Annotated in this window: 49 protein-coding genes (2 of these 49 running past the window's edge); 30 read left to right on the plus strand and 19 right to left on the minus strand. The window is 67.1% G+C overall.

Annotation, left to right across the window (positions count from 1 at the left end; translation table 11 throughout):
* The 8 genes in view from V9L20_RS20400 to V9L20_RS20435 are tightly spaced (at most 40 nt apart) and all read left to right on the plus strand, a layout consistent with a single transcriptional unit that may run on beyond the window.
* On the plus strand, window positions 1–155 hold the 3' portion of the coding sequence (locus V9L20_RS20400; protein ID WP_337297983.1) for an aminotransferase-like domain-containing protein. It extends 1,048 nt beyond the left edge of the window; the window shows 155 of its 1,203 coding nt (coding positions 1,049–1,203); its start codon lies beyond the left edge, outside the window; its stop codon occupies window positions 153–155.
* A gap of 40 nt (window positions 156–195) precedes the next feature.
* Complete coding sequence (locus V9L20_RS20405; RefSeq protein ID WP_258503892.1) at window positions 196–822, plus strand: DJ-1/PfpI family protein; 627 nt, start codon at window positions 196–198, stop codon at window positions 820–822.
* A gap of 21 nt (window positions 823–843) precedes the next feature.
* Window positions 844–1,518 carry a LysE family translocator gene (locus V9L20_RS20410; protein ID WP_258503891.1) on the plus strand — a complete coding sequence of 225 codons (675 nt, stop codon included), beginning with the start codon at window positions 844–846 and terminating at the stop codon, window positions 1,516–1,518.
* Between the two features lie 5 nt (window positions 1,519–1,523).
* Window positions 1,524–2,165 (plus strand): glutathione S-transferase family protein, encoded by a 642-nt coding sequence (locus tag V9L20_RS20415; RefSeq protein WP_337297984.1) that lies wholly within the window; start codon window positions 1,524–1,526, stop codon window positions 2,163–2,165.
* A 4-nt stretch (window positions 2,166–2,169) separates the two neighbouring features.
* Window positions 2,170–3,093, plus strand: a complete 924-nt coding sequence (locus tag V9L20_RS20420) for a PhzF family phenazine biosynthesis protein (protein WP_337297985.1) — start codon at window positions 2,170–2,172, stop codon at window positions 3,091–3,093.
* A gap of 12 nt (window positions 3,094–3,105) precedes the next feature.
* Window positions 3,106–3,798, plus strand: coding sequence for a VOC family protein (locus V9L20_RS20425; protein ID WP_337297986.1), 693 nt, complete (start codon window positions 3,106–3,108; stop codon window positions 3,796–3,798).
* A gap of 5 nt (window positions 3,799–3,803) precedes the next feature.
* Entirely contained in the window at window positions 3,804–4,436 is a 633-nt protein-coding gene (locus V9L20_RS20430; protein WP_258503888.1) for a LysE family translocator, read from the plus strand.
* A 9-nt stretch (window positions 4,437–4,445) separates the two neighbouring features.
* Entirely contained in the window at window positions 4,446–5,423 is a 978-nt protein-coding gene (locus V9L20_RS20435) for a threonine dehydratase (RefSeq protein WP_337297987.1), read from the plus strand.
* A 323-nt stretch (window positions 5,424–5,746) separates the two neighbouring features.
* Here V9L20_RS20435 and V9L20_RS20440 read toward each other — a convergent pair whose 3' ends face one another.
* Window positions 5,747–6,574, minus strand: coding sequence for a creatininase family protein (locus V9L20_RS20440; protein ID WP_337297988.1), 828 nt, complete (start codon window positions 6,572–6,574; stop codon window positions 5,747–5,749).
* Window positions 6,575–6,666: 92 nt separating this feature from the next.
* On the opposite strand from V9L20_RS20440, the gene V9L20_RS20445 reads away from it, so the two are divergent.
* Entirely contained in the window at window positions 6,667–7,464 is a 798-nt protein-coding gene (locus V9L20_RS20445) for an SDR family oxidoreductase (protein WP_281147736.1), read from the plus strand.
* On the opposite strand, the gene V9L20_RS20450 is transcribed toward V9L20_RS20445, so the two are convergent.
* On the minus strand, window positions 7,461–8,372 hold the full coding sequence (locus V9L20_RS20450) for a LysR family transcriptional regulator (protein WP_337297989.1): 912 nt from the start codon (window positions 8,370–8,372) through the stop codon (window positions 7,461–7,463). The two genes, V9L20_RS20445 and V9L20_RS20450, sit on opposite strands and share 4 nt — an antisense overlap.
* Window positions 8,373–8,458: 86 nt before the next feature.
* Between V9L20_RS20450 and V9L20_RS20455 the strand changes: the two genes are divergently transcribed.
* Together V9L20_RS20455 and V9L20_RS20460 are read left to right on the plus strand one after the other, a co-directional pair.
* Window positions 8,459–9,469, plus strand: coding sequence for a zinc-binding alcohol dehydrogenase family protein (locus tag V9L20_RS20455; RefSeq protein WP_337297990.1), 1,011 nt, complete (start codon window positions 8,459–8,461; stop codon window positions 9,467–9,469).
* A 14-nt stretch (window positions 9,470–9,483) separates the two neighbouring features.
* Window positions 9,484–10,062 (plus strand): GNAT family N-acetyltransferase, encoded by a 579-nt coding sequence (locus V9L20_RS20460; RefSeq protein ID WP_337297991.1) that lies wholly within the window; start codon window positions 9,484–9,486, stop codon window positions 10,060–10,062.
* A gap of 19 nt (window positions 10,063–10,081) precedes the next feature.
* Here the strand turns inward: V9L20_RS20460 and V9L20_RS20465 are convergent, their stop codons facing one another.
* Complete coding sequence (locus V9L20_RS20465) at window positions 10,082–11,446, minus strand: PQQ-dependent sugar dehydrogenase (RefSeq protein WP_337297992.1); 1,365 nt, start codon at window positions 11,444–11,446, stop codon at window positions 10,082–10,084.
* 135 nt (window positions 11,447–11,581) lie between these two features.
* Between V9L20_RS20465 and V9L20_RS20470 the strand changes: the two genes are divergently transcribed.
* The 6 genes from V9L20_RS20470 (at window position 11,582) to V9L20_RS20495 (ending at window position 20,925) form a co-directional block, all read left to right on the plus strand.
* The gene (locus tag V9L20_RS20470) at window positions 11,582–12,331 is read left to right on the plus strand and encodes an alanyl-tRNA editing protein (protein WP_337297993.1); all 750 of its coding nucleotides are present in this window, start codon (window positions 11,582–11,584) and stop codon (window positions 12,329–12,331) included.
* Window positions 12,332–12,443: 112 nt separating this feature from the next.
* Window positions 12,444–14,609: a protein-disulfide reductase DsbD family protein gene (locus V9L20_RS20475; protein ID WP_337297994.1), complete on the plus strand. Its 2,166-nt coding sequence runs from the start codon at window positions 12,444–12,446 to the stop codon at window positions 14,607–14,609.
* A gap of 94 nt (window positions 14,610–14,703) precedes the next feature.
* On the plus strand, window positions 14,704–15,396 hold the full coding sequence (locus tag V9L20_RS20480) for a redoxin domain-containing protein (protein WP_258503881.1): 693 nt from the start codon (window positions 14,704–14,706) through the stop codon (window positions 15,394–15,396).
* A 115-nt stretch (window positions 15,397–15,511) separates the two neighbouring features.
* Window positions 15,512–16,891 (plus strand): MFS transporter, encoded by a 1,380-nt coding sequence (locus tag V9L20_RS20485; RefSeq protein WP_337297995.1) that lies wholly within the window; start codon window positions 15,512–15,514, stop codon window positions 16,889–16,891.
* Between the two features lie 373 nt (window positions 16,892–17,264).
* Window positions 17,265–18,371, plus strand: a complete 1,107-nt coding sequence (gene hemE / locus V9L20_RS20490) for a uroporphyrinogen decarboxylase (RefSeq protein WP_337297996.1) — start codon at window positions 17,265–17,267, stop codon at window positions 18,369–18,371.
* 454 nt (window positions 18,372–18,825) lie between these two features.
* Window positions 18,826–20,925, plus strand: coding sequence for a primosomal protein N' (locus V9L20_RS20495; protein ID WP_337297997.1), 2,100 nt, complete (start codon window positions 18,826–18,828; stop codon window positions 20,923–20,925).
* A gap of 31 nt (window positions 20,926–20,956) precedes the next feature.
* Here the strand turns inward: V9L20_RS20495 and V9L20_RS20500 are convergent, their stop codons facing one another.
* Complete coding sequence (locus V9L20_RS20500; RefSeq protein ID WP_157611880.1) at window positions 20,957–21,169, minus strand: hypothetical protein; 213 nt, start codon at window positions 21,167–21,169, stop codon at window positions 20,957–20,959.
* A gap of 225 nt (window positions 21,170–21,394) precedes the next feature.
* On the opposite strand from V9L20_RS20500, the gene V9L20_RS20505 reads away from it, so the two are divergent.
* On the plus strand, window positions 21,395–22,054 hold the full coding sequence (locus V9L20_RS20505; RefSeq protein ID WP_337297998.1) for a hypothetical protein: 660 nt from the start codon (window positions 21,395–21,397) through the stop codon (window positions 22,052–22,054).
* A gap of 30 nt (window positions 22,055–22,084) precedes the next feature.
* Here V9L20_RS20505 and V9L20_RS20510 read toward each other — a convergent pair whose 3' ends face one another.
* Window positions 22,085–23,116: an AEC family transporter gene (locus V9L20_RS20510; RefSeq protein WP_337297999.1), complete on the minus strand. Its 1,032-nt coding sequence runs from the start codon at window positions 23,114–23,116 to the stop codon at window positions 22,085–22,087.
* Between the two features lie 121 nt (window positions 23,117–23,237).
* Between V9L20_RS20510 and V9L20_RS20515 the strand changes: the two genes are divergently transcribed.
* The 4 genes from V9L20_RS20515 to nadE are packed head-to-tail and all read left to right on the plus strand — an operon-like array spanning window position 23,238 to window position 27,859.
* Complete coding sequence (locus V9L20_RS20515; RefSeq protein WP_337298000.1) at window positions 23,238–25,343, plus strand: ATP-dependent helicase; 2,106 nt, start codon at window positions 23,238–23,240, stop codon at window positions 25,341–25,343.
* The gene (locus V9L20_RS20520) at window positions 25,340–25,804 is read left to right on the plus strand and encodes a hypothetical protein (RefSeq protein ID WP_337298001.1); all 465 of its coding nucleotides are present in this window, start codon (window positions 25,340–25,342) and stop codon (window positions 25,802–25,804) included. Before V9L20_RS20515 ends, V9L20_RS20520 begins: the two co-directional genes overlap by 4 nt.
* Window positions 25,801–26,973, plus strand: coding sequence for a phospholipase A (locus V9L20_RS20525; RefSeq protein WP_337298002.1), 1,173 nt, complete (start codon window positions 25,801–25,803; stop codon window positions 26,971–26,973). Before V9L20_RS20520 ends, V9L20_RS20525 begins: the two co-directional genes overlap by 4 nt.
* 34 nt (window positions 26,974–27,007) lie before the next feature.
* Window positions 27,008–27,859, plus strand: coding sequence for an ammonia-dependent NAD(+) synthetase (gene nadE / locus V9L20_RS20530; RefSeq protein WP_337298003.1), 852 nt, complete (start codon window positions 27,008–27,010; stop codon window positions 27,857–27,859).
* On the opposite strand, the gene V9L20_RS20535 is transcribed toward nadE, so the two are convergent.
* The 4 genes from V9L20_RS20535 to V9L20_RS20550 all read right to left on the minus strand — a co-directional run bounded on the left by V9L20_RS20535 (window position 27,856) and on the right by V9L20_RS20550 (window position 36,480).
* Complete coding sequence (locus tag V9L20_RS20535; RefSeq protein ID WP_337298004.1) at window positions 27,856–29,772, minus strand: PAS domain-containing hybrid sensor histidine kinase/response regulator; 1,917 nt, start codon at window positions 29,770–29,772, stop codon at window positions 27,856–27,858. The genes nadE and V9L20_RS20535 overlap by 4 nt on opposite strands.
* A 205-nt stretch (window positions 29,773–29,977) precedes the next feature.
* Entirely contained in the window at window positions 29,978–32,380 is a 2,403-nt protein-coding gene (locus V9L20_RS20540) for a sensor domain-containing diguanylate cyclase (RefSeq protein WP_337298005.1), read from the minus strand.
* A 33-nt stretch (window positions 32,381–32,413) separates the two neighbouring features.
* Window positions 32,414–35,386, minus strand: coding sequence for a bifunctional diguanylate cyclase/phosphodiesterase (locus V9L20_RS20545; RefSeq protein ID WP_337298006.1), 2,973 nt, complete (start codon window positions 35,384–35,386; stop codon window positions 32,414–32,416).
* A complete protein-coding gene (locus V9L20_RS20550; protein ID WP_443098612.1) occupies window positions 35,383–36,480 on the minus strand; it encodes a TRAP transporter substrate-binding protein in 1,098 nt (365 codons plus the stop codon). Before V9L20_RS20550 ends, V9L20_RS20545 begins: the two co-directional genes overlap by 4 nt.
* Before the next feature lie 155 nt (window positions 36,481–36,635).
* Between V9L20_RS20550 and V9L20_RS20555 the strand changes: the two genes are divergently transcribed.
* On the plus strand, window positions 36,636–37,544 hold the full coding sequence (locus tag V9L20_RS20555; protein WP_337298008.1) for a LysR family transcriptional regulator: 909 nt from the start codon (window positions 36,636–36,638) through the stop codon (window positions 37,542–37,544).
* Between the two features lie 97 nt (window positions 37,545–37,641).
* Here V9L20_RS20555 and V9L20_RS20560 read toward each other — a convergent pair whose 3' ends face one another.
* A complete protein-coding gene (locus tag V9L20_RS20560) occupies window positions 37,642–38,022 on the minus strand; it encodes an HU family DNA-binding protein (protein WP_126747720.1) in 381 nt (126 codons plus the stop codon).
* 111 nt (window positions 38,023–38,133) lie between these two features.
* Entirely contained in the window at window positions 38,134–39,048 is a 915-nt protein-coding gene (locus V9L20_RS20565) for a LysR family transcriptional regulator (RefSeq protein ID WP_258503864.1), read from the minus strand.
* A gap of 151 nt (window positions 39,049–39,199) precedes the next feature.
* On the opposite strand from V9L20_RS20565, the gene V9L20_RS20570 reads away from it, so the two are divergent.
* Window positions 39,200–40,183, plus strand: a complete 984-nt coding sequence (locus tag V9L20_RS20570; RefSeq protein ID WP_337298009.1) for a Bug family tripartite tricarboxylate transporter substrate binding protein — start codon at window positions 39,200–39,202, stop codon at window positions 40,181–40,183.
* The gene (locus tag V9L20_RS20575; RefSeq protein WP_337298010.1) at window positions 40,183–41,712 is read left to right on the plus strand and encodes an amidase; all 1,530 of its coding nucleotides are present in this window, start codon (window positions 40,183–40,185) and stop codon (window positions 41,710–41,712) included. Before V9L20_RS20570 ends, V9L20_RS20575 begins: the two co-directional genes overlap by 1 nt.
* Before the next feature lie 70 nt (window positions 41,713–41,782).
* Here the strand turns inward: V9L20_RS20575 and V9L20_RS20580 are convergent, their stop codons facing one another.
* A complete protein-coding gene (locus V9L20_RS20580; RefSeq protein WP_337298011.1) occupies window positions 41,783–42,529 on the minus strand; it encodes a carbonic anhydrase in 747 nt (248 codons plus the stop codon).
* Window positions 42,530–42,850: 321 nt separating this feature from the next.
* Between V9L20_RS20580 and V9L20_RS20585 the strand changes: the two genes are divergently transcribed.
* Complete coding sequence (locus V9L20_RS20585; protein ID WP_337298012.1) at window positions 42,851–45,082, plus strand: copper-transporting P-type ATPase; 2,232 nt, start codon at window positions 42,851–42,853, stop codon at window positions 45,080–45,082.
* Window positions 45,083–45,163: 81 nt separating this feature from the next.
* The gene (locus V9L20_RS20590) at window positions 45,164–45,382 is read left to right on the plus strand and encodes a hypothetical protein (RefSeq protein WP_258503860.1); all 219 of its coding nucleotides are present in this window, start codon (window positions 45,164–45,166) and stop codon (window positions 45,380–45,382) included.
* 13 nt (window positions 45,383–45,395) lie between these two features.
* Here V9L20_RS20590 and V9L20_RS20595 read toward each other — a convergent pair whose 3' ends face one another.
* The 3 genes from V9L20_RS20595 to V9L20_RS20605 are packed head-to-tail and all read right to left on the minus strand — an operon-like array spanning window position 45,396 to window position 47,995.
* The gene (locus V9L20_RS20595) at window positions 45,396–45,551 is read right to left on the minus strand and encodes a DUF2474 domain-containing protein (protein WP_337298013.1); all 156 of its coding nucleotides are present in this window, start codon (window positions 45,549–45,551) and stop codon (window positions 45,396–45,398) included.
* The gene (gene cydB / locus V9L20_RS20600; protein WP_337298014.1) at window positions 45,538–46,545 is read right to left on the minus strand and encodes a cytochrome d ubiquinol oxidase subunit II; all 1,008 of its coding nucleotides are present in this window, start codon (window positions 46,543–46,545) and stop codon (window positions 45,538–45,540) included. Before cydB ends, V9L20_RS20595 begins: the two co-directional genes overlap by 14 nt.
* Window positions 46,535–47,995: a cytochrome ubiquinol oxidase subunit I gene (locus tag V9L20_RS20605; RefSeq protein ID WP_337298015.1), complete on the minus strand. Its 1,461-nt coding sequence runs from the start codon at window positions 47,993–47,995 to the stop codon at window positions 46,535–46,537. Before V9L20_RS20605 ends, cydB begins: the two co-directional genes overlap by 11 nt.
* 142 nt (window positions 47,996–48,137) lie before the next feature.
* On the opposite strand from V9L20_RS20605, the gene V9L20_RS20610 reads away from it, so the two are divergent.
* Window positions 48,138–49,244 carry an SMP-30/gluconolactonase/LRE family protein gene (locus tag V9L20_RS20610; RefSeq protein WP_337298016.1) on the plus strand — a complete coding sequence of 369 codons (1,107 nt, stop codon included), beginning with the start codon at window positions 48,138–48,140 and terminating at the stop codon, window positions 49,242–49,244.
* Here V9L20_RS20610 and V9L20_RS20615 read toward each other — a convergent pair.
* On the minus strand, window positions 49,241–49,867 hold the full coding sequence (locus tag V9L20_RS20615; RefSeq protein WP_337298017.1) for an NADPH-dependent F420 reductase: 627 nt from the start codon (window positions 49,865–49,867) through the stop codon (window positions 49,241–49,243). The two genes, V9L20_RS20610 and V9L20_RS20615, sit on opposite strands and share 4 nt — an antisense overlap.
* A gap of 125 nt (window positions 49,868–49,992) precedes the next feature.
* Here V9L20_RS20615 and V9L20_RS20620 point away from each other — a divergent pair, with 125 nt between their 5' ends.
* Together V9L20_RS20620 and V9L20_RS20625 are read left to right on the plus strand one after the other, a co-directional pair.
* Window positions 49,993–50,928, plus strand: a complete 936-nt coding sequence (locus V9L20_RS20620; protein ID WP_258503855.1) for a LysR family transcriptional regulator — start codon at window positions 49,993–49,995, stop codon at window positions 50,926–50,928.
* 71 nt (window positions 50,929–50,999) lie between these two features.
* Entirely contained in the window at window positions 51,000–51,917 is a 918-nt protein-coding gene (locus V9L20_RS20625) for a protein NO VEIN domain-containing protein (protein ID WP_337298018.1), read from the plus strand.
* Here the strand turns inward: V9L20_RS20625 and V9L20_RS20630 are convergent.
* The 3 genes from V9L20_RS20630 to V9L20_RS20640 all read right to left on the minus strand — a co-directional run.
* Entirely contained in the window at window positions 51,914–54,175 is a 2,262-nt protein-coding gene (locus tag V9L20_RS20630) for a LamG-like jellyroll fold domain-containing protein (protein ID WP_337298019.1), read from the minus strand. The genes V9L20_RS20625 and V9L20_RS20630 overlap by 4 nt on opposite strands.
* A gap of 195 nt (window positions 54,176–54,370) precedes the next feature.
* Window positions 54,371–56,515: an amylo-alpha-1,6-glucosidase gene (locus V9L20_RS20635; protein WP_337298020.1), complete on the minus strand. Its 2,145-nt coding sequence runs from the start codon at window positions 56,513–56,515 to the stop codon at window positions 54,371–54,373.
* Between the two features lie 3 nt (window positions 56,516–56,518).
* Window positions 56,519–56,715, minus strand: partial view of a glycosyltransferase family 4 protein gene (locus V9L20_RS20640; protein ID WP_337298038.1) — the 3' end only. The gene runs 874 nt beyond the window's last position; the window shows 197 of its 1,071 coding nt (coding positions 875–1,071); its start codon lies off the right edge, out of view — the gene reads right to left on this strand; the stop codon is at window positions 56,519–56,521.

The raw sequence follows: 56,715 nt of genomic DNA on the forward strand, positions 1-56,715 counted from the left end.
TCTACGCGGGCCAGGGCGACCCGCGCACGCTGCGCCTGTCGTTCGTCACGGCCAGCGTCGAAGAGATCGATGTCGCCATCGCCGCGCTGGCCCTGACGCTGCGCGAAGAACTGGCGCTAGTGGCCGAACGCAAGCTCGCGCCCGAACCGGTCTGAGCCGCCATAGGCGCCATAGGCGCCATACAGAGGTACCACCATGCACATTGCCATACTGACCTTCGACGGCTTCAACGAACTCGATTCGCTGGTGGCGCTCGGCGTGCTCAACCGCATCAAGAAGCCGGGCTGGCGCGTGACCCTGTCCGCGCCCAGCGCCACGGTCACGTCGATGAACGGCGTGACCGTGCATGCGAGCTCCACGCTCGAGGCCGCCGCCGAGGCCGAGGCAGTGCTCGTCGGCAGCGGCATTCGCACGCGAGAGATTGCAGGCGACCCCGCCATCATGAGCGTGCTGCGCCGGCTCGACGCCAAGCGGCAGCTGATCGGCGCGCAATGCTCGGGCACCCTGCTGCTCGCCAAGCTGGGCCTGCTGGGTGCGGTGCCCGCATGCACCGACCTCACGACCAAGCCGTGGGTGCAGGAGGCCGGCGTCGAGGTGCTCAATCAGCCTTTCTTCGCGAGCGGCAATGTGGCCACCGCCGGCGGATGCCTGTCGGCGCCCTATCTCGCGGCCTGGCTCATTGCGCGCAGCGAAGGCGTCGAGGCTGCGAAGAGCGCATTGCACTATGTCGCGCCGGTGGGCGAGAAGGACGACTACGTGGCACGGGCCATGCGCAACATCGAGCCGTACCTCCCGCAGGTTGCGGCAACCGCGACGGCCTGAAGACGCATTGCCGTTCACACCATGATCAGCCTCGCCACGCTCGCGTTATTCCTCCTCGCCGTTCTCGCGCTGTTCCTGTCGCCCGGGCCGAACATGGCCTTCGTGCTCTCGCACGGCGTGGCGCACGGGCCGCGCGGCGGGTTTGCGGCGGCGCTCGGCATTTCGTCGGCCGACCTGGTGCACACGCTTTTTGCCGCCACCGGCGTCACCGCGCTGGTGGCGGCATGGCCTCCTTCCTTCGAACTGCTGCGCTATGCGGGCGCGCTGTACCTGCTGTGGCTGGCGGTGCAATCGCTGCGCAGCAGCAACGGCGGATTGCCCGGCGGCACACGCGCGCAGCCCTCCGCCTTCGGGCGCATCGTGCGCATGGCCTTTTTCAACAACCTGGTCAATCCGAAGGCGCTGCTGTTCTTCATGGTGTTCCTGCCGCAGTTCGTCGACCCGGCGCGCGGCAGCGTGCCCTTGCAACTGGTGCAGCTCGGCGTCATGCTCTCGGCTGCCGCGCTCGCGTTCAACACGCTGCTCGGCGCATGCAGCGGGCAAGTGGGCCGCTGGCTGCAGCGCCGCCCGGGGGCTGAAAGATTCCAGCGCGGCCTGCTGGCGCTGGTGATGGTCGGCCTGGCAATTCGCCTGCTGCTGCTCGACCGTCCTTCCATGCCTTCTGCCCTGTCCGCCACACCTGCTCAAGGAAGCTGAACACCATGCTCAACATCTGGGGCCGCATCAGTTCGATCAACGTGCGCAAAGTCGTCTGGTGCGCGCAAGAACTCGGGCTCGACTTTCAACGCACCGAAGCCGGCGGCCGTTTCGGCGTGGTGCAAACGCCCGAATACCTGGCGCTCAACCCGAACGCGATGGTGCCCACCATCGACGACGGCGAAGGCAGCGAACGCGTCACGCTCTGGGAATCGAACGTGATCGTGCGCTACCTGTGCGCCAAGCATTCGCACGGCAAGTTCTACCCGAGCGACCTGCCCGCGCGCTTCGACGCCGAGCGCTGGATGGACTGGCAGCAGACCACGCTCAACCGCGCGAGCCGCGACGCCTTCGTGCAATGGGTGCGCACGGTGCCGGCCGAGCGCGAGCCCGCGCTCATTGCGGCTTCTGTCCATGCGAGCGAGGGCTTGTTCGCGATGCTCGACGCCCACCTTGCACGCCAGCCCTTCATGGCCGGCGACCGCTTCACCATGGCCGACATCCCCATCGGCTGCGAAGCGCACCGCTGGTTCGGCCTGCCGCCGGCCGAATACCAGCGCCCCAGCTGGCCGAACCTCGAACGCTGGTACGGCGAACTCCTCTCCCGTCCGGGCACGCGCGGCGTGCTCGATCTCCCGCTCGAATGACACCATGAAACCCCGCCCGTTCAAACAAGTCGACGTCTTCACCGCAACGCCCTACCTCGGCAATCCGCTTGCCGTGGTGCTCGACGGCTCCGGCCTGGACGGCGCCGCCATGCAGCGCTTTGCGCAGTGGACCAACCTGTCGGAAACCACCTTCCTGCTGCCGCCGACCGAGCCCACGGCCGACTACCGCGTGCGCATCTTCACGCCGGGCGGCGAGTTGCCCTTTGCTGGCCACCCGACCATCGGCAGCTGCCATGCCTGGCTGCAGGCCGGCGGCAAGCCCAAGGCCGCTGGCCGTGTGGTGCAGCAGTGCGCAGCCGGCCTGGTGCCGCTGCGCCTCGAAGGCGAGCGCCTGGCTTTCTCGGCTCCGCCGCTCAAGCGCAGTGCGCCCAGCCCCACGCTGCTGGCCAAGGTGGCGGGCGCGCTGGGCCTGAAGGCGCAGCAGATCGTTGCGGCCCAGGTGCTGGACAACGGCCCGGTCTGGTTCGGCCTGCTGCTCAGCGATGCGGACACCGTGCTGCGGCTCGTGCCCGACCATCGCTTGCTCAAGGAGCTGGGCGTCAAGGCCGGCGTGGCGGGCGTGCCCGCGGCAGAGGGCTCGTCGATGCTCATCGGCCGATCGAACCGCGAGGCGCGCGCCTTCGGCGGCAAGGCTCAGGCCGCAGAAGGCGACGGCCAGAAGATCGACCTGGAGGTGCGCGCTTTCGCAGCGCCCATCGGCGTCGAAGAAGACCCCGTCACCGGCAGCCTCAACGCCGGCCTTGCCGAATGGCTGATTGCCGACGGGCACATGCCCGCGCGCTACGTGGCCGCACAGGGCCAGTGCCTCGGCCGCGCCGGGCGCGTGTACATCGAGCGCGACAGCGACGGCATGGTGTGGGTCGGCGGCGATGCCGTGACCTGCATCGACGGCCAGGTCACGTTGTAGGGGCAAGGCACCATGCCCGCACAACTCGACCATCTGGTGATCGCCGCCGCCTCGCTGGCCGAAGGCGTGGCGTGGTGCGAAGCCACCCTGGGCGTGACGCCCGGCCCCGGCGGCGCGCATCCGCTGATGGGCACGCACAACCGGCTGCTGAACATCGCGAGCGAGGCGTTTCCACAGGCGTACCTGGAAATCATTGCCATCGAACCCGGCAAGCGGCCTTCGCGCCCCGGCACGCGCCGCTGGTTCGACCTGGACGATGCCGTGCTGCAGGCAGGCCTCGTGCGGCGCGGACCGCGGCTGGTTCACTTCGTTGCGCGGGTGCCCAATGCGCACGCGACGCTGCAGGCGCTGGCGCACGACGAGCGCGCGCACATCGATCGCGGCCACCTGCTCGAAGCCTCGCGCGACACACCCGCCGGCCGGCTCGAGTGGCAGATCACCGTGCGCGACGACGGCCAGCGGCTCTTCTATGGCGCGCTGCCCACGCTGATCCAGTGGGGTCCCGTGCATCCGACCGATGCCATGCCGGCCTCCGGCCTGGCGCTGCGATCGCTGCAGGCCACCCACCCGCGCGCGGCCGACCTGGCCGCGGCGCTGTCCACCATCGGCATGGCCGGCATGGCCGTTCAGCCCGGCGCGCCCAACCTCGTGGCCGTGCTCGACACGCCGCGCGGCCCTGTCACGCTCCAATCCGAAGGACTCTGACCGTCATGCTGACCTTGACCGAAATCGCCTGGTTCGGGCTCGCCGCTGTATTGCTCGCACTCACGCCCGGGCCGAACATGATCTATTGCGTGTCGCGCACGCTCATCCAGGGGCGCCGCGCGGGGCTCATTTCGCTCGGCGGCGTTCTGCTGGCGTTTCTGGTGCACCTGTTTGCCGCAGCGCTCGGGCTCACCGCACTGCTGCTGGCCGTGCCGCTCGCGTTCGACGCCATTCGCCTCGCCGGCGCGGCCTATCTGCTGTGGCTCGCATGGCAGGCGGTCAAGCCCGGTGGCAATGCGCCGTTCGAGGCACGCGCGCTGCCGGCCGACCGGCCCGGCAAGTTGTTCCGCATGGGCTTTCTCACCAACCTGCTGAACCCCAAGGTCGCGATGTTCTACCTGTCGTTCTTTCCGCAGTTCATTCATCCGGAGCGCGGCTCGGTGCTGCTGCAGAGCATGCAGCTGGGCGTCGCGCAAATTGCCAGCAGCGCGGCAGTCAACACCGTCATGATCCTGGGCGCTGCGAGCATCACGGCCGTGCTGTCGCAAAGTGCCGGCTGGCTGCGCGCACAGCGCTACATCATGGGCAGCGTGCTGGCGGCGCTGGCGGTGCGGGTCGCGCTGACGGAACGCAAGTAAAGGCAGCTCGTGAGATTCACCCGTGAAGAGATCGAAGCCGCCCAGCGCACCGTCGGCGTCGCCATGCCGCCCACACCGCAGTACGCATGGCCGCTGCTCGCGCAACGTCTCGGCGCCACCGTGTGGGCCAAGCACGAAAACCATACGCCAGCCGGCGCATTCAAGATTCGCGGCGGGCTGACCTACTTCGAAACCCTGGCGCGCGAGCAACCCGGCGTGCGCCATGCCATCAGCGCCACGCGCGGGAACCACGGCCAGTCGGTCGGCTTTGCGGCGCGGCGCCACGGCCTCGCAGCCACCATCGTGGTGCCGCACGGCAACTCGCTCGAGAAAAACGCCGCAATGCGCGCGCTGGGCGTACAGCTGGTCGAGCATGGCGAAGACTTTCAGGCGGCGGCGGAGCATGCCGCCATGCTTGCCGAGCGAGACGGCATGCATCGGGTCCCATCTTTTCACCGCGAGCTGGTGCGCGGCGTGTCTACTGCGTATGTCGAATTCTTCAGCGCACTGAAGAGCGCACCGCCCGACGTGCTCTTCGTGCCAATCGGCCTCGGCTCCGGCTTTGCCGCGGCGGCCGCGGCGCGGGCGCATTGCGGCGTGTCGACCAGGCTCATCGGCGTGGTCTCAGCCCATGCCACGGCCTACCGCGACTCCTTCCGCGCGGGGAAGCCCATCGAATCGCCCGTCAGCACTCGGCTCGCCGACGGCATGGCCTGCCGCACACCGGTGGCCGAGTCGGTGGAGGTGATCCTGCGCGAGGCCGACGACGTAATCACCGTCACCGACGACGAGGTTGCCGAGGCCATGCGCATTCTCTTCAGCGACACGCACAACGTCGCCGAAGGTGCGGGCGCTGCGGCGCTCGCGGGGGCGTTGCAGCAGCAGGAGCGCTGGCGTGGCAAGACGGTCGGCATCAGCGTGAGTGGCGGCAACGTCGATTCGGAGATGTTCGCGGGGGTGCTGGGGCGGGGTGGCGCGAAGGCCTAAGGGGTGGCGTGTGTGGGGGCGCTGTTATTCAGGGCGCGTGCACAGGCCACCGGGTACTCCCCTCCGCGAATGTCCCCCGGGGCTGCGCCCCTCCTCCTTTATTTCGCTGCGCGGAGCACCCGATGCCCTGTGCACCGGGGCACGCTTGTGGTGTACCGCTGATCAACGACTGCTCTGAATCACGCACCCGCTGGCGGGGTGCCTTGCGCAGCGAAATAAAGGAGGAGGCCGCAGGCCGGGGGACATTCGCGGAGAAAGGTACCCCGTCGGCGGGTGCGCCGCCCTGAATTGAACGACCTACGAAACACCCACCGAACCGATGACTAAGGCAGCGGTCCCGTATTGGCAGTGCCCAACGGCAGCCGAGACACCTCAGCCAACAACAACGCCAACTGCTCCGCAGCCGCATCGACAACAGCCTGCCCGCGCGCAGCAGTCGCCGCGGCCGCATTGCCCGCCGCGCCTTGCGGGTTGTAGTCCTCCATGGCCCAGCCGAGCTTCGCGCTCTTGCCGTTGCCGAGGATGGCGTAGTCCGCTGCGCGCTGCTCGGAGGTGGAGCGGAAGTTCTTCGCCTCGGCCATGCGCACCTGCTGCGGCGCAAGCGCCAGCATCATCGAGGTTTCGATATCGCCCGCATGCACGCCAAAGCGATGCTCGCCGGCGCCGAACTGCGCGCCCGCATCGCCCAGCGGAAGGTTGAACCAGCTCACGCTGTAGACGATGAGCCCGTGCTCCGCGCGCAGCTCTCGCGCCACGATGTCCATTGCGCCCACGTGCCCGCCGTGCGCGTTGAACAGCACCAGCTTCTTCACGCCGGTCCGCGCCACGCCGGCGCCAATTTCCTTCCACATGCGGATCACTGTTTCGGCCGAGAGCGTAAGCGTGCCGGCGAAGCGCGCGTGCTCGGGGCTCAGGCCGATCTGCTGCGTTGGCAAGAACAGCACCGGCAGATCGGCCGGCAGCCGCGGCAGCGACGCGGCAACGATGCCTTCGGCCAACACGGTGTCCACGCCCAAGGGCAGGTGCGGCCCGTGTTGCTCGGTCGCGCCGAGCGGCAGCACCGCCACGGTGGCTGCCACATCGAGCGCGGCAAAGTCGCGCGTCGTCAGTTGAGACCAGTAGCGGGGCAGGGATACCGAAGGAGCGTTCATCCGCCGATCTTAGAGCGGTGATTCAATCCACGCGACCCCGCGCCGCGCGGCCCTCCTTCTTTCTATTCTCGATTCAAGTCAAGGACACTCACATGGATCTCCAGCTTCAGGACCGGCACGTTCTCATTACCGGCGGCAGCAAGGGCATTGGCCTGGCCTGCGCGCTGGGCTTCTTGCGCGAGGGCGCGCGTGTGAGCCTGGTCTCGCGCGACCTGAAGAACCTGGAGCAGGGACGCAAGACGCTTGTCGAGGCGTTTGCAGAAGCCGAAGGCCGGGTGTCGGTACATGCCGCCGACCTCAAGGACCCGGCTGGCGCCGTGGCGGCGCTCGATGCCGCCGAGCAGGCTTTCGGCCCGGTGGACGTGCTGGTGAATTCCGCGGGCGCCGCGCGCCGTACGCCGCCCGACGAGTTGAACGCCGCCGCCTGGCATGACGCCATGGACGCCAAGTACTTCACCTACATCCACATGATCGACCCGGTGGTCAAGCGCATGGGCCAGCGCGGCCAGGGCGCCATCGTCAACGTGATCGGCCAGGGCGGCAAAGTGGCGAGCCCCGTCCACATGGCGGGCGGCGCGGCCAACGCAGCGCTCATGCTGGTGAGTGCCGGCATGGCGTCGGCCTATGCGGCCAAAGGCGTTCGGGTGAATGCGGTGAACCCCGGCCTCACGCTGACCGAGCGGCTGCAGGAAGGCCTGAAGGCAGATGCAAAGCTGCAAGGCATCGGCAGCGATGAAGCGCTGCAGCGCGCCAAGGCAAGGCTGCCGCTCGGCCGCATTGCGGCGCCTGAAGAAATTGCTAATGCGGTCGTGTTCCTGGCATCGCCGAAGGCGAGCTACATCACCGGCGCCATCGTGGCGATGGACGGCGCCGTCACGCCGATGATCTAGCCGGGCATCGGCGCGAGCGCGTCGAACTTGGCAGCCAGAAAATCCACCAGCGCCCGCACGCGCGCCGGCACAAAGCGCCCGCTCGGCAGCAGTGCGTGCAGCGGATAGGGCTCGGTCTCCCACTCGGGCAGCAGGCGCACCAGCGTGCCCTTGCGCAGGTCGTCCCGCACGTCGAGCGCCGACTTCAGCACGATGCCCCGCCCGGCCACAGCCCACTCGCGCGCGAGCGAGGCGTCGTCCACGCTGCGGTCGCCCTTCACGCGCACTTCGGTCCATTGGCCGTTCTGTGCAAAACGCCAGGTGCGGTGGCGGCGCCCGCCGCGATCGAAGGTCAGGCAGTTGTGGTGCAGCAGGTCATGCGGCGTCTTGGGCGCGGCATGGCGGCGCAGGTAGCCGGGCGATGCGGTGAGCAGCGGGTTGGTGAGCGCAAAGGGTCGCGCCACAAGCCGTGAATCGGCCAGCGCACCGTAGCGCAGCGCCACGTCGACCTCGTCGCGGGTCACGTCGAGCAGCCGGTCGCCGACCGAAAGCGACAGCTGCACGCCCGGGTGCAGCGCCAGGAACTCGTCGAACCAGGGCAGCAGCGTGCTGCGCGTAAGGTCCGAGGGGGCTGCCACGCGCAAGGTGCCGACGAGCTCACCACGGTCGGCCGTGACCAGCGATTCGCCTTCGTCCAGCAGCTCGAAGGCGCGAACGGCGTAATCGAGCAGCGTCTGGCCCTGGGATGTCAGGCGCATGGCGCGGGTCGATCGCTCGAACAGCCGCGCGCCCAGCTGTGTTTCGAGCCGCTTGAGCGTGGCGCTGGCGGCAGCGGGCGTCATGCCCAGCGCATGGGCGGCTGCCGTCAGGGTGCCGCCGCGCGCGGTCTGCACCAGCACCTGCAGGTCCGAGAGATTTTCAATTTTCATTTGAAGGTGTTGCTTCAACCGGCAGTCTTATCAATTTTCATTTGCCATCCTACAGTCGAGCCATCGTTCAAGAAAGGTCCTTCGACATGAAAGCCATCGGTTACTACCAGTCCCTCCCCATCGACAACCCCGAGTCGCTGCAGGACATCGAATTGCCCACGCCCGCGGTCGGTCCGCGCGACCTGCTGGTGCGCGTCAAGGCCGTCTCGGTCAATCCGGTCGACACGAAGGTGCGCAAGAACATGGCGCCCGAAGCCGGCCACGCCAAGGTGCTGGGCTGGGACGCCGCGGGCACGGTCGAGGCCGTCGGCGCCGGGGTGAAGAATTTCAAGGTCGGCGACCGCGTGTACTACGCAGGCTCGATCGTCCGGCCCGGCACCAATGCGGAACTGCACGCCGTCGACGAGCGCATTGCGGCCCTCGCGCCCAAGAGCCTCGACGATGCGCAGGCTGCCGCACTGCCGCTGACCACCATCACCGCCTACGAACTGCTGTTCGATCGCCTCAAGGTGCCGAAAGGCGGCGGCGCGGGGCAGACGCTGCTGGTTACCGGCGGCGCCGGCGGCGTCGGTTCGATCCTGATCCAGCTCGCGCGCCAGCTCACGCAACTGCGCGTGGTGGCCACGGCTTCGCGCGCCGAGACGCGGGCGTGGTGCCTGGCACTGGGCGCGCACGCGGTCATCGACCATTCGAAGCCGCTTGCAACCGAGCTCAAGGCCGCGGGCATCGGCGAAGTCGACATGGTCGCCAGCCTCACGCAAACCGGCCAGCACTACGCGCAGATCATCGAAAGCCTCAAGCCCCAGGGCCAGCTGGCGGTGATCGACGACTTGCCGACGCTCGACGCGATGCCGCTCAAGACCAAGTGCATCTCGCTGCACTGGGAAATGATGTTCACGCGTTCGCGCTTCGAAACGCCGGACATCGCCGAGCAGGGCGCGCTGCTGGCCGAGGTGGCCGCATTGGTCGACGCGGGCCGCATCCGCACCACGGCAAACGCGAGCTTCGGCACCATCAACGCGGCCAACCTCCGCAAGGCGCATGCGCTGATCGAAAGCGGCACCGCGCAGGGCAAGGTGGTGCTCGCGGGGTTCTGAGCACAATCGGCCGCATGGCCGACAGCATCACCCCGCCCCTGATCGAATTCGAAACCCCGCGCCTTCGGCTGCGGCAGTGGCGCGAGAGCGATCTGGCGCCCTTTGCCGCGCTCGCGGCCGACCCCCAAGTCATGGCGTTTCTGCTGCCGCTTCCCACGCGGGCCGACAGCGATGCACTGGCCGAGCGCCTGAAGGCTCGCATCGACGAGAACGGCTGGGGCTTCTGGGCCGTCGAGCACAAGGACTCGGGCGAATTCGCCGGCTTCACGGGCCTGAACGTGCCGCTGGCGGCGCTGCCCTTCTCACCCTGCGTGGAGATCGGCTGGCGCTTCGGCAGAAAGTGGTGGCGCCAGGGGCTCGCGAGCGAGGCTGCGCGCGGCGCGCTGCAGGTCGGTTTCGAACGGCTCGGCTTCGACGAGATCGTGGCGTTCACCGCCGTCGGCAACCTTCGGTCGGCGGCAGTGATGGAGCGCATCGGCATGCATGAAGACGTGGCCGGCGCTTTCGATCACCCTTCGGTGCCCGAGGGGCACGCGCTGCGCCGGCACCGGCTCTACCGCATCGGCCGCCCTCCGCAACAACAACGCCGATGAGCGCGAACGGCGCCGGCCGCTACTTCGCGGCCGATACGCGCCAGACCACGTTGCCCACGTCGTCGGCCACCAGCAGTGCGCCGCTCTTGTCGAGCGCCACACCCACGGGCCGGCCCTGCGCCTTTTCGTCCGCCGAGAGAAAACCGGTCAGCACATCGACCGGAGGCCCGCTCGGCTTGCCGCCGGTGAAGGGCACGAACACCACCTTGTAACCCGACTTGGGCTTGCGGTTCCACGAGCCGTGCTCGCCGATGAAGGCACCGCTCGCAAATTGCGGCGGCATGCCGCGGCCGTCCGAAAAGACCAGGCCGAGCGGCGCGACATGGGAGCCCAGGGCGTAGTCGGGCGCGACGGCCTTGGCGACCATTTGCGGGTTCGGCGGCGTGACGCGCGCATCCACATGGTTGCCGAAATAGCTCCAGGGCCAGCCGTAGAAGGCGCCGTCCTTCACCGAGGTAAGGTAGTCGGGCACCAGGTCGCTGCCGATCTCGTCGCGCTCGTTGACCACGGTCCAGAGCTCCTTGGTCTCCGGATGCCAGGCCAGCCCGTTCGGGTTGCGCAGGCCGCTCGCGAACAGGCGCTTCTCGCCGCTCTTCACGTCCACCTCCCAGATGGCGGCACGCCCTTCTTCGGCCGCCAGCCCGTTCTCGCCGATGTTGCTGTTGGAGCCGACCGTGACGTAGAGCTTGGTGCCCTCCGCATTGGCAATCACGTTCTTGGTCCAGTGGTGGTTGATGCCCGCGGGCAGCGGCGTCACCACTGTGGGCGCAGCGCTCGCCGCGGTCTGGCCTTCGGTGTACGGCACCTTGACCAGCGCATCGGCGTTGGCAATGAAAAGCTCGTTGCCGACCAGCGCCATGCCGAACGGCGAGCCCAGGTTCGACAGGAACACCTGCTTCACTTCGGCCGCCCCATCGCCGTCGGCATCGCGCAGCAGCGTGATGCGGTTGGGGCTGGGCACGCCGGCACCGGCGCGGCTCATGACCTTGTCCATGACCCATTTGCGGATCTTGCCCATGGGGCCGCTGTTGCTGTCGGCGCCTTCCGGTTTGGGGGGCTTGTTGCTTTCGGCCACCAGCACGTCGCCGTTGGGCAGGGTGTACACCCAGCGCGGATGGTCCAGCCCGCGCGCCAGCGCCTGCACGCGCAAGCCCGTGGCAGGCTTCGGGGCGGCGGCATCGGCCCAGCCGACGGCGGTGGCCACGTTGACGGTGGGAATCAGCGTCTTGTTGGGCTCGGCCAACTGCGGGCGCGGCCCGACGGTGGCTTCGGGCGCCACCTTGGCGGTTTCACCGCAGCCGGCCAGCGCCAGCGCGGCGGCGACTGCTGCGGTCACAGTGGCCTTGGAGGCCAGCGAGGAAACGGCGATGTCAGGAACCTTCATTCGCTCTCCTTGGTTGTTGCGGCAACCAGGCCGCATCCGGACAGATCATGCGGACGGCACCCGCGGGGACTGTCGGTCATGGGCGCTTTTTGGCGTGGGCGCACCTCATTCACGCATCGCCGCTACCATCGCCGCATGACCGACGACCTGTTCCGCGCCGACGCGTACCTGCGCGCCTGCGAAGCCCGCATCCTGCGCATCGACGACTCCGGCATCGTGCTGGACCGTACCGTGTTCTACCCGCTCGGCGGCGGACAGGCCGGCGACGCGGGCGTGCTGGCGCTGGCGGACGGCCGGGAAGTCGTCATCGCCGACACCCGCAAGGCCAAGAATGAAGAAGGCCAGCCCACCAGCGAATTCGTTCACGTGCCCGCGCCCGAACAGGCCGAACTGCTGGCTGCCTTGAAGCCGGGCGATACAGTCACCGCGCGCCTCGACTGGGAGCGCCGCCACCGGCTGATGCGCTTTCACACCGCCAGCCACCTGCTGTGCCACCTGGTGCCTGTGCCCGTGAATGGCTGCTCGATCACGCCCGACTATGCGCGCATCGACTTCCACATGACCGACCCGCTCGACAAGGAAGCGCTGACCGCCGGCCTCGCCCGGCTGGTGCAAGCGGCCCATCCGCTGACCGTGGGCGCCATCACCGACGAAGAGCTCGACGCCAACCCGGCGCTGGTGAAGAGCATGAGCGTGCAGCCGCCGCGCGGCACGGGCACGGTGCGCACCATTCGCATCGGCGGCGAGGGCGAGGCGCAGATCGACTTTCAGCCTTGCGGCGGCACGCATGTTGCAAACACTGCCGAGATTGGCGCGGTGATGGTCACCAAGATCGAGAAAAAGAGCGCCAACAGCCGCCGCGTGGTGCTGGGCTGGGCCGCTTGAGCGCCCATACTGCCCGGAACTTCGCACCGCCCGCCCGCTCCGACTGATCGGCATGATCCTCTCCCGCTTTCATTTTTTAGCTACGTTTCTGGTAGCAACCGCCGCAGCCTGCATGCCGGCCGCAGCGCAATTGGCCTCCAAGCCAGGTGCCGTCGTCACCACCCCCCACGTGCGCGCCGAACTGGTCGCGCATGCGCCCAACGGCGTGTCCCCGGGCGCACCGGTCTGGGTCGGGCTGCAGATCACCCATCAGCCCGAGTGGCACACCTACTGGAAGAACGCCGGCGATTCCGGCTTGCCGACCGAGTTGAACTGGACGCTCCCGGCGGGCGTCGCCGCCGGCGAGATCGCCTGGCCGGTGCCGAAGAAGATCCCGATCGGCAACCTCGCCAACTACGGCTACGAGGGCACGGTGCTGCTGCCGGTGCCGCTCGAGGTGTCGAGCAATTTCAAGCCGCCGCTGGCGCTGGGCACAGGCGCCTCGGGCCTCGACATCCGCCTGAAGGCCACATGGCTGGTGTGCCGCAAGGAATGCATTCCCGAGGAAGGCGAGTTCACGCTGGCCCTGCCGCTGCAGGGCTCGACCGCGCTGCACAAGGCCGAGTTCGACGCCGCCCAGGCCGCACAGCCGCAGCCGCTCGACAAGCCGGGCACCGTGGAAGTCAGCGGCAACAACCTGCAGGTGCGGCTCGAAGGCCTGCCCGCGGCCGCGCAGGGCAAGACCCTTGGCTTCTTCCCCGAAACGCCCGAGCTGATCCGCACCGCGGCGGTCTCGGGCAAGGACTGGACGCAAAGCTGGCAGGGGGGCACCTGGACCGCCACCTTGCCGCTGGCCGACCAGCGCAGCGCCAGCCCCACCACCTTGCCGCTGGTGGTGACGCTGGCCGAAGGCGACCGGCAGCCCGGGCAGCCGGTGGCTTGGCGTACCGAGGCGCCGGTCAGCGGCACTTGGCCGACCACCGCGCCGCGCGCCGAGGTTTCGCCCGCGCTGCAGGCCGCGCTTGCCGCCAATGCGGCGAATGCGGCTGCCGCCCCCGCGCCGCCCGCGGACTTGCCGGCCCAGCCCGCCGGCACTTTTGTCGTCGCGCTGCTGGGCGCCGTGCTCGGCGGCCTGCTGCTCAACCTCATGCCCTGCGTGTTTCCCATCCTGGCCATCAAGGTGCTGGGCTTCGCGCGGCAGGCGGGCAACCGCAGCGCCCACCGCACGGCGGGCCTGGCCTACACGGGCGGCGTGATGCTCTCGTTTCTCGCGCTGGGCGGCGCCATGCTCGCCCTGCGCGCGGCGGGGGCCCAGCTCGGCTGGGGCTTCCAGCTGCAATCGCCGGCCGTGGTGGCGGCGCTGGCGGCGCTGTTCACGCTCATCGGCCTCAACCTTGCGGGCGTTTTCGAGTTCGGCCGCGCGGCACCGCTGTCGGTGTGTTCCGCCCAGGCCAAGCACCCGATCGCCAACGACTTTCTTTCCGGCGTGCTGGCGGTGGTGATCGCTTCGCCCTGCACCGCGCCGTTCATGGGCGTTTCGCTCGGCTTTGCCATCGGCCTCCCCGCCGCGCAGGCCCTGCTGCTGTTCGCGGCGTTGGGCCTCGGGCTGGCGCTGCCCTACCTGGTGGCCGGTTTCGTTCCGGCGATTGCGCGGCTGCTGCCCAAGCCCGGACCGTGGATGAACACGCTGCGCCGGCTGCTGGCGTTCCCGATGTTCGCGACCGTGGCGTGGCTGGTCTGGGTGCTGGGGCAGCAAAGCGGCATCGACGGCGCGGGCACGCTGCTCGCGCTGCTGGTGTGCATGGCCGCCATCGTCTGGGCGCTGACGCTGCGCGGCCGCGCGCGGCTGGTCATTGCCACGGTGCTGGTCGCCTTTACCGCGGTGCTCACCGCGGCCATCGGCCGCAACGTGCTGCAGACCGTGGAGCCGGCCAAGCTCGCGTCCTCCTCCAATGCCGGCCAGCGCTGGCAGCCCTGGTCGGCCGAACGCGTGGTCGAGCTCACGGGCGCGGGGCAGCCGGTGTTCATCGACTTCACGGCCGCCTGGTGCGTGACCTGCCAATACAACAAGAAGGCCACGCTGGCCGATGCCGATGTGCTGGCCGACTTCGACGGCAAGAAAGTCGCGATGCTGCGCGCCGACTGGACGCGCCGCGACCCCGCCATTACCGCGGCGCTGACCTCGCTCGGGCGCAGCGGCGTGCCGCTGTATGTGCTGCAGGCGCCCGGCAAGCCGCCGGTCGTCCTGACCGAAATCCTGGGCAAGGACGAAGTTCGCGCAGCGCTGGCCGCGCTTTGACCCCCGGCGTGACATGGGTTGTCACATGCACTTGAGAAAAGCGGCCTAAGCTGTCGCCGTTGTTTGTTTTTTTATTCTGGAGTTCAAGCTGGCCATGTCACTTTCGCCATCGTCCGACTCGCGTTCCATTCGTGCCGCGCGCCACGCCCGCGCCGCCCTCACCCGCGCCTCGCGCCGCGCCGTCGTGGCCGCAGCCGTGGCGCTCGGCGCCACCTTCCTGATGGGCAACAACGCCTTTGCAGCGCCTGCCGTGGGCCAGCAGGCGCCCGATTTCGTTGCCGTGGACACCAGCGGCGCCAAGCACAAGCTCTCCGACTTTGCCGGCAAGTTCGTGGTGCTCGAGTGGACCAACCCGGGCTGCCCGTTCGTGCGCAAGCACTACAACAGCGGCAACATGCCCGCCACGCAAAAGTCGGCCACGGCCAAGGGCGTGGTGTGGCTGTCGGTCAACTCCACCGAGCGCGCAGCCAGCGACTACCTTCAGCCCGCCGCGCTCGACGCATGGATGAAGTCGCAAAAGGCCGCGCCCACCGCGGTGCTGATGGACGAAGACGGCGTGATCGGCCAGGCCTACGGCGCGCGCACCACGCCGCACATCTTCATCATCGACCCCAAGGGCGTGCTGGTGTACGCGGGCGGCATCGACAGCATTGCCTCGGCCCGGCCCGACGACATCAAGAGCGCGACCAACTACGTGAACCAGGCGCTCGGCGAAGCCTTCGGCGGCAAGCCGATCTCTGCAGCCTCGACGCGGCCGTACGGCTGCTCGGTCAAATACAAGACCTGAAACAAGACCTGAAGTAAAAGCCGGCAGTGACAGGTACCTGACCGCGGTGGTCAGGCAACGGTCGGGAACCCCGGCCTACCCTTGGGCGAACTACTTCGCCCAAGGGGACAACGAAATGAATCCTGCGCACACCGCCGCGCAACCGGGCCCGGCCGCCCGCGCCGCTCCAGGCACCGCCGCCGCCACAGCCGCTGCTTCGACGTCCTCTTCCTCCTCTTCCTCGAAATTCGCCACCGTCCTGCGCGTGACAGGCGGCAATTTCATGGAGATGTTCGACTTCTTCCTGTTCGGCTTCTACGCCACGCAGATCTCGAAGGCCTTCTTCCCGGCCGGCGACGAATTCGCGTCGCTGATGCTGACCTTCATGACCTTCGGCGCAGGCTTCCTGATGCGGCCGCTGGGTGCGATTTTTCTTGGCGCCTACGTCGACCGCGTCGGCCGCCGCAAGGGCCTGATCGTCACGCTCGCGCTGATGGCGCTGGGCACCCTGCTCATCGCCTGCGTGCCGGCCTACGCGACCATCGGCTTTGCCGCGCCGCTGCTGGTGTTGGTCGGCCGGCTGCTGCAGGGCTTCTCGGCCGGTGTGGAGTTGGGCGGTGTCTCGGTCTACCTCTCCGAGATGGCCACGCCGGGGCGCAAGGGCTTTTACGTGAGCTGGCAATCGGCCAGCCAGCAAGTCGCGATCGTCGTGGCGGCGGCGCTCGGCTATTGGCTGAACGTGACCTTCACCTCGCAGCAAATCGGCGACTTCTACTGGCGCATTCCGTTCTTCGTCGGCTGCCTGATCGTGCCGGTGCTGTTCGTCATTCGCCGCTCGCTGCAAGAGACCGAGGAGTTCATGGCACGCAAGCACCGCCCAGATGCGCGCGAAATCTTCCAGTCGATGATCGCCAACTGGGGCCTCGTGGCGGCCGGGATGATGCTGGTGTCGATGACCACCGTGTCGTTCTACCTGATCACGGTCTACACGCCGACCTTCGGCAAGTCGGTGCTGCACCTGAGCACGACCGATGCGCTCGTCGTCACGCTGTGCGTGGCGGTCTCCAACTTCATCTGGCTGCCGATCATGGGCGCGCTCTCCGACCGCGTGGGCCGCAAGCCGCTGTTGATCCTGTTCACGGCGCTGACCATCCTGACCGCGTACCCCTCGCTCAAGTGGCTGGTAGGCGCGCCGAGCTTCGCGCGCATGCTCGAAGTGGAACTGTGGCTGTCGTTCCTCTACGCGAGCTACAACGGCGCGATGGTGGTGGCGCTCACCGAGGTGATGCCTGTCAACGTGCGCACCGCCGGCTTCTCGCTGGCCTACAGCCTGGCGACGGCGCTGTTCGGCGGCTTCACCCCAGCCATTGCCACCGGCCTGATCGAGATGACCGGCGACAAGGGCGCACCGGGTCTGTGGATGACCGCGGCTGCGGTCTGCGGGCTGCTCGCCACGTTGATGCTGTATCGGCGCCAGGTGAATCCTGCGGATTCGGTACGGGTGCCGGTGGTCTGATTTTTGGTTCTTGCCGCGCCTGCCGGTTCGGGGTGCGCACCCGCCGACGGGGTACCTTGCTCCGCGAATGTCCCCCGGCCTGCGGCCTCCTCCTTTATTTCGCTGCGCAAGGCACCCCATCGACGTGAGCGTTGCACAGAGCGGTGGTTGATCGAGCGGAACAATCGCAGCGCCCGGTGTGCACAGGGCATCGGGTGCTCCCCGCAGCGAAATAAAGGAGGAGCCGAAGGCGGGGGACATTCGCGGAGGGGAGTACCCGGTGGCCTGTGCACGCGCCCTGAACAGCGGCGCCCTGAACAACAGCGCCCAGAACAACAACCCCCAGAACAGCAGCACTCGAAAAGAAAGCACAGCCCCCTGCGACAATCAGGACATGCCTTTCGCCCCATTACAAAACGACACTTTCCTGCGGGCCTGCTGGCGCCAGGCCACGGACCACACCCCCGTCTGGCTCATGCGCCAGGCCGGTCGCTACCTGCCCGAGTACGTGGCCACCCGTGCCAAAGCCGGCAGCTTCATGGGGCTCGCGACCAACACAGACTACGCGACCGAAGTCACGCTGCAGCCGCTCGAACGCTATCCGCTCGATGCCGCCATCTTGTTCTCCGACATTCTCACCGTGCCCGACGCCATGGGCCTGGGCCTCTCGTTCGAGGCCGGCGAAGGCCCCCGCTTCGCGCGCCCGGTGCGCGACGAAGTATCCGTTGCGGCGCTCGAAGTGCCCGACATGGCCAAGCTGCGCTACGTGTTCGACGCCGTGGCGTCGATCCGCAAGGCGCTCGACGGCCGCGTGCCGCTCATCGGTTTTTCGGGCAGCCCCTGGACGCTCGCCTGCTACATGGTCGAAGGCGCTGGCTCCAGCGACTATCGGCTCGTGAAGAGCATGCTCTACAGCCGCCCCGACCTGATGCACCGCCTGCTCGCGGTCAATGCCGACTCCGTGGCCACCTACCTCAATGCGCAGATCGACGCCGGCGCGCAAGCCGTGATGGTGTTCGACAGCTGGGGCGGCGTGCTGGCCGACGGCGCGTTTCAGGAGTTCAGCCTTGCCTACACCGCACGCGTGCTGGCCGGCCTGAAGCGCAGCGGTGCCGACGGCCAGCCCGTGCCGCGCATCGTGTTCACCAAGGGCGGCGGCCTGTGGCTCGAAGCCATGCGCGAACTCGACTGCGAAGTGCTCGGCGTCGACTGGACCGTGAACCTCGCGTCCGCGCGCCGCCTGGTCGGCGAAGGCAATGACGACAAGGCCAAGGCCCTGCAGGGCAACATCGACCCCAACGTGCTGTTCGCGCCCCCGGCGCAGATCGAGGCCGAGGTCGCCAAGGTGCTGCAGGCTTTCGGCAAGCCGCATGCCGGCTCGGCCAAGGGGCCGACCCACATCTTCAACCTGGGCCACGGCATCAGCCAGTTCACCCCGCCCGACCACGTGGCGGCGCTGGTGCAGGCGGTGCACGCACAATCCCGCGCGCTGCGCGGTTGAAACTGTTACCCGACGGGCCTGCGCGCGTCGGCGAACTGGTTTTCCCTGAAAAGCAGTTCGCAGCCGTTTGTCAAGCGTAAAAACGGTGTAGGAGGCCCGACTTATGCACAAAACACGTGCTGCAGTGCGCAAGATTATCTGAGGCGGGCCCCTCTTTGCTCCTAAACAAGTAGCGCGCGTAAGTGGTTGATTTATATAGGATTTGAACTTTGCTTTTTTTGAGGGCAATCCAGTCAGACGCTTGATTTTCAAGGCTCCGCGGCGTGTCGAGCCCTGTTGTCAACAAAGTTATCCACAGAATCTCTGGATGAGCTTCAAAGCACAGGAAAATCAACGACTTAAGTGATTTTGCTCAAAGTCGCATTAACAAACCTTGCCAACAGAGACGCCCATTTCCACCGCCAGCAGCCCTGCCCCGGAAACCCCGGCAGCGCCGGCGAACACGCCCGCCGCGATGGCTTGGCGGCTCGACATCGCCGTTCAAACGCCGGCGCACGCGGCGCTTGGCGATCTGCTGAGCTACGCCAGCGCGGCGCCGCTCGCCCCCGGCACGCTGGTACGGGTGCCGCTGGGCCGGCGCGAAGTGCTGGGCGTGGTCTGGAACGACCCCAGCTCGCTGGAGGGCGCCGAGCCCGACATGGCGCTCAAGCCCGTGGGTGCGGCGCTCGATGCGCTCGCGCCGCTCGGCGAAGCCTGGCGCGATCTCGTCGCCTTTGCCGCGCGGTACTACCAGCGCTCGATCGGCGAGATCGCGCTCGCGGCCCTGCCGCCGCAGTTGCGCGACCTGACCGGCACGCAACTGGAACGCCGCCTGAAGCGCAAGACCACGACGGGGCCGGTCGCCGAGACCGCCGAAGCCGCCAACCTGATCGCGCTCAGCCCGGAGCAAACCGCAGCCCTCGCGCGCATCGAGGCCGAGACAGGCACCTTCCTGCTGGTTGGCAGCACCGGCAGCGGCAAGACCGAGGTGTACCTGCGCTGCGTGGCCGACCTGCTCGCGCGCGACGCCGGCGCGCAGGCGCTGGTGATGGTGCCCGAGATCAACCTCACGCCGCAGCTCGAAGCGCGCTTCAAGGCACGCTTCGGGGACGATGCGGTGGTGTCGCTGCACAGCGGCATGACCAACCCGCAGCGGCTCGCAAGCTGGCTTGCGGCGCACAGCGGGGCCGCGCGCATCGTGCTGGGCACGCGCATGGCGGTGTTCGCGTCGATGCCGGGGCTCAAGCTCATCGTGGTCGATGAAGAGCACGACCCCAGCTACAAGCAGCAGGAAGGCGCACGGTATTCGGCGCGCGACCTCGCCGTGTGGCGCGGCCAGCGCGAACGTGCGAAGGTCATCCTCGGCTCGGCCACGCCGTCGCTCGAGAGCTGGCACCAGAGCCGCCCCGCCGAGGGCGAAGACCCGGGCGGGCGCTATGTGCGGCTGGCCATGCCCTCGCGCATCGGCGCCGGCGAACTGCCTGGCGTGCGGCTGGTCGACATGAACCTGCAGCCGCCCAAGACCGTGCTCTCGGCCGCGCTGCTCGACGCCATCGGCCAGCGCATTGCGCGCGGCGAACAGAGCATGGTGTTCCTGAACCGCCGCGGTTATGCGCCGGTGCTGGCCTGCGCCGATTGCGGCTGGAAGAGCGAATGCCCGCACTGCAGCGCCTACCGCGTGTTCCACAAGATCGATCGCACGCTGCGCTGCCACCACTGCGGCTTTACCGAGCGCGTGCCGCGCGCCTGCCCGGCGTGCGGCAACCCCGACATCGCGCCGGTGGGCCGCGGCACCGAGCGGCTCGAAGAGCACCTGGCCGAGCTGTTCGCCAGCGTGAAGCGGCCCGACGGCAACGCGGTGCGCATTGCGCGCATCGATGCCGACAGCACCAAGAAGCAGGGCGCACTCGAATCGCAGCTCGCGTCGGTGCACTCGGGCGAGGTCGACGTGCTGGTCGGCACGCAGATGATTGCCAAGGGGCACGACTTCCGGCGCATCACGCTGGTGGCCGCCGTGAACCCCGACGGCGCGCTGTTCTCCAGCGACTTTCGCGCGCCCGAGCGGCTGTTCAGCCTGCTGATGCAATCGGCCGGACGCGCGGGGCGCGATGCCGCGTTCCTGGCAGCGCAAGGCGCCACGGCCGAGATGTGGATCCAGACGCACCATGCGCAGCATCCGCTCTTTGCCGCGCTGCGAAGGCACGACTACGCCGCTTTCGCGCGGCAGCAGCTCGAAGAGCGCGCCGCGGCCGGCATGCCGCCGTTTGCATTCCAGGCATTGCTGCGCGCCGATGCGCGCTCGCAGGAAGCCGCGCAGGCCTTCTTGAATGCGGCGAGCACCGCGGCCGATGCACTCGAAGGCGCCGACCGCGTGCTGCGCTACCCCGCAGTGCCGCTGGCCATTCAGCGCGTGGCCAATGTGGAACGGGCGCAGATGCTGATCGAAAGCCCGTCGCGCGCCGCGCTGCAGCGCCTGCTGGCAGCCTGGCAGCCGCTGCTGCACGCGTTGCGGCGCACGCCCGAGGGCAAGGGCGTGATCCGCTGGCTGGTCGACGTCGACCCGCACAGCATTTGAGGCAGCGGCCTTTTACCGAGGCCGGCCTTTGTCAGTGGTGCAGGCCCGCGGGCTCCTTGCCCATGTCGACGTAGCGCAGCTCGCTGCTGCGCCGCCGAGCGATGCTTCCGGGCCATGCGAACACCACCAGGCTCAAGGCGCCCAACGCGAGCGAGGTGGCGGTGCCGAGGGTGTCGGCATGCCACAACCAGCCCACGCTGGCGACCCAGGCCAGCCACAGCAGAATACGAACAAGTATTGCCATAGTGCCCCCATACATACTTTGATTTGCAAACACTTTAGCAGTGTTTTGAAAACACAAGCACTCATCTGTAGTGGTAACGATAGCTATGGCTTATGGCCTACACGCGAATCGGAAATAATCTGAAAAAGCGGTTGACTGCATGCCCACCCGCTATTCAAGCTGTTACAGCGCGGGCCCGTTCCGGCCTCGCGCGTCAAGCAAGAATGCTGGTCGCCAGGGGTTGCCGTGAAACTGCCTTCATCGCTCGGTTGGGCTCTTCTTTTTGCATGCTTCGCATGCTCCGCGGCCGAACTCGAACTGCAGGGCAGCCGGCTGGTGGTGTCGGGCATGCTCGACGGCACAGCCATCAAGGCCTTTACCGAGCACCTAGGCAAAGGCACGGTGCGCACCGTGGTGTTCGAGGACTCGTTCGGCGGCACCGCCGAAGCAGCCGGCGCCTATGCCGAGGCCATTCGCTCGAGCGGCGTGGAAACCGAAATCCGCGGCCAGTGCCTGGCCGCCTGCGCCTACGCCTTTCTCGCCGGCAAGACGCATCGCTTCGGTGACGGCTTCCAAGTGAACGGCGTGCTGCTGCCGGTGGCCGCCAGGCCCACCGCCTCCGAACTGGCCATGCGGTGGCGCGGCGGCGAAGTGCACAAGACACTGGCCGAGTTCTCGCCAGCCTCCGCCGTTGCCGCCGGCTCTGGCAGCGCTGCGGAACTCGGCTCCGAGCCGGTCAAGGACAACTGGCAGCCCGATCACGGCGTGCTCTTCACGGCCAGCCCCACGCTGTTCGGCTACATCTACAACGCGTTCTATTGCGACGGCACCCAGGGCCGCGACTTCACCAAGTGCGAGCGCCTTTCGGACGCCGATCCGTTCAAGCTCGGCGTGCTGACACCCTGATTCAACAGCAGCGCCTTGCAGCGCCCCGGCTCAGCGCAGCAGGCCCACGGCCAACGGAAAACTGAAGAAGGTTGCGACCGTCGTCCACAGGATGATGCGTGCGATGCGGCCGTTGTCGGCGCCGAAGCGCTCGGCCAGCATGGCCACGTTGCTGGCGCTCGGCAGCGCCGCCACCAGCACGATCACCACCAGCGCCGAAGAAGAGAGCGGCAGCCCGAGCGCAATGGCGCCCTGCCCCAGCGCCCACACCAGCAGCGGATGCACGAGCAGCTTGACGCCCACCACCGGCAGCACGTCGGCGAGCGGCGCCTTGCGTGCAAGCGCCGACTTCACCCCCATGGCCGCGGCCACTTCCGCGCTGGCCGCGTGCTCGCGGGCGAGCAGCGCCGACCGCGCCAGCACGGCGCCAATGGTGAAGAGCGCCACTGGCGAAGCCGCATCGGCCAGCATGGCCACGGTGCGCTCCACGGGCCCCGGCAGGCGCCAGCGCGCGGCCGAGAGCAGCACGCCCAGCAGAATGGACCACGGCATCGGATTGACCAGCACGCCGCGCAGCGCCTGGCGCGCCGCCTGCCGCGGGCCGTGATGTCCCGCACCACCGCCCGCGCTGCCGGCGCCATCGAGCCGCGAGAGGGCAATGCACAGCGACGAGGTCACGACCAGGTCGAACGCAATGGTGATGATCATCGGCCCCGCCGCCTGCGCACCCAGCAGCGCCACCAGGAGCGGCACGCCCATGAAGCCGGTGTTCGGAAACGCCGCCACCAGCGCGCCGAAGGCGCCGTCGTTCCAGCCGATGCGCGCATTGCGGGTGAAGACGACCGTGCCCGCCACCACGGCCAGCGCGCTCACGCCCCAGACCAGTGCAACGCTGCCGTCGAGCAGTTGCCCGATCGGCGTGCCGGCGCCAAAGCGCAACAGCATGCAAGGCAGCGCGAAATACAGCACGAAGGTGTTGAGGCCGGGAATCGCGTCCAGCGGCAGGACGCGCGCGCGTGCCGCGCCATAGCCGGCGGCAATCAACGCGAAGAAAGGAAAGGTAACGAGAAATACAGGCAGCACCGGCTGATTGTCGTTGCATCCCGCATGGTGAACTTCGGCGGGGTTGCGCGAGAGCTGCGCCCCGTATCATTGCCCGCTTTGCGCCTGCCCGTTCCCTCGCGGCCTTCCGTTCCCACTCCTCATGTCTTCCGGTCTCAATCTCGCGCAACAAGAAGCTGTCAATTACCTGCATGGCCCCTGCCTCGTGCTCGCGGGTGCGGGCTCGGGCAAGACGCGCGTCATCACGCACAAGATCGGCCGGCTGATCCAGGCCGGCCTGGAGCCCAAGCGCATTGCGGCCATCACATTCACCAACAAGGCCGCGAGCGAAATGCGCGAGCGCGCCAAGGGGTTGATCGGCCGTGACGCGAAGCATGTGGTGATCTGCACCTTTCACGCGCTGGGCGTGCGCATGATGCGCGAAGACGGCGCCGTGCTGGGCCTGAAGCCGGCCTTCAGCATCCTGGACAGCGACGACGTCACCAAGATATTGAAGGACGCCGGCGGCACCACCGACACCGCCACCGCGCGCATCTGGCAGTGGACCATCAGCAAGTGGAAGAACATGGGGCTGAACGCCGCACAGGCCGAGGCCGCCGCGGTGGACGACAACGAGCGCATCACCGCGCGGATCATGGCGCGCTACGAAGAGCGGCTCACGGCCTACCAGAGCGTCGATTTCGACGACCTCATCGGCATGCCGCTCAAGCTGCTGCGCGACTATGAAGAGGTGCGCACCAAGTGGCAAAACACGCTGGGCCATATCCTGGTGGACGAATACCAGGACACCAACGCCACTCAATATGAAGTGCTGAAGGCGCTGGCCGGCGCACGCGGTCGCTTCACCGCGGTGGGCGACGACGACCAGTCGATCTACGGCTGGCGCGGCGCCACGCTGGACAACCTGCGCAAGCTGCCGGTCGACTACCCGGACCTGAAGGTCATCAAGCTGGAGCAGAACTACCGCTCCACCAGCGCAATCCTGCGGGCGGCCAACAACGTGATCGGCCCCAACCCGAAGCTGTTTCCGAAGACGCTGTTCTCCGAGCTGGGCGAAGGCGAGCCGGTGCGCATTGTCGATGCCGACTCCGAGGCGCACGAGGCCGAGCGCGCGGTGGCGCGCATCATCAGCCTGCGCGCGGGCGACGCCACGGCGCAGGGCAAGCAGTACAAGGAGTTTCGCGACTTCGCCATTCTTTACCGCGCCAACCACCAGGCGCGCGTGTTCGAGCAGGCGCTGCGCAAGGCACAGATTCCCTACAAGGTCTCGGGCGGGCAGAGCTTCTTCGATCGCGCCGAAATCAAGGACCTGTGCGGCTGGTTCCGCCTGTGGGTCAACAACGACGACGACCCGGCGTTCCTGCGCGCCATCACCACGCCCAAGCGCGGCATCGGCCACACCACGCTCGCGAGCCTCGGCACCTTTGCCAGCCAGTACAAGCTGAGCCTGTTCGAAGCGCTCTTCAGCCCGTCGCTACCGAGCGTGATGCCCAAGCGCACGCTGGAGGGCATCCACGAGTTCGGCCGCTACATCAACGACCTGGAATACCGCGCGCGCCGCACCATGGGCGCAGAAGATTCGCGCACCTTCATGCTCGACTGGCTGAAGGAGATCGACTACGAGAAGCACCTGTACGAGGGCGAGGACAGCGAACAGGCCGCGGCCGCGCGCTGGACCAACGTGCTGGAGTTCGTCGACTGGATGTCGCAGCGCGCCGGCGGCGTGATCGACGATGCCTCGGGCGCCGACAACAACGTCGAGAGCGAACGCAAGAGCCTGCTCGAAGTGGCGCAGACCATCTCGCTGCTCTCGACCATCAGCGAGCGCGAGCAGGACCAGAACGTGGTCACGCTCTCTACGCTGCATGCCTCCAAGGGCCTCGAGTGGCCGCACGTGATGCTGATCGGCGTGACCGAGGGGCTGCTGCCCTTCAAGCTCGAGGACGACAACGGCCGCCAGCTGAAGGTGAGCGACGAAACGCTGCAGCGGCTGCAGGAAGAGCGCCGCCTCATGTACGTGGGCATCACGCGCGCGCAGCGCAGCCTGGCCGTGAGCTGGACCAAGAAGCGCAAGCAGGGCCGCGAGATGGTGCCCTGCGTACCGAGCCGCTTCATCGCCGAAATGGGCCTGGACAAGGCCACCACACGCGAAGACCCGCGCGAGAAGCTCAAGGCCCTGCGTGCCGAGTTCGCGCGCAAGGCCCAGGACAGTGCTGCGGCTGCGGCGGCGGCCGCCTCCGCGTCATGAAGGCGCGAATCCTGCTGCTGTCGCTGGCCGCGCTCTGCACCGCATGCGCCGGCCCCGGGGCTCGGAACGCGGCACCGCCCGGATGCCCCGCCACCGCGCGCGACCTGCCGGTGGAAGCGCTGTACGGCAACTGGCAGGCGCGCTTCGACGGCCTTCCGGGCGCGGCCACGGTCGTGCTTGGCAAGCACCCCGAATACGTGGGCGTGCGCGGCACCATCACACGTGCGGCAGGTGCTCCTTCGGGCAACGCATCGGTCGCGCAGCTGGCGGGCGATGTCGACGACGAGGGGCAGCTCGCCATCGACGAATCGCTCGACGGGCGCAGCATCAGCGGCGTGTGGTCGGGCACGCTGCAGCCGGACTCCTGCGGGCGCGAGTTCAGGGGCACCTGGCGCAACGCCGCCGACGAAACCACACATCCCTTCACTCTGAAAAAGACGGAAAGGACCGCAGAGAAATGAATCCACTCCATCTACGCACCACCCTTGCCGCGAGCCTTCTGGCGCCCGGCCTCTTTGCGTCGTCTCTGGCCAGCGCACAAGCGGTGGAAAAACCTTCCAGCCCGCTGGCCGATGCCCAACTGACCTGGCAGCAGTGCGCTGCACTGGGCAACAACAACGAAGCCCGGCTGGCCTGCTTCGACCGCTGGGCGCAGCAGCAGACGCTGCCTTCGGTGTCGGTGCCCGTGGCGCCGCCGGTGTTGGCAAGTACCCAGCCGGCGCCGCCGGTGGACGGTTCCGTGCCGGCCACGCGCGTGGTGTCGGTCGCCACCAGCGAGGGCTGCCGCGACAGGCAGTATTCGGCGCTGTCGCGCTTCTGGGAGCTGGAAAACGGCAGCGACTGCGGCACCTTCGTGTTCCGCGGCTACCGGCCGCTGAACGTGTCGGCTTCGGCCGCCACCAGCAAGCCCGACACGCCCACGTCGCCGTCCGAAGGCCACACCGCCTCGCCGGTGGACTACCAGGCCAATGAAATGCGCATCGGCCTTTCGGTGCGTACCAAGATTGCGCAGGGCCTGCTCACGCAGAACGACCCGATCAAGAAAGACTCCCTCTGGTTTGCGTATTCGCAGCAGTCGACGTGGCAGCTGTTCAACGGCTCGATCTCCCGGCCTTTCCGCACCACCGACCACGAGCCCGAGATGATGTATGTCTACCCGCTCGACTTCAGGCTGCCCGGTGGCTGGCGCTGGCGCTATGCGGGCGTGGGCCTGGTGCACCAGTCGAACGGCCAGAGCCTGCCGCTGTCGCGCAGCTGGAACCGCGTCTACCTGATGGGCGGCGCCGAGCTCGACGACCGCTTCAGCATCACCGGGCGCGTCTGGCAGCGGCTGTCGGAGAGCGTGGCAAAGGACGACAACCCCGACATCTCCAGCTACATCGGCCGCGCCGAGGTCACGGGCCGCTGGAACTTCAACCGCGACAACACGCTGGCCCTCACCGTGCGCAACAACCTGCGCGACAGCGGACGCGGCTCGGTGCGGCTCGAGTGGCTGAAAGCCATCGGCGACCCGACCACCAGCAACCTGCGTTTCCACACGCAGCTGTTCCATGGCTACGGCGATACGCTGGTGGACTACAACCGGAAGCGCACCGTGCTGAGCATTGGCCTCAGCCTGGTGGACTTTTAATTCGCCCCGATGAATGCACAGAAAGGTTCGTGTCATGAATGCAGATGAACTTGCCCCCGTGGACGCTTTGCAGCGCGAGATCATTGCCACGCTGCACGTGGCGCCGGTGTTCGACGCCGCACACGAAGTCGAGCGGCGCATCGGCTTTCTGGCCGGCTACCTGCGCGGCACGGGCCTGAAGTCGCTGGTGCTGGGCATCAGCGGCGGCGTCGATTCGCTGGTGGCCGGATGCCTTGCGCAACGCGCGGTGGAACGGCTGCGCGCCGAAGGCCGGGACGCCACCTTCATTGCCATGCGGCTGCCCTACGGCGTGCAGAAGGACGAGGCCGAGGCGCAGCGCTCGCTCGAGGTGATCAGGCCCGACCGCACCCTCACCGTCGACATCCGGCCCGCGGCGGACGGCATGCTCGCCGCACTGAAGGCCGGCGATCTGGTGTTCCGCGATGCGGCGCATGAAGACTTCGTGCTCGGTAACATCAAGGCGCGCCAGCGCATGATTGCGCAGTTCGCGGTGGCCGGCGCGCACGACGGCATCGTCATCGGCACGGACCACGCGGCCGAGGCGTTGATGGGCTTCTTCACCAAGTTCGGCGACGGCGCAGCCGACGTGACGCCGCTCACCGGCCTAAACAAGCGGCGCGTGCGCGCGCTCGCACAACAGCTCGGCGCGCCCGACGCGCTGGTGTTCAAGGTGCCGACGGCCGACCTCGAATCTCTGGTGCCGCAAAAGCCCGACGAAGATGCGTTCGGCGTGAGCTACGAGCAGATCGACGATTTCCTCGAGGGCAAGCCGGTGTCCGCGGCGGCACGCGAGATCATTCTTTCAACGCACCGCAAGAGCGCCCACAAGCGGGCGCTGCCGGTGGAGCCGCCGCTCCCGGCCTAGGCGCGGGGCGACTCGAGCAGTTGCTCGAGCAGCGCGGTCAGCTTGTCGACGTCCACGGGCTTCGTCAGGTGCGCGCGAAAGCCCGCCTCGAGGCTGGTGTCCCGGTCGCTGGCCTGGCCGTAGCCGGTAATGGCAATCAGCGGCGGCGGGTTGATCATCTCGGCCCGCAGGCGCCTGGCGACTTCATGTCCGTTCAGGTCGGGCAGGCCGATGTCCAGCAGCACCACGTCGGGGTCTTGCGCCTTCACCGCCTCGATGGCTGGCAGGCCGCCATGCGCAACGCTGGACTTGTAGCCCAGCGCCTCCAGCAGCAGCGCCATGGTTTCGGCCGCGTCCACGTTGTCGTCCACCACCAGCACGCGCTGCTCGCCCACGGGCCGCGGCTCGGCTTCCAGCGTGGCAATCGGCGGCTGGGTCGTCTGGAACTGCACCACGAACTCGCTGCCTTCGCCCGGCCGGCCGGTGCTGAACGCACTCACCCGGCCGCCGTGCAGCGTCGTCAACTGCTGCACGAGGCTGAGCCCCAGGCCCAGGCCGCCCTGCGACCTTGCCATGTTCTGCTCGCCCTGAACGAACAGGTCGAAGATCCGCTGCAGGTCCTTGGGCGGTATGCCGGGGCCGTCGTCGCGCACGCTGATGTCGGCATCCTCGCCAACCTGCGAGAGCGAGACATGGACGTTGCCACTGTTGTGGGTGAACTTCGCGGCGTTGTGAATCAGGTTGCTGACGATCTGGATGAGCCGCGCACGGTCTCCCGATATCCAGGGATCGGCTTCCTGGTATTGCAGGTGCAGCGTCTGCGACTTGCTCTCGATCAGCGGCCGCACCGCCTCGGCGGCCTCGGCGATGGCCTCGCGCAGGCGAACCGGCTTGCTCTCCAGGTGGATCTTGCCGCTCGTGATGCGGCCCACGTCGAGCAGGTCGTCCACCAGCCGCGTCATCTGCCTGAGCTGCCGGCCGATGATGTCGCGGGTGTGGGCGATGACCGCCGATTCCGTTTTCTCGCGCTTCAGCAGCTCGAGCGCATTCGAAATCGGCGCCAGCGGATTGCGCAGCTCGTGCCCGAGCATTGCCAGGAAGTTGGTAACGCGGCGCCCTTCGTCTTCGAGCGCGGTCACGCGGCGCCGCTCGGTCAGGTCGCGCGTGACCTTGGCAAAGCCCCGGTGCCGCCCGGTGGCGTCGTGCAGCGCGGTAATGACCACGCTGGCCCAGAAGCGGCTGCCGTCCTTGCGGATGCGCCAGCCTTCGTCCTCGAAGCGCCCGTCGCGCAGCGCGTTTCGCAGCTCCTGCTCGGGCCAGCCGATTGCGGCAACCTCGGGCGGATAGAACACCGAGAAGTGCTGGCCGATGATCTCCGAGGCCTCGTAGCCCTTGTTCTTTTGCGCGCCGAGGTTCCAGCTCACGATGTGGCCGCCTGGGTCGAGCATGAAGATCGCATAGTCCTTCACGCCCTCGACCAGCAGCCGGAAGCGCTCTTCGCTCATGCGCAGCATCTCGTCCTGGCGGCGGCGCTCGCTGAGGTCTCTCGTGATCATCGAGAAGCCGCGGATTTCCCCATTGGCGCCGATGATTTGCGTGATGACCACGCTGGCCCAGAAGCGCGTGCCGTCCTTGCGCAGGCGCCAGCCTTCTTCTTCCATGCGGCCGGCCTCGCGCACCGTTGCCAGCGCGCGGTCGGGCTGGTTCTGCTCGAGCAGTTCGCTCGGATAGAAAAGCGAGAAATGCCGCCCGATCGCTTCCGCGGCGTCATACCCCTTGAGCTTTCGCGCGCCATCGTTCCAGCTGATGACGATGCCCCCGGGGTCCAGCACGATGATGGAATAGTCCGAGACCGACTCGACCATCAGCCGGAAATCGGCGTCGGCCAGAGTGCGTTGATTCAGAGGTGCACTCCCACCGCCGTGATCTGCCATTGCTCTTCTTCCTCCAGTGGCCGTGCATCGGTGCAACGGCATGCGGGCTCCCGCTTTTCTTGCGGCTGATGCCGAACTCCCGGGTTGCAGCGCCCGAACCTCGTGGCTGCCAATGCGGCAGGTGCCGCCAATTTAGGGCAGCAACAGGTACTTTTCGCGTAGGACAAGGACCAGATTGCGCCCGGCCGGGCCAGCCGCGGCGGCGTCAGGCGCTGGAAGGTTCCTGGCGGGACCATGGCGCGCTGTCCGGAGCCCTGGTCCGCGGCTCCGCCATCATGAAACGGTTCTTTCCCTCTTTCTTGGCAGCGTAAAGGGCCGCGTCGGCGCGCATGAACAAGGACGGCAGATCCTCATCTTCCTCCGCGATTGCGACGCCGATGCTGGCGGTCGCCTGCAGGGTGCGGCTGGAGAGGTGGAACGCCGGCCGCATTGCGGCAAGCACCTTCTCCGCGACGATCCCAGCCTCTGCAAGTCCATTGACTCCCTCGAGAAGGATCACGAACTCGTCGCCGGCGTAGCGCGCCGGCATGTCGGTTTCGCGCACGCTTTCCTTGAGCCGGCGGCCGAACTCCCTGAGCACCGCGTCGCCGGCCGCGTGGCCCAGCGAATCGTTGATCGACTTGAAGTAGTCGATGTCCAGGAACAGCAAGCACACCGGCTTTCCCGAGCGCCGCGACCTGGCCATGGCCTCGCGTGCATGCTCTTCGAACGAACGGCGGTTCGGCAAGCCCGTGAGCGCATCCTCCCGCGCGAGGGCGTCCAGCTGCCTCTGCTTCTGCTTCAGGTCCGTGACATCGTGCGCGATGATGTACAGCCCGACGACCGCGCCTTCGGCATCCCTGTGCGGCAGGTACGTCGTCTGCAGGGTCCGCTCGCCGATCAGCAACTGGGCTGTCTGCTCGAACGACAGCACCTCGCCCGCGAAGGCACGCGCCAGGAGCGGCTTGCGCACTTCGTAGTGCGCCTCGCCGATGGTCTCCCGGATGTGCCGGTTCATCATCGATGCCGGTTCCACGCCGAGCCACGCCAGGTACCTGCCGTTGCAGAAGACCACGCGCTCGCCGAGATCGAGTTCGGTCAGCAGCGCCGGCACGTTGTCGGTGAGCCCGCGCAGACGCCGCTCGCTGTCGGCGCTTCGCATCTCGGCCTGCTTGCGCTCGGTGATGTCGAAGGTCATCACGTAGTAGCCCACCACGCCGTCGTCGCGAACGTCTGGCAGCAGGTGGCATTCGAAGAAGCCTTCCTTGCCCTTGCGGTCATAGGTTCCTTCGGTGCGCGTGGGCGTTCCCTGGAGCGCCTTGGCAACCTGCGGTGCCAGTTGCCGGTAGACCGCGTCCGGCAGCGACTCCCGCATGGTCATGCGGCCGATGTCCGCCTGGGTTCTGCCTTGCATCCGCAGCCCCGCCTTGTTCGCGAAAAGGCAGCGCTGGTTGCTGTCGAAATAAGCGACCACGGCCGGCAGGTTGTCGGTCACATCGCGCAGGAATCTTTCACTCGACTTGACGCGCTCCTGGGCCGCCCGGCGTTCCCGCATGAGCGTGTCGAAGGTCTGCGAAAGATCGCCCACTTCGTCGCGGGCGGGCTCGTCCTCCAGCGGCGTGTAGGCGGAGTTCGCGCGCGAGACCTGCATGTGTTCGCGCAGGCGCGACAACGGCGCGAGCTGCGAGCGCACGTTCATGAAGGTGAGCCCGCCGGCCAGCAGCGTCAGCAGGAGTGCCCCCGCCCAGGCGAAGCGCTCGATCTGCTCCGCCTTGGCAAAGGCTTCCTGGCGCGGATACATCGCGCCCAGCACCCAGTTGGTCTGGCGGATGTGCTTGAACGCATAAAGGGCATGCACGCCCCTGCGGTTCACCCCTTCGGCTGCGCCCTCGAATCCGGCAATGGCGCGGTCGGCGGCGGCGTTGCGTATGCCGTCCGCGTCGATGTGCTGGAGCAGCCGGGACCTGTCCGGATGGTCGACGATGATGCCGCTGGTGTTGACGATGAACATGTACCCGCTCTTGCCGAATTTCACGTTGGCAAGCTCGCCCAGGAAGTTGTGCTCGCTGAGCGTGATGAAGGCGACGATGAGGTAGGCGATCTTGCCCTCGCGGTCCAGCACGGGTTCGGTCATGGCAACTTGCGCCAGCCCGCTGATGCGGTTCTTGAAGGGCTGGGAGATCATGCCCGCCTTGCCCGCGACCGTCTTCTGGAAGTAGTCGCGGTCCTTGACGTTGATCTTGCCGATCTGCTGCGCGCCGTTCATGTTGGCCACGATCTCGCCCTGCGCATCGATGAAGGCCACGTTGTCGAAGGCCTCCTTGAGCGACTTGTGCTGCATGACGAGGTCCTGCAGCCTATCGGCACCGGTGAAGTTGTGGCTCTCGACGCTGTCGCCGAAGGTCTTGAGCAAGGTGCGGCGGCTCAGGAATTTCTGGTCCACCGCGTCGGCAATGGCCGAGATCCGCTCGAAGTGTTCCTCGGCGATGGTCGCCTGCATGTTGCGCTTCATGAAATAGAGCGCGGCGGCGGAAATGCCTATGGTGGTCAGGAACACGATGGCCACCACGCCCGCCGAGAGGCGGGAACGCAAGCTGAAACGCGTCAGGTCGGGAATCGGAAGACGCATCGTATGTGGACTCCGATGGGGCGCGGTGTGCGCTCAGTCCGCCATGGCAACGTCCAGCTGCGCTTCGAACTCTTCAAGCGGCACTGGCTTGCTGAACAGGTACCCCTGGCAAAGCATCTTTCCGTGCATCTGCAGAAACTCGAACTGCTGTTGCGTTTCGACGCCCTCCGCCACGATTTCAAGCTCGAGGTTGCGCGCCATGCCGATGATGGCCTGGATGATCAGTTCGACCTTCGGGTCGGTGCCGATGCTCTGCACAAAGAACTTGTCGACCTTGATCTGGTCCAGCGGCAGCTGCGTCATGTACGACAGCGACGAGTAGCCGGTGCCGAAGTCGTCCATCGAAAAGCGGACGCCCATCGATGCGAGCAGCTGCATCTTGCTGACCGTTTCCGTCATCTTGTCCTGCAGCAGGCTCTCGGTGAGCTCGAGCTTCAGTCTTGTCGGGTCTGCACCGGTCCTGCGCAGCACATCGCGAACGCGATCCGCGAAATCGGCGGTGCGGAACTGGCGCGCGCTGACGTTGACCGCCAGCTGCAGGTGCCGGCGCCTCGGGTCGTGGCTCCAGCGTTCGAGCTGCACGCAGGCCGTCTCGAGCACCCACAAGCCGATGGGCACGATCAGCCCGGTTTCCTCGGCCAACTCGATGAAGCCTCCGGGCGGCACCATTCCGCGTTCCGGATGGTGCCAGCGAATGAGCACCTCCGCGCCTGCGATATGACCTTCGGACGTGACCTGGCTCTGGTAGTGCAGGATGAACTGATTGCCCGCCAGCGCCGCGTGCAGTTCGCTCTCCAAGGTCGCGCGGGCCGTGATGGCCGTCTGCATTGCGGTCTCGAAGAAACGCAATGCATTGCCGCCCGCCGACTTGGCGTAGTACATGGCAATGCCCGCATGCTTGAGCAAGTCTTCCAGCGACTGGTTGGCGGTGCTGAAGACCACGGCGCCGATGCTGCACGTGCTGTGGTACTCGTGGTCTTCGAGCTGGAACGATTCGCCCAGCGCGCTGAGGATGGCTTCGCCGGTCGCGTTGGTCTGCATTGCGGCAACCGAAGGGTCTTCGCTGAGGTTTTCGATCAGCACCACGAATTCGTCGCCACCCAGCCGCGCGACCGTGCCGCCTTCGCTCAGGCTGGCCTGAAGCCTGAGTGCAACCTGCTTGAGCAACGCGTCGCCCGTGGCGTGGCCGAGCGCGTCGTTGAGCGTCTTGAAATCGTCCAGGTCGAGGAACAGCAGTGAACCGTGCCGCGAGCGGCGCACGTTCGAGTCGACCGCGGCCTGCAGCCGGTGCAGCAGCAGCTGCCGATTGGGAAGGCCGGTCAGGTTGTCGTAGAAGGCCAGGTGCTCGATCTCGCGGGCGGCGAGTTTGCTCTCGGTGATGTCCCGCAGGATGACGATGAACCGCGCGTCCGCACCTTCGCCCACCAGCTTGCGCGAGACCGAAATCTCGAACCACACCACGCCCTTGGGAACCCGGGTCTCGAACTGCCTTCCCGAAGAAAACCCGAACTCGAAGGCATCGCGCAGCGCGACCATCACCTCGGCCGCGGCGTTTGCCGGCAACAGGTCGGACATCATCTTGCCGACCGGCTCGCGCACCTTGATCGAAGACTTGGGCCGGCGCGGCGAATGAAAACGGTAGCAACGGCCGTCGATGCCCGCCTCCAGCAGCACGTCCGGCAGTGCATCGAGCGTGGCCTGCAGCTGCGCCTTGCCTTCGAGAATGTCCGAAACGTGGCGCTTCTTTTCGGTGATGTCGCGGTAGATGCACACCAGGCCGCCGTCCGGCGTCGGGCTCTTGACGGCAACGATCACCTGCCCGCCCGGCAGGACGAGCTCCTGCTCGCTGTGCGCGTGCAGGCCGCGGGAATTCTGTTCGTCGATGGGCTGGAACGGCGCCTGCGGCGCAAGCAGCTTTTCCGCCCAGGGAAAGTAGTCGACGAAGCGGCGGTTCCAGGTGATCACGCGGCCTTCGGGATCGAGCAGCACGAAACCGTCCGCCATGGATTCGAGCGCCTGGTCCAGCGTGGCCTTGGAGCGGACCAGGTCGGCGCGGGCACGCCACTGCCGCAACAGCTGCGCGCGGGCGAAATAGGCGACCGCAAGAATCATCAGCGTGAAAGCCAGCGCGACGATCAGGATGGAATTGCGTTCCCTGCGCCAATCCTCGAGTGCGAGCTGGAGCGGAATACCGGCGACGATCAGCAGGTTTCTATGCAGCGTGGGCCGTGCGACGACGATGGCCGGCAGGCCGCTGAGCCGCGCGACCATCCGGTGCGGGCGGCCGTCGCTGGTTTGGTCCGTCATGGCCGGCCTGATGCTGCGGCCGGCGAGGTCGTCGCGCGGCGGCATGCTGGCCAGCAAGGCCCCCGACTCGCGCTCCAGCGTGACCTCGAGCCCCCTGATGTTCGCTCCCTGCGCAAGAATGGTGGTGAGCATGGAGACCTGCACTTCGGCAACCGCCACGATCTTGCCGCCGTCCGCAAGCCGCAGCACGCGCCCGAAATACAGCACCTGCTGCGAAGTCGCCTGGCTCACGGTGGGCGCGCTGACCGAGAGCATGGACCCCGGCCGGCCCAGGATTTCCTTCAGGAAGCCCGGGGGCAACTGCAGCGCGAGCTTCGCTCCGCGGCGGTCGGAAGATGCGACCACCGCGCCCTCGGGATTGAGAATCGCAACGTACCGGACCAAAAGGCTCTGGCGAACGATGGTCTCGATCAACTGCGCGGTTTCGGGCGCCGTGATGTCGGCCGCCACGGTGTCTTCGCTCGAGTTCCGCAGGAACTGGCCCATGCCCGCCAGCAGCATGTCGACGGCCAGCAGGCTCCGGTTCAGCGCGGCTTCCGAGGTGACGACGAAACGCGTGGCCTGGCTCTCGTTGTTGGAGATCGCCTTCTGGTAGGTCTGCCACATCGTGAACGCGGCAATGGCGAGAACGGCCGCCAGGAACAGCGCCGCTACGCCGTAGATAAAGGCGGTGATGCGGCGGGGCAGCAGCTTGTTCACTGCCCGACGGGAGCCTTGATGCCCACCACCGGGCCGACAGTCTGGTCCCAGACCTCCGCGCACACGGTTCCGCATCGCTGCACCCAGCGGGTGAGCACGCTCGATGCGAATATTTCGCGCCGGCGGCGTTCGTCAGTGGCGGAAGGACGTGCCTCGACCATGGCGCCCTTGGTACCCTTCACGCAGGTGGCGGCGCCGGTGTTGCATGCAATGCCGTTGCCGGTGTCGCGTTCCGATTCTTCCCAGACCGCGGCCTCGAGCTTGGGCAGCTCGGTTTTCAACAGGGTCTTCAAATCCGCTGGAAGCGCGTTCCATGCGTCCGTGTTGGCGCCGAATACCGCAACGCCCCAGTTGATGGGCATCGTGTAGAGCGAACTGGTGACCTTGTGCAGGCCCAGCGTGTTGCCGGACATCGCGCCGGTGATGGCGCATTCGGTATTGGACGAGCTCATGTTGGCCATGAGCTCGGCAAACTCGGTGGACACCGGCACGCCGCCGAGGGCGCGCACGAAGTCGGCCTGGGTGGTGCCCGAAACACGCACGCGCCGGCCCGACAGGTCGGACAGCTGCTTCATGGGCTGCTTGCAGAAGATCACCTGGGCCGGATACACATACACGGCCAGCAACTCGACGCCATGGCGCTCGCGCAGCGTCTTTTCGAGATAAGGCCGGAACGCGCCGATCACCCGCCGCATGGAGGGCATGTCGGGGTTCAGTCCGGCAATGTCTGGCGTGCCGATTTCCGGGTACTCGTTGCTGATCTGGCTGAGCAAGGCGGTGCCGAACGGGATGACGCCCAACCTCATGAGATTGAGCATTTCCTGCCCGGGCACGCCGGCCTGGTTGAACGGAACGATGCTCGCGGTGTACTTGCCGCCGCTCAGGCGGGCCAGGTCCTTGCCCCAGAAGCGCTCTTCGTGGAGGGCGTACTGGTTCAGGCCGGCCAATCCGCCCACCACGCGCAGCCGCGTGGGCGCGGATTGCTGCGCTGCGCTGTTCATTGCCGCGAAAGCCAAAGCAAGAGCGGCGACACGAACCCAGAGGGCAGGTCGCCAAGCGGATGCTGCTTCGCCGGTCTTCATGCCCCGGATCATGATGCCGATTGTGCTTCCTGTAAGAAGTTTTTTACAGAATCGCCGCTTTCCGGTCACCCGCGAACAGGAAAGTTGGGACGACTCGTTGCGCGCAAGGCACAGAGATACCATCCGCAGACCCCTGATTTCGGGTCGCTTATTCAAATTCCAGATCGATGACCGCGCCCGACCTTTCCAGCCGCCAGTTGCGCGCGTTCATGGCACTGGCCGAGCAGCGCAACTTTACGCGCGCCGCCCAGACCTGTCATTTGTCGCAGCCCGCGTTCAGCGCGCTGATCCGCACGCTCGAAGACACGCTGGGCGCCCGCCTTTTCGACCGGGACACGCGCAGCGTGCAACTCACGCCGGAGGGGCGGCTGTTCGAGCCGTCGGCCCGCCGCCTGCTCGACGACATGCAGGATGCGATCGGCGACCTTGCCGACCACTCCGAACGGCGCAAGGGCCGCGTGAGCGTGGCGGCGCTGCCCTCGCTCGCGGCCGGCTGGTTGCCGGCCATCCTCGCCGAGTTCATGCAGACGTGGCCCGGCATCACGGTGGAGCTGCACGATGCGCTTTCCGATGCCTGCATTGCCCAGCTGCGCGGCCATCAGGCCGACTTCGCGCTGGCGGCCACCGGCGCCGATGCGGCTGCGGCCAGCGACCTGCGCGGCCGCAAGCTCTGCGAAGACCGCTTTCACCTGGTCTGCCGCAAGGACCACCCGCTGGCCGGCGTCGCCAAGCTCACGGCCAGGCAGCTCGCGCCCTGGCCCTTCATCCAGATGGCGCGCAACAGCAGCGTGCGCCAGTCGCTCGACGCGGCGCTGCATCCGCTGCGGCTCAACGCGGTATTCGAGGTCGAGCACCTGGCCACCGTCACGGGCCTGGTCGAGGCCGGCATCGGCATCAGCGTGGTGCCGGAGCTCACCTTGTTCCACTTCCGGCGCGACACGCTGGTGACGCGGCCCCTGCCGCTGCCCGGCCTCACGCGGACGATCTACCTGGTGCAGCGCCGCGAAGGAAGCCTCTCGGTCGCCGCCCAGACGCTGTACGACCTCATTCTTGCGAGGCTGGGCACGCTGGCCTGAGGCACGTGCGCTTCGCGGGTATAAAAAAACGGCCCCGAAGGGCCGTCTTTTTGATGGAAGCAGCCTTGCGGCCGCAAACCATGGCTCGCTGAGAGTCTTACTTCTTTGCGGCCTTCTTGGCGGGAGCGGCGGCCTTCTTGGCCGGTGCTGCCTTCTTGGCGACGGGCTTGGCGGCTGCCTTGTCGGCCTTGCGCTTTGCAGCCTTGGGGTCGATGGCGGCCTTGAATGCTGCGCCCGGCACGAACTTCGGCACCTTCTGTGCGGCGATCTTGATCTTGGCGCCGGCTTGCGGGTTGAAGCCGGTGCGTGCGGCGCGAGCCACTTGCTTGAAGGTTCCGAAGCCGATGAGCTGGACGGGGTCGCCCTTCTTCACTGCGGCGACGATGGAACCCGTGACGGTTTCCAGGATACGGGCGGCTTCTGCCTTGCTGACGTTGTGGGCGGCGGCGATCTTTTCGACCAGTTCGATACGGTTCACTTGAAAATTTCCTTTGGATTGTTCTCGTCATGTTGCCAATGACGGCGCAGCGGCTGAGGCCACTGCAAGCGGCGCGGAGTGTAGCGCACACGGGAACCGGTTTCTTTGCGTTCAGGCGCTTGCCTTGATGGCATCGGTGAGGAATTGCACGAATGCCTTGCCCGCGTCGGGCAGCGATCGGCCCGCCAGGGTCTCTACTTCGAGGTGGCGCTCGTTCATTTCGCGGTCCTTCAGTGCAATGGCGACCAGCGCCTTCGACTTCAGCTGCGTGCGGATCGACAACTCTCCATAGAACGCAATGCTGCCGCCCCCCGCGGCCGCAAAACTCACCAGCGCATTCGCATGGTTGCTCGACATGGCCTGCACGTAGTGGAGCCCCTGCCGGCTGCAGCTGGTGTCGAGCAGTTGCCTGATCGAGCTGTCCTGCGGCGGCAGCCCCAGCGGGTAGGCCACCACCTGGCGCAAGGACAACTGCCGCTGCGCCGCCAGCGGATGGTCGTTGGCCATCACGGCGAGGATGGGGCTGGGATGGCGCAGCTCGATCTTGATGCCGGGCTCGGGCACCGTGCTCAAGGTGATTCCAATGTCGGCCTCGCCATCGCGTATGCGTCCGGGTATGTCGTGCGGCGGGCACACCTCCAGGTGAAAACGGATGCCCTCGTGCTTGCTTCGAAAGCGGGCAATCAGCGTCGGAAGAAAGTCGAAGGCAAAGCCCTCCGTGCTCACCACGCGCACGCGGCCGCTGCGCAGGCCGCGCAAGCCCTGGATGTCGCTGGCAACCCGCTCGATGTCCTGCTGCATGCGCTTGGCATGCGCCGCCAGCAACTCGCCGGCGGCATTGGGCACCATGCCGCGCGCGTGGCGGTCGAACAGCAGGGTGTCGAGTTCGCGCTCCAGGCGGGCCACCTGCCGGCTCACGGCCGACGGTGCCACGTTGAGCTTGAGCGCCGCCTCCTTCACCGAGCCGGTTCGCACCACCTCGAGAAAGTACCGCACGGCGGTCTCCTGCAACGCGTTGAGAGCCATGGAATTCTCCGGTTCAGAGATGGGCAGAGAGCGGTTCGATTGCCGAAACGGCAATCCACAATTCTAAACATTGCGCTTGTGGCAGCGGGTTCCGGCTCCTAGGATGGAATTGCATCCGCCGCCCCCCCAACCTCGTCCCCAGGAGTACTTCATGAAACGCCTCCCCTCATTGGCCAGCCTGCTGCTGATGTCCTGCCTCGGCCTTGCATCGCTGGGGGCCGCTGCCGCGGAAACCGGGTTTCCGTCGCGCCCGGTCACGCTCGTGGTTCCCTTTCCCCCGGGCGGCGCCACCGACGTGAACGCACGCGTGATTGCCGCGCGCCTGGCCAAAGAGCTCGGCCAATCGGTGGTCATCGAGAACCGCGCCGGAGCCGGAACCGTGATCGGGGCAAGCTACGTTTCCAAGGCGACGCCCGACGGCTACACGCTGCTGGTCAGCTCGGGCACCACGTTCACGGTCAACCCCGCCATCCGCTCGAATCTTCCCTACGACCCGGTCAAGGGCTTCGACCAGATTGGCCTGATCGGACGCGTCGGCCTCATCCTGCTTGCGAACAGCGAGGTGCCGGTGAAGACCGTGAAGCAGTTCGTGGACTACGTGAAGGCATCGCCCGGCAAATATTCGTACGCCTCGTACGGCACCGGCACCACGTCGCAGTTCGCGGGAGAAACCATCCTCAACGCCGCCGGACTGAAGATGACGCACGTGCCTTACAAGGGCAGCGCGCCAGCCATGACCGACCTGATGGGCGGCCAGGTTCCGTTCAGCGTCGACACCGTGAGCGCGGCCATTCCCCAGCTCAAGAACGGCAAGATCAAGGCGATTGCGGTGACCACCGCCAAGCGCTCCACGCTGTTGCCCGATGTGCCCACCATGGCCGAGAGCGGCTACCCCGACATCAACATGGACTCGTGGCTGGTCGTGTCGGCCCCCAAGGGCCTGCCCGGCGATGTGAAAGCCAAACTCGAAAAGGCGCTTGCCGCCACCGTTGCCGACGCCGACACCCGCGCCAAGCTGACCGCGCAGGGTCTGGAGCCGGCCTTCAGCAACGGCGCCGCCGTGAGCGAACTGATCAACAAGGAACTGCCGCTGATGCGCGCCGTTGCCGCTCGCGCCAACATCACTGCCGACTGATGGACACCCAATTGATCGAACAATCCGCCGTCGAACTGCGACGGCTCATCGGCAGCAAGGCAGTCTCGCCGGTCGAGCTTCTGGAGGCTTGCATTGCGCAGATCGAGCGGGTGAACCCGTTCGTCAATGCCGTGACTGCCACCAGCTTCGACCGCGCGAGGGCCGAGGCCAGGGCCGCTGAAGCCGCCGTGATGCGCGGCGATGCGCTCGGCCTGCTGCATGGCCTGCCGCTGGGCGTGAAAGACCTGGAGCCCACCGAAGGCCTGCTCACCACCTGGGGCTCCGCGATCTTTCGCGACCACGTGCCCGAGCAGGACATCGAGCTGGTGGCCCGCCTTCGAAAGGCGGGCGCCATCGTGGCGGGCAAGACAAACGTTCCCGAGATGGGCGCCGGCGCCAACTCGCGCAACGAGGTGTGGGGTGCCACCGGCAATCCGTTCAACCCCAACCTGAATGCCGGAGGCTCCTCCGGCGGCTCGGCGGCGGCACTGGCGTGCGACATGCTGCCCGTGTGCACCGGCTCCGACACCGGCGGCTCGCTGCGGATTCCGGCTGCCAAGTGCGGCGTGGTGGGCTTCCGGCCTTCGCCCGGCATCGTGCCGAGCGTGCGAAAGCTGCTGGGCTGGACGCCGATTTCCGTCGTCGGGCCGATGGGCCGCACGGTGGCGGACGCCTGCCTGCAGATGGCCGCCTCCGCCGGCATGCATGCGGGCGACCCGTTGAGCTACCCGCTCGATCCGCTGTCTTTTCAGAAGCCCATGGACATCGACCTGAGCAGGCTTCGCGTGGCATGGACCGAGGACTTCGGCGTTTGCGCGGTGGACGACAACATCCGCGCCACCATGCGGCGGAAGCTCGGCGCCATGCGGCACCTGTTCAAGTCTTGCGACGAAGTGACGCTCGATCTGGGCGAGGCGCACCGCTGCTTCGACGTGCTGCGCGCCGAAGCCTTCGTGGCCGGCATGCACGCGGCCTACCAGCGTGACCCTTCCAGTCTGGGACCCAACTCCCGCGCCAACTACGAGATGGGCGCGCAGATGAGCCTGCTCGACAGCGCCTGGGCGCAGGCCGAGCAGACGCGGCTCATCAAGCGCTTCCAGTCGACCTTTGCCGACTACGACCTGATCTTGTCGCCCACCACGCCGGTGTCGCCGTTCCCGTGGACGCAGCTGTATGCGGACACCATCAACGGCGAGAAGCAGGCCAACTACTACCGCTGGCTGGCGTTGACCTACGTCGTCACGCTGACGACACATCCCGCGCTTTCGCTGCCCTGCGGCGTCGATCACGCGGGCATGCCGTTCGGGCTGCAGATCGTGGGCGGCTTTCGCGCCGACCACCAAGTGCTGGGCGCCGCGCACGCCATGGAAATGGCATTCGCAGCCGATGCGCAACTGCGCCGCCCGCGCCCGGATCTTTCGGCTTTGCGCACGGCCGAACCTGCGCTCACATCCATCGTCACCGCGCCGCCGGGACCGCATGGCGGCGCTCCTGCGGCTGCGGCGCGGCCAGCGGTTTCCGCCGTTTGAGAAGGCCGCGCCAAAACTGAAAAAGCCCCCGGCTCTGCGAAGAACCGGGGGCTTGTTTTTCGCTTGGCGTTCAGCGGCTTGCGGGGGCTGTGCGATTGGCGGTCAGCGACACCGACGGAAAGCGGATCAGCGGACGCCCGTTGAGCTCCTGCAGCTTGCGGTTGTTGTGGGCATAGCGCGCGCGGAATTGCGAAATTTGCGCCGGAGACAGCGACACCGGCGCCTGCAGCACATACCACTCGACGTTTTCAGTCAGCGGCGGCGTGGTCAGCGAACCCAGGTAGTGGTAGTAGGCCTTGTCCTTGGGCAGCAGAACGGAAATATCGGCCTTGGAAAGCTCGCCATGGCCCTCCTTCTCGAGCGCCGCCAGCACCTTGGCCGCCAGCGGATTGGCCGAACCTTCGCGGTACATGACGCCCACCACGGCCAGGCGGCCGTCCGCGGCTCGGAAGACGAAATGCCCTTCGAGCGGGAAGTGCTTGCCGTCAACCGTGTGTTCGCTCTCGGCATGGAAGTGGAACTGCAGCAGCTTGAAGTGCCGGCCGCGAATCATGGCGTCCGGGCCCTTCGCCTCGACCTCCACCGCATGGCCGTTGTCCACGACGTCGAGCGCCGCACGAGCGTTGCTCAGGCGAATGTCTTGCGGCTCGAGCGCATCGCCGGCCTTGGCTTCGCCGGTGGGAATATCGATCGGCGACTGGGCGCTGTCGTGAACCGCCTTCCAGTTTTCCTGATGGTCGTAGTCCAGCGCCTGGGCGTGGACTGTTGAAGCCGCGAGCAGCGCAAGGCTCAGGAGACAGCGAGAAACTGGGGACATGGACAGGGATTCCAGAGGAAGAAAGTTGTAAGAGGAGCCGCAGCCCCTCCAGCGAAAGGCGCGCAGAACCGGCTTGACCTTGCCACCATGTCAACCCTGAAACTGAACTCCGCTTATTCAACAACCAAGGAGTTGCCATGCATGAGTTCGAGATCCAGTCGATGACCTGCGGCCACTGCGCAAGCAGGCCATCCGCCGAAGCCGCCGGAGGCCGGCGCGATTGTCTGGACGCCTACCTGACCGGAGGCTGACCCTCAAACCTCGCCTGCCTGCGCCGTCCCCTCGGCGCTGCGGCCCCATGGTTCCCGCTGGAGAATTCGAATGAACGACATGCGTTCCAACCCAGGACACGACCACCATCATCAGCACCACCATCACGGCGGCCACCCTGCGCCGGTGAATGCCGTCGAGCCCGGCGCGGCGGGCGGATCGCCCACGATCTACACCTGCCCGATGCACCCGGAAATACGGCAGGACCACCCCGGCAATTGCCCCAAGTGCGGCATGACGCTGGAGCCGGAAATGCCGAGCCTCGACGCAGACGAGAAGGAAGATCCCGAACTGCGCGACTTCAAGCGGCGGTTTTTCTGGACGCTGCCGCTCACCATTGCGGTCACCGTGCTCGCCATGGCGGGCCACAGGCTGCAGTGGTTCGAGATGGCCACGCAGAGCTGGATCGAGCTGGTGCTTTCCGTGCCCATTGTGCTGTGGGCGGGATGGCCCTTCTTCGAGCGCGCGGTGCAATCGGTTGCCAACCGCAGCCCGAACATGTGGACGCTCATTGGCCTGGGCACCGCTGCCGCTTTCGTCTACAGCGTGGCGGCCACCGTGGCGCCCCGCGCCTTTCCCGAATCCTTCATGTCGATGGGCCGCGTGGCGGTGTACTTCGAAGCGGCGGCGGTGATCATTTCACTCACGCTGCTGGGCCAGATTCTCGAGCTGAAGGCGCGGTCGCAAACTTCCGCGGCCATCAAGTCGCTGCTGGGCCTTGCGCCCAAGACGGCACGGCGCATCGGTGCCGACGGCGCGGAGGAAGACGTTCCCATCGCGCATGTGCATGTCGGCGACAGGCTGCGCGTGCGGCCCGGAGAGAAGGTGCCGGTCGACGGCGTGGTGGTCGAGGGCGCAAGCGCGGTCGACGAGTCCATGCTCACGGGCGAGCCGCTGCCGGTGACCAAGCGGGTCGGCGACAAGCTCATCGGCGCCACGCTCAACACCAACGGCGCGCTGGTGATGCAGTCGGAAAAAGTCGGCTCGCAAACCGTGCTCGCGAGCATCGTGCAGATGGTGGCGCAGGCCCAGCGCTCCAGGGCGCCGATGCAGCGCATGGCCGACCAGGTGGCGGGCTACTTCGTCATGGTCGTCATCGGCATTGCGCTGCTGACCTTTCTTGCGTGGGGATTCTTCGGCCCAGCGCCAAGCTGGACCCACGGCCTCATCAACGCGGTGGCGGTGCTCATCATTGCCTGCCCTTGTGCGCTCGGCCTGGCCACGCCGATGTCGATCATGGTGGCCACCGGCAAGGCCGCCACGCAGGGCGTGCTGTTCCGCGACGCGGCGGCCATCGAGAACTTCCGCAAGGTCGACACGCTCATCGTCGACAAGACGGGCACGCTGACCGAAGGCAAGCCGCGCTTCGAACGCGCGGCGGCCCTGCCCGGCTTCACCGAGGACGACGTGCTGCGCCTTGCCGCCAGCCTTGACCAGGGGAGCGAGCATCCGCTGGCGCACGCCATCGTCGAGGCGGCGCGCGAACGCGGCCTGGCGTTGGCCGCGGCGGACGAGTTCGAGTCCAGCAGCGGCATCGGCGTGAGCGGCATCGTCGGCGGCCGCAAGCTGGCGCTCGGCAACACCGCGCTGATGGACCAGTTGCGCGTGCCGGTCGACGCACTCAAGCCGCAGGCCGAAGCCCTGCGCGCCGAAGGGGCCAGCGTCATGTTCCTTGCCGCCGACGGCCAGCCGATGGGTCTGCTCGCGGTGTCCGATCCTGTCAAGGCCACGACCTTGGAGGCGCTGGCGGCGCTCAAGGAATCGGGCATGCGCGTGATCATGGCCACCGGAGACGGGCTGACCACCGCGCGGGCCGTTGCCGCGAGGCTGGGCATCGACGAGGTGCACGGCGAAGTCAAGCCCGCCGACAAGCTGGCGCTGGTCGAAAAGCTGCAGCGCGAAGGCCGCATCGTCGCCATGGCCGGCGACGGCATCAACGATGCGCCCGCGCTCGCCAAGGCCGACGTGGGCGTGGCGATGGGCACCGGCACCGACGTTGCAATGAACAGCGCGCAGGTCACGCTGGTGAAAGGCGACCTGCGGGGGATTGCAGAGGCGCGCATCGTCTCCGAGAAGACCATTGCCAACATGAAGCAGAACCTGGGCTTCGCGTTCATCTACAACGCGCTCGGCGTCCCTCTGGCCGCCGGCGTGCTGTTTCCGTTCACGGGCTGGCTGCTGTCGCCGATGATCGCGGCGCTGGCGATGAGCCTGAGCTCGGCGTCGGTCATTGGCAATGCGTTGAGGCTTCGGGCGGCGAGCGACGGCAGGAAGTCCGCTTGAAGAGTTCAAATCGGATGCAGGGCCCGCAGCATTCGAATTCGGCCTACAGACATTCGCCCCCGGTTTGTGCAAGTTGAAGCAATGACACAACCCATCGAACTCATCATCGAGGAGCCAGCCCTCGGCTCCTATGTCTGGCGCCTGCTTGAAACGGATACGGACGGAGCGAACCCCAAGGTGCTTCGCGACGCCTTCGATCCGGCGGACACCTACGAAGCCGCGCTGGCGGCGGGGCAGCGTGCACTGCAGAGCGAAATTCGCCGGCGAGCCGCACCTGCAGCCCACGCGCAGCACCACTAGCCTGCGGTAGGCCTCACGGCGCAGTGAGGCCTACCGCCCGCATCAGCCAGCGGAAGACCAGCGCCACCATAAGGAGGACGCCGATGCTGGCCAGCCAGATGGCGAGCAGCCATCCGAAACGGCGCAACCATTTGCCGCGGCCGCCGGGGCCGGGGTCAGTGGTACCCATCGCCATGGCGCACCTTGCCGCGGAACACCCAGTAGCTCCATGCGGTGTACATCAGGATGACGGGGATGATCAGCAAGGCGCCGACCAGCGCAAAGCCCAGGCTCTGCGGCGGACCCGCCGCCTGCCAGATGCTGATGTCCGGTGGAATGACGTTGGGCCACAGGCTGATGCCAAGCCCGGTGTAGCCCAGGAACAGCAGCGCCAGCGTGAGCACGAAGGGCGAAGCGTGCCCGTCGCCGCCCAGGTCGCGCAGCAGGCGCCATGTGACCAGGGCCACCAGCGTGGGCACCGGCGCAAACCACAGCAGGTTGGGAAAGCTGAACCAGCGCCTGGCAATGGCCTCGTGCGCGAGCGGCGTCCAGATGCTGATGACGATGATCACGGCCAGCATGAGCCAGGCCAGCGGCCTTGCCAGGCTGCGCATACGCATCTGCAGGCGGCCTTCGGTCTTCATCACGAGCCAGGTGGCGCCCAGCAGCGCATAGGCCGCCACCAGCGCCACGCCGGTGAAGAGCGAGAACGGCGAGATCCAGTCGAACGGCCCGCCCGCGTAGTTGCCATCGGCTACCGGCATGCCGTTGAGAAAGGCGCCGAGCGTCACGCCCTGGAAGAAGGCCGCGGTGACCGAGCCGCCGATGAAGGCATGGTCCCACCAGCGGCGCTTGCCCGCACGCGCCTTGAAGCGGAACTCGAAGGCTACGCCGCGGAACACCAGCCCCACGAGCATCAGGATCAAGGGCAGGTAGAACGCGCTGAGGATGACCGCATAGGCCAGCGGAAACGCCGCCAGCAGCCCGGCGCCGCCGAGTACGAGCCAGGTTTCGTTGCCGTCCCACACGGGCGCCACGGTGTTCATCAGCACATCGCGGTCTTCCTTGGCCGGCACGAACGGAAACAGGATGCCGATGCCCAGGTCGAAGCCGTCCATCACCACGTACATCATGATGCCGAACAGGATGATGACGGCCCAGATGAGGGGAAGATCAATGCCCATCGCGGTCGCCCTCCTTGGCTCTTTCGGTGCGGCTGCCGGCGTCATCGACCTGGTCGTCTTCGGGCGCGGCGGAGAGCGGGCGCATCGGCGTTCGCGTTTCACCGGGTCCGCCCCACGCGGGACGTTCGGCTTCGTCTCCGGCCGGCCCCTTGGCGATCAGGCGCAGCCCGTAGGCCGTGCCCGCGCCGAACACGACCAGGTACACGATGACGAACAGGCCCAGCGTGAACCCGACCTGCCCTGTCGAATGCTGCGGCGACGCGGCATCGGCCGTGCGCATGAGACCGTAGACGATCCACGGCTGGCGGCCGATCTCGGTGGTGTACCAGCCGGCCAGGATGGCAACCAGCCCGGCCGGAGACATCGCCACCGCAAAGCGCAGAAAGCTCTTCCTCGCGTAGAGGCGCCCTCCCCGCCGCAGCCACAAGCCCCAGAAGGCCAGCGCAATCATCAGCACGCCCATGCCGACCATGGCACGGAAGGTCCAGAACACAATGGTCGAGTTGGGCCTGTCTTCGGGTGCGAAGTCTTTCAGCGCGGGTATCTGCCCGCTCCAGCTGTGGGCCAGCAGCAGGCTGCCGGCGCGCGGAATCTCCACCGCGTAGCGTGTGACTTCGGCCTTCATGTCGGGCCAGCCGAAGAGCTTCAGCGGAACGCCTTCGCCCTCGGGCGTGCGCTCCCAGTGGCCTTCGATGGCCGCAAGCTTGGCCGGCTGGTGCTCGAGCGTGTTCAGCCCATGCTGGTCGCCGATGACCGCCTGCAGAGGCGCGGCGGCCAGCAGCATCCACAGCGCCATCGACAGCATGGTGCGCACGCGCGTGTTGTCGTGGCCGCGCAGCAGGTGCCAGGCGGCCGCACCGCCGACCATCAACGCGGTGGCCAGGTAGGCGGCGGTGACGGTGTGCGCGAGCCGGTAGGGGAACGACGGATTGAAGATCACCATGAACCAGTCGACAGGCACCACGCGCCCGTCGATGATCTCGTGGCCCTGCGGCGTTTGCATCCAGCTGTTGGACGCAAGAATCCAGGTGGCGGAGATCAGCGTTCCCACGGCCACCGCAATCGTCGAGACGAAGTGCAGCGCGGGGCCGACGCGTTCGCGCCCGAAAAGCATCACGCCCAGGAAACCCGCCTCCAGGAAGAACGCGGTCAGCACCTCGTAGGCCAGCAGCGGCCCGGTCACGCCGCCGGCAAAGCGGGAGAAGTTGCTCCAGTTGGTGCCGAACTGGTAGGCCATGACAAGGCCGGACACCACGCCCATGCCGAAGGCCACGGCAAACACCTTGATCCAGAACTGGTACAGGTCGAGGTACACCTTGCGGCCGGTGCGCAGCCACAGCCCTTCGAGCACGGCCAGGTAGCTTGCCAGCCCGATGGTGAGCGCCGGAAAGATGATGTGGAACGAGATCGTGAAGCCGAACTGGATTCGGGCGAGCAGGAGGGCGTCCATGCGGCAGACCTTAACGTCACAAGCAGCTCGCCGCAACAGGCGCCTCCGTAAGATGAGCGCCGGCCACTGCCCATGCAGCCTGTCGCCACCGTTGGCGCAGCTGCGGGCTTGCCGGATTCACAAGACAAAAGGAGATTTGCAGATGCAGAACGAACCCCTTCAACCGCGCCGCCGCTTCATCAAGACCGCCGCGGGGTCGGGACTCGCCGCCTTGGCCGGCCTGGCCGGTGCGCAGTCTTTCGACTTCAAACCCAACCAGCGCTACCCCGACCCCTCGGTGCTGATACTGGACCCGAGCTTTGCCAGGTACCGCATCTACAGCAGCACCGTCGAACAGCTTGGCACCGGCATGCGGTGGGCCGAAGGGCCGGTGTACTTTCCTGAAGGCGGCTACCTGCTGTGCAGCGACATTCCGAACAACCGGCTCATGAAGTACGACGAGAAGACCGGCAAATTCACGGTGCACAAGCAGAACGCCAACTTTGCCAACGGCAACACGCGCGACCGCCAGGGCCGACTGATTACCTGCGAACACTCCGTCACCCGCCGCGTGGTGCGCACCGAGAATGACGGCCGCATGACGGTGCTGGCCGACAGCTACGAGGGCAAGAAGCTCAACGCGCCCAACGACGTGGTCGTCAGGTCGGACGACACGGTGTGGTTCACCGATCCCCTCTTCGGCATCAACGGCGAGTGGGAAGGTTCCAGGGCAACGCCCGAACAGGCGACCACCAACGTCTACCGCATTGCCAAGGACGGCAAGCTCACAGCGGTCATCACCGACCTGGTGAACCCGAACGGACTCGCGTTCTCGCCGGACGAGAAAAAACTCTACGTGGTCGAGTGGAAGGGCACGCCCAACCGCAGCATCTGGAGCTACGACGTTTCAGCCGACGGCACCAGCGTGTCGAACAAGACCAAGCTGGTGGACGCCGACGGCCCGGGCGCGCTCGACGGCTTTCGGGTCGACCGCGACGGCAACCTCTGGTGCGGCTGGGGCTTCAGCGGCGCCTTCTCGCCGGAGCCCACCGATGTGGGCGGCGGCATGAAGGCGCATTTGCCGCTCGGCAAGTCCGAAGAAATGGACGGCGTGAAGATCTTCAACCCTCAAGGCAAGCCGATCGGCTTCATTCGCCTTCCGGAGCGGTGCGCCAACCTCGAGTTCGGCGGCCCCAAGCGCAACCGCCTCTACATGACGAGCAGCCATTCGCTCTACGCGCTCTACGTGGAAGCGCACGGCGCGGTTTAACCCTCGGTGGCCGTCTCGGGCTGCGGCTCGTCGAGGTTCACCAGGTTCAGGATCGCCATCGGGCCGCCCGGAAACTGCACCAGGCGGCCTTCGTTCACGCCGCCCAGGTCGATGGGGGTGAAGCCCAGGCGGGCGATCAGTTCGCTCACGGTCTTCTTGGCATCGGCGTCCTTGCCCGAGAGGAACAGCACGCGGCGGCCGCCGGCCACCTTCGGGTCGGCTTCCAGCGCGGCCGCCGCCAGGTGGTTGAACGCCTTGACCACGCGAGCGCCCGGCGCGAGCTCGGCGACCACTTCGTTGGACGCGCGGCCGCCCAGGTCGACGGGCTCGAACGACGGTACCCGAACGGCATTGTTCGCATCGACGAGGATGCGGCCGTTCCATGGCCCGAGGTCTTTCAACGCGTCGGGCAGGCGATTCCAGTTGACCGCGAGAAATACCAGGTCGGCCTGGGCCGCTTCCTTGAGCTCGACGGCCTTGATGCGGGGCCCCAGCTCGTCGACCAATGGCTGCAGCGTTTGCGGGCCGCGGCTGTTGGCAATGGCGGCGTCGATGCCGTTGCGTGCAAGTTGGCGAGCGATGGCGGAGCCGATTTCGCCGGCGCCGATGATGGCGATTTTCATTTGGTTTTCCTTGGGTTGAAGTGCGCAAGTTCGTCTTGCTGGGTTCAACTCTAGGCATTCGCACCCCATAGCAATAGTCATGACTGGCTTGAATTAGTTTCAAGCATTTGTTGAAATGCCCTGCAATGGAAACCCTCGCCAACCTTGAATCCTTCGTGCGCAGCGCGGAGACGGGCAGCTTTTCGTCGGCGGCACGCCGGCTCGCGCTCACACCCGCAGCAGTCAGCCGCAACGTCGCCCAGCTGGAGCGCAACCTGGGCGTGCGCCTGTTCCAGCGCAGCACGCGCGGCCTTACGCTCAGCGAGGCAGGCGAACGGTTCTTGCAATCGGTGCAGGGCGGGCTCGACAGCATCCAGGGCGCCATTGCGGACATCACCGTGAATGCCGGGCAGCCGGCTGGGGTGCTCAGGCTGAGCGCGGCGCCGGGCTTCGGCATGGACTACCTGTTGCCGCTGATGCCCGGCTTTCTCGAAAAGTATCCGGCGGTCGTTCCGGACTGGTTCTTCGACAACCGTCCGCTGGACCTGATTGCCGGCGGCTTCGACGCAGCCGTGGGCGGCGGGTTCGATCTGCCGCCCGGCATGGTGGCGCGCGAGCTGGGGCGCATCCACCTGATTGCGGTGGCATCGCCCGGCTTCCTGCGCGGCAAGCGCCGGCCGAAGGACCCGGGCGGCCTTGCCGACCTTGCAGGCGTGGCCCTGCGCTCGCCGCTGCACAGCCGCGTTCGCACGCCGGTCATGCGCAACGGCGCCGGACGCGAAATGGCCGCCACGCAAAAGCCGGTGATGGTGGTCAACGACCCCGATGCGCTCTGCCGCGCAACGCTGCTGGGCCTGGGAATCGGCCTCGTCGCCGTGCCGCACGCCGCGCCACACCTGCAGAGCGGCGCGTTGGAGCGGCTGCTGCCCGACTGGCACTGCGACCTGGGCCCGCTCTCGCTGTACTTCGCGAGCCAGAAGCTGCTGCCGGGCAAGACGCGCGCCTTTGTCGATTTCGTCACCGCGGCGTTCCGCGAGCAGAAGCTGGCCCAGCGCCTGTCCGCCGGCAGCCGCACGCGGTAACACCGGCTGACTTGTTCGGCGGTGATGATGCGGCATACTCCCACCCCCCAAACTCGCCAGAAGCCCGCTGAATGGACAAGGAAGTCGACCCCCGCGTACTCGCCGTCATCGATGAGATGCGCCTGTCAGGACCGCGGCTCAGTCCGGTTGAAATCGTCGCCAAGATGGGCGTGTTCGACGCGCGCGACAAGCCCTTCGAGTACGCCTGGATGGCCACGGGCGACAACGTCATTGCGACCATCTGGGCGGAGTATGTGCACGTGGGTGCGAACGGGCGCTGGTTCTATCTCGAATCGCTCGACACGCAGCACCGCCCCGGCGGCGGCGCGCGAACGCCCAACCAGGTCCAGCGCGCGAAAGACCGCCTTGCATTGCTCAAGCGCACCTTCGACGCGGGCCAGGGCTTCCGCGCGGTCGTGCAGACCAACCGGGTTGCGATTGCAGAACTCGAAAGCAACAAGAGCGCGAAGGTGTCTACCCGCGTGCGCGACGACGCCGAATGGCACGTAGCAAGCTGGGAGCCCGAGCAGCTGCTGGCGGTGCTGGTGCGCGGCCCGCGCGGCTGGGTTCCCGATGAAGCCGACACGCAGGCCGCCAAGGCGCGAGGCGGCGTTCCGGCGGCTGTAGAAGCGGAGCCCGAGGCGGCCAAGCCGGCTTCGGCGGAAGAGGTCCAGGCTGCCGCAATGGCGTATGTCATGGGCCACTTCAAGGGCTACGGCTACAACGCCGAGGACGTGACCGGCCAGAAGCTGGGCTACGACATCGAGGTGTCGAATGCGAAAGGCGCAACGCTTCTCAGGGTCACCGTGAAGGGCACCTCCACGGCAACGCCGAACTTCCGCCTCACCCCCGAAGAAAACGCGTGCTCCACGCGCGAGCCGCTCTGGCGCCTGCTGGTGGTGGCCGATGCCGGCGGGCCCACCGCGCAGCACAAGATCTACAAGCCTTCGGAAATGAGCCAGGCGCCCGGCTTCGAAGCCGGGGGCTAGAGCAGCGCCGCGATTTCCGCGGTACCCAGCGCGCCCTGGTACACCCGGAAATCGTCCAGCTGGGCGCGCAGCGCCGGATCGTTCGGATACTGCGAGCGTCCGAGAAAGTTCTGCGTGGTCTCTCCCAACTCGAAGGGCGCCAGCGTCATCTGCGCGTTGCTGCCGACCGCCACGCCATCGACATACAGCGTGCCGAGCGTGCCGGCCAGGGTCACGGCCACGTGCACCCAGCGCCCGGTCGGCAGCGGCGACGCGCCTTCGATCACCTGCTCGTTGTAGCCGTGAACCCTGGAGATCGCGTAGCGCACGGTGCCGGCATTGCTGCGCGGCGTGAGCATCATGTAGCGGCGCGTGCCGGAGCCGAAGTCGAAGACGCGCGACCACGTCGAGAGGCTGTCCACGTACACCCAGCATGCGATCGAAAAGTCGGCCGCGTCCTTCACCAAGCCCGTGGGCAGGTTGATGTAGGCGCCCGTGCCGCCCAGGGCGACAGCCCCTGCTGAGTTGCGGCCCGCAGTCCAAGCCGCGCCACCGGCAAGTTCGCTGGCAGCGAAACGGCCCGTCGCATCGGCGGCGGAGTTTCCTTGCGCTTCGTCGAACCTGAGGTGCATCAGCAGCTCGGGCTTGAGGGCGGCCCGCGCTTCGGCGGATGGCTCGCTCTCTCCCCCTGCGTTCACGGCAACCACGACGTAGTAATACACCTCTCCCGCGACGCCGGTGGTGTCGGTGAAGGTCAGCGTGTCGGTGATGCCTGAAGCCACGGTGGTGCTGTAGGGCCCGCCCGCGGTGGAGGCGCGCCTGACTGAGTAGCTCAGCGCGCCGGTGCTGCCCCACCACGACAACTCCACTTGCGAGGCGCGCACCCGCGCGGTGAGCCCGCTCGGCCGCACGAGCGCCGTGAGCGGATCGCGCGTGAAGGTCAGGGTTCCGAAGCCGAGCTGGTCGCCGTTGTTGCCGTCCGTTTCCGGACGCATCTGCTCGGCCTGCAGCGCGGTGTAGGGCGTGGCAATGCCGAGGCGGTTTGCATAGTGGTTGTGCACGCTCTCCCAGATGCCGCGCCGATGCCCCTGCCCGCCCGTCGCCAGCACGGACTGCGTTCCCTGCCGGTTCACGTTGGTGACGAAAGGCACGGTGTAGAAGTCGCCCGCGCCGTCGCGCAGATTGGATTTGGCGACGTACTCGGCACCGGCCAGAAAGCGGTTGTTCTCATAGCCGTAGATGTCGTCGCCCTGGTTCCACGCCATTTCGCAGAACGCGCCTGCGAGGCCGATGCCCAGGGTACAGTGGCCCTGGTCGCGGCCGCTCTCCTGCCACTGGCCCAGATAGCCGGGATGCATGTGATAGACCGCCTGCAAGCCGGCGCCGTTGCCCGCGCCGCTCCTGTAGTAGTTCAGGGCCTCGTCGTAGATGTCGCGCCGGTCGCACAGCACGCCGATGGCCAGGATGGCGCCTATCGTGCACTGGTCCCAGTTGGCCCAGTAATTGGTGATCTCGGAGCCGTTGTGGTTGACGAGAAAGCTGTGGTTGAGCGGATAGAACACCGTCAGCATCATGTTCTGGAAGCGCGCGAAGTCGCTGGCCGCCCAGCCCGGATAGGTGCGCATGATCTCGGCCGCGTTCGCGAACTGCTGGCCGTAGATGCCTGCCGCAAGAAAGCGGTCGGCGTTGCCCTCGATCGCCGTCAACGTGGACGACCACTCGTTGAGGAACCTGATCGCCAGGTCGGCATAGCGCGTGTCCTGCGAAACCTTCCAGCGCAGCGCCAGTTGGTAGGCGCGCGCAACGTCGATGTAGAACTGCGCGAAGTTCTGGCCCGGGACGTCCCCCCGAATCACCGTGGCCAGCGGCCGCGGCGTGGCGCCGAGCTGCGAGCGGCCATTGGATGTGAGCGCATTCCATCCGGCGAGCCAGGGCTGTGCGTTGGCCGCGACCTTGAGGCGCATGCGCTCGAAGTCGGCCTCGGTGTGCAGCAGGCCGGGGTGGACGAACGGCTTCGCTCGCGCGGGCGAAGGGGCCGGGGCCGGCACGTCTTCGGAGCCGGAGCCCGTTGCGGGCCCGGGTGCCGCACCAGCGGTGCCCTGCGTCGCACCGCCAAGCAGGCCGACGCTGCCCGCTCCGCTGCCGCCTCCTCCTCCGCCGCACGCGGCGGTTCCGAGGGCGGCGAGACTCATCGCGCCCATGCAGAACATGCGGCGGTCCAAGGAGTTGTCGAGGGTGTTGTCGGGGGAGTTGTTGTCTTCGCTGGCCGGTTGATGCATGTTGTATTGAGGTTTTGTTAAACCTTGCTACCGCAACATGCATGCCCAATTCGCAGATGAGCCCTTTTCTATTCGCCTCGCTTGCGGATCGCTGCGCAAAAAAGCCTCAGGGCCCGCAAAACCCTCTGCACATGACAATCAGTGTCACGCGCGCCGCGCGGTGCGCTCATAAATGTCACGCTTTGCGCCGCACCGCTAAAGCTGCAGGTTGACGTCGACCTTGGGCGTGCCGGGCGCCGATTGCGCGACCACGACAATGCGTTCTTCGAGCCGCTGAAAGTGCAGGTCGACACGCGCACTCCCCACCTGCAGCCCTTGCACGTGCAGCTGGTCGATGTCCGCGGGCAACTGCGGCTGCACGATCTTCACCTCGCGCCGGACGCCGTCCACCTGCAGGCCCAGGCAGGCTTGCAGCAGCATGAACACCGAGCCCGCCGCCCATGCCTGCGGCAGGCACGCCACAGGGTAGGCAACGGGGGACTGGCCGGGCTGGCGGTCGAAGCCGCAGAACAGTTCGGGCAAGCGCATGCCGAAGTGCGAGGCCGTCTCGAACAGGTTGTCAAGGATGCGCACCACGCCGTCTCGCTCGCCGTAGTGGGCAAGCCCGGCCGCGCACAGCGCCACATCGTGCGGCCACACCGATCCGTTGTGATACGACATCGGGTTGAAGCGCACCGCCTCCGTCGGCAAGGTGCGAATGCCCCAGCCCGATGCGAAGGCCGACGACAGCAGTTGGTGGCCGACGGACAGGGCCCTCTCTTCGCCCGGCAGACCCGTGAAGAGCAGATGCCCCGCATTGGAGGCACGCACGCGGCAGGGCTGATTGGCACCGTCGATGGCGAGCGCGTAGAACTTCAGGTCGTCGAGCCAGAAGCGGCTTTCGACCGCTTCGCGCATGGCCTCCGCACGCTGGCGCCAACGGGCGGCGCCCGAGTCGCCCTGCCACTCGGCCATGGACGACATCGCAAGAAAGGCCGCATAGACATAGCCTTGCACCTCGACGAGAGCAATCGGCCCTTCGGGCGTGCGGCCGTCGGCGTGGAAGATCGAGTCGTGGCTGTCCTTCCACCCCTGGTTGGCAAGGCCGCTCGCTTCACCGCGCTGGTAGGCTAGCAGGCCATCGGGGTGGCGCGCCATGTTGCGCTCCATCCATTCACACGCGGCGCACAGCGCGGGCCAGATGTGCGCGATGGTGGCGCGGTCGGCCGTGCGCCGCGCATAGGCACCTGCCAAGGCAACGAAAAGCGGCGTGGTGTCGACCCCACCGTAGTACTGGCCGAAGGGGAGTTCGTCGACCGCGGCCATCTCGCCCTTGCGGGTCTCGTGCATGATTTTTCCGGGCTCGGCATCGCGAAAGCTCGAGGTCTGGTGCGCCTGCCGCGCCGCAAGAAATTCGAGCACGCCCTGCGCCAGCCTCGGGTCGATCCACAGCGTCTGGAAAGCGGTGACGATGGCGTCGCGCCCGAACGGTGTCGAGAACCATGGAATGCCCGCGTAGGGATACGGCCCCGTGGGCAGGTCGGTCGTGAGCAGCGCAAGGTCGGCGCGCGAGCGGTCGAGCCAGGCCTGGAACAAGCGGCCCGAAGCCTGCAGGCGAGAGCCGCGGCGCTGGCGTGCGCGCATGCGCCACCGCGCGAGCACGCCGGCTTCGCGGAACCGCGCCGCATCGGGTTGGCCGGGCTCCGTGCCCACCTCGATGTGGAGCGTCCACTCGCCGTGCGCCGCGAGCGGCACGGTGAATGCAGCCGTACCTGCATCGAGGCGCTGCGGAACTTGTGAAAAGTCGATGCAGGCCAGGCGCGTGACCGTGTCCAGCCCCTGGTAGCGCAGCACCACGCCGTGCGTTCCCACCTCGGGCGCGCCGATGTCGCCGCGCCGTGCGCGCTGCTGGCCGCGCACTTCGAACATGTCGCGAAAGTCGGCGCCGAACTGCAGCGTGAGCGGCGCTTGCGCGGGCTGGTCGCTGTAGTTGACGAGGCGGATGCGCTCGAACAGCCGCGCGCCCCACAGAAAGCGCTTGCGCTCCAGATGGATCACGCCCTGCGGCATCGATGTCGATCCCAGCACCGGCAGCGGGCGGTTGGTGAGATTGGCGGTGAAGAAGACGTTGTCCTGGCTCACCCCGCTGGACAAGAGCGACGGACGCGCGCCGTCGAGCCGCAGCACGAATGTCGACAGCATGCGCGTGTCGTCGTGAAAGAGCCCGTCCACACCGCCGCCTACGTCGCCGTGGCCGTCCATCACGAAATAGGTGTCGCCCTCCTTGAGCACGAACGCGTGCTGCACCGCGCGTTCGGTGGCCGGCTCGGCCTGATCGACGGCAGGCACTTCGACGCTCATCGCTCAGGCCGCCTCGTGGTAGACATGGTCTTGCGGCGGCAGCACCCCGCCACCGATCAGCCGCTTGTATTGCTCGACGTAGGCACTTGCCATCGCATGCGCGGAGAACCTGCTTTCGAACGCCTCGCGCACGCGGCGGCGGTCGAGCTTGCCGATGGCGCGCACCGCCTCCACCGCCTGCACTTCGTCTTCGACGATGA

This window comes from Variovorax sp. CCNWLW225 (assembly GCF_037204045.1).
Classification (GTDB): Bacteria; Pseudomonadota; Gammaproteobacteria; order Burkholderiales; family Burkholderiaceae_C; genus Variovorax.

Coding starts and splice junctions, on each gene's coding strand:
- V9L20_RS20590 (WP_258503860.1), top strand. CDS start 45,164: ATGACACAACCCATCGAACTCATCATCGAGGAGCCAGCCCTCGGCTCC.
- V9L20_RS20540 (WP_337298005.1), bottom strand. CDS start 32,380: ATGCGTCTTCCGATTCCCGACCTGACGCGTTTCAGCTTGCGTTCCCGC.
- V9L20_RS20595 (WP_337298013.1), bottom strand. CDS start 45,551: ATGGGTACCACTGACCCCGGCCCCGGCGGCCGCGGCAAATGGTTGCGC.
- V9L20_RS20480 (WP_258503881.1), top strand. CDS start 14,704: ATGTCACTTTCGCCATCGTCCGACTCGCGTTCCATTCGTGCCGCGCGC.
- cydB (WP_337298014.1), bottom strand. CDS start 46,545: ATGGGCATTGATCTTCCCCTCATCTGGGCCGTCATCATCCTGTTCGGC.
- V9L20_RS20460 (WP_337297991.1), top strand. CDS start 9,484: ATGGCCGACAGCATCACCCCGCCCCTGATCGAATTCGAAACCCCGCGC.
- V9L20_RS20445 (WP_281147736.1), top strand. CDS start 6,667: ATGGATCTCCAGCTTCAGGACCGGCACGTTCTCATTACCGGCGGCAGC.
- V9L20_RS20535 (WP_337298004.1), bottom strand. CDS start 29,772: ATGGCAGATCACGGCGGTGGGAGTGCACCTCTGAATCAACGCACTCTG.
- V9L20_RS20615 (WP_337298017.1), bottom strand. CDS start 49,867: ATGAAAATCGCCATCATCGGCGCCGGCGAAATCGGCTCCGCCATCGCT.
- V9L20_RS20420 (WP_337297985.1), top strand. CDS start 2,170: ATGAAACCCCGCCCGTTCAAACAAGTCGACGTCTTCACCGCAACGCCC.
- V9L20_RS20455 (WP_337297990.1), top strand. CDS start 8,459: ATGAAAGCCATCGGTTACTACCAGTCCCTCCCCATCGACAACCCCGAG.
- V9L20_RS20430 (WP_258503888.1), top strand. CDS start 3,804: ATGCTGACCTTGACCGAAATCGCCTGGTTCGGGCTCGCCGCTGTATTG.
- V9L20_RS20450 (WP_337297989.1), bottom strand. CDS start 8,372: ATGAAAATTGAAAATCTCTCGGACCTGCAGGTGCTGGTGCAGACCGCG.
- V9L20_RS20550 (WP_443098612.1), bottom strand. CDS start 36,480: ATGATCCGGGGCATGAAGACCGGCGAAGCAGCATCCGCTTGGCGACCT.
- V9L20_RS20580 (WP_337298011.1), bottom strand. CDS start 42,529: ATGTCCCCAGTTTCTCGCTGTCTCCTGAGCCTTGCGCTGCTCGCGGCT.
- V9L20_RS20425 (WP_337297986.1), top strand. CDS start 3,106: ATGCCCGCACAACTCGACCATCTGGTGATCGCCGCCGCCTCGCTGGCC.
- nadE (WP_337298003.1), top strand. CDS start 27,008: ATGAATGCAGATGAACTTGCCCCCGTGGACGCTTTGCAGCGCGAGATC.
- V9L20_RS20585 (WP_337298012.1), top strand. CDS start 42,851: ATGAACGACATGCGTTCCAACCCAGGACACGACCACCATCATCAGCAC.
- V9L20_RS20495 (WP_337297997.1), top strand. CDS start 18,826: ATGGCTTGGCGGCTCGACATCGCCGTTCAAACGCCGGCGCACGCGGCG.
- V9L20_RS20570 (WP_337298009.1), top strand. CDS start 39,200: ATGAAACGCCTCCCCTCATTGGCCAGCCTGCTGCTGATGTCCTGCCTC.
- V9L20_RS20625 (WP_337298018.1), top strand. CDS start 51,000: ATGGACAAGGAAGTCGACCCCCGCGTACTCGCCGTCATCGATGAGATG.
- V9L20_RS20470 (WP_337297993.1), top strand. CDS start 11,582: ATGACCGACGACCTGTTCCGCGCCGACGCGTACCTGCGCGCCTGCGAA.
- V9L20_RS20415 (WP_337297984.1), top strand. CDS start 1,524: ATGCTCAACATCTGGGGCCGCATCAGTTCGATCAACGTGCGCAAAGTC.
- V9L20_RS20620 (WP_258503855.1), top strand. CDS start 49,993: ATGGAAACCCTCGCCAACCTTGAATCCTTCGTGCGCAGCGCGGAGACG.
- V9L20_RS20525 (WP_337298002.1), top strand. CDS start 25,801: ATGAATCCACTCCATCTACGCACCACCCTTGCCGCGAGCCTTCTGGCG.
- hemE (WP_337297996.1), top strand. CDS start 17,265: ATGCCTTTCGCCCCATTACAAAACGACACTTTCCTGCGGGCCTGCTGG.
- V9L20_RS20520 (WP_337298001.1), top strand. CDS start 25,340: ATGAAGGCGCGAATCCTGCTGCTGTCGCTGGCCGCGCTCTGCACCGCA.
- V9L20_RS20515 (WP_337298000.1), top strand. CDS start 23,238: ATGTCTTCCGGTCTCAATCTCGCGCAACAAGAAGCTGTCAATTACCTG.
- V9L20_RS20555 (WP_337298008.1), top strand. CDS start 36,636: ATGACCGCGCCCGACCTTTCCAGCCGCCAGTTGCGCGCGTTCATGGCA.
- V9L20_RS20405 (WP_258503892.1), top strand. CDS start 196: ATGCACATTGCCATACTGACCTTCGACGGCTTCAACGAACTCGATTCG.
- V9L20_RS20565 (WP_258503864.1), bottom strand. CDS start 39,048: ATGGCTCTCAACGCGTTGCAGGAGACCGCCGTGCGGTACTTTCTCGAG.
- V9L20_RS20485 (WP_337297995.1), top strand. CDS start 15,512: ATGAATCCTGCGCACACCGCCGCGCAACCGGGCCCGGCCGCCCGCGCC.
- V9L20_RS20500 (WP_157611880.1), bottom strand. CDS start 21,169: ATGGCAATACTTGTTCGTATTCTGCTGTGGCTGGCCTGGGTCGCCAGC.
- V9L20_RS20610 (WP_337298016.1), top strand. CDS start 48,138: ATGCAGAACGAACCCCTTCAACCGCGCCGCCGCTTCATCAAGACCGCC.
- V9L20_RS20440 (WP_337297988.1), bottom strand. CDS start 6,574: ATGAACGCTCCTTCGGTATCCCTGCCCCGCTACTGGTCTCAACTGACG.
- V9L20_RS20475 (WP_337297994.1), top strand. CDS start 12,444: ATGCCGGCCGCAGCGCAATTGGCCTCCAAGCCAGGTGCCGTCGTCACC.
- V9L20_RS20635 (WP_337298020.1), bottom strand. CDS start 56,515: ATGAGCGTCGAAGTGCCTGCCGTCGATCAGGCCGAGCCGGCCACCGAA.
- V9L20_RS20630 (WP_337298019.1), bottom strand. CDS start 54,175: ATGCATCAACCGGCCAGCGAAGACAACAACTCCCCCGACAACACCCTC.
- V9L20_RS20575 (WP_337298010.1), top strand. CDS start 40,183: ATGGACACCCAATTGATCGAACAATCCGCCGTCGAACTGCGACGGCTC.
- V9L20_RS20605 (WP_337298015.1), bottom strand. CDS start 47,995: ATGGACGCCCTCCTGCTCGCCCGAATCCAGTTCGGCTTCACGATCTCG.
- V9L20_RS20465 (WP_337297992.1), bottom strand. CDS start 11,446: ATGAAGGTTCCTGACATCGCCGTTTCCTCGCTGGCCTCCAAGGCCACT.
- V9L20_RS20410 (WP_258503891.1), top strand. CDS start 844: ATGATCAGCCTCGCCACGCTCGCGTTATTCCTCCTCGCCGTTCTCGCG.